30 protein-coding genes are annotated in these 45,165 nt (G+C 41.3%); 26 read left to right on the forward strand and 4 right to left on the reverse strand.

The features are described from left to right. Both D0817_RS23665 and D0817_RS26630 read right to left on the reverse strand, forming a co-directional pair. Window positions 1–3,624 (reverse strand): DUF6443 domain-containing protein (locus tag D0817_RS23665; RefSeq protein WP_238160941.1); only part of this gene is annotated, 3,624 nt, incomplete at its 3' end. 10 nt (window positions 3,625–3,634) lie between these two features. Further along, on the reverse strand, window positions 3,635–6,856 hold the full coding sequence (locus tag D0817_RS26630; RefSeq protein WP_127340814.1) for an RHS repeat domain-containing protein: 3,222 nt from the start codon (window positions 6,854–6,856) through the stop codon (window positions 3,635–3,637). A gap of 1,100 nt (window positions 6,857–7,956) precedes the next feature. On the opposite strand from D0817_RS26630, the gene D0817_RS23675 reads away from it, so the two are divergent. The 26 genes from D0817_RS23675 to D0817_RS23800 all read left to right on the forward strand — a co-directional run bounded on the left by D0817_RS23675 (window position 7,957) and on the right by D0817_RS23800 (window position 42,680). Further along, window positions 7,957–8,826, forward strand: coding sequence for a helix-turn-helix transcriptional regulator (locus D0817_RS23675; RefSeq protein WP_127340815.1), 870 nt, complete (start codon window positions 7,957–7,959; stop codon window positions 8,824–8,826). Window positions 8,827–9,381: 555 nt separating this feature from the next. Then, the gene (locus D0817_RS23680) at window positions 9,382–9,951 is read left to right on the forward strand and encodes a Pvc16 family protein (RefSeq protein WP_127340816.1); all 570 of its coding nucleotides are present in this window, start codon (window positions 9,382–9,384) and stop codon (window positions 9,949–9,951) included. Beyond that, entirely contained in the window at window positions 9,948–10,784 is an 837-nt protein-coding gene (locus D0817_RS23685; RefSeq protein ID WP_127340817.1) for a hypothetical protein, read from the forward strand. Before D0817_RS23680 ends, D0817_RS23685 begins: the two co-directional genes overlap by 4 nt. 37 nt (window positions 10,785–10,821) lie before the next feature. Beyond that, window positions 10,822–12,399: a phage tail sheath family protein gene (locus D0817_RS23690; protein WP_127340818.1), complete on the forward strand. Its 1,578-nt coding sequence runs from the start codon at window positions 10,822–10,824 to the stop codon at window positions 12,397–12,399. Window positions 12,400–12,449: 50 nt separating this feature from the next. Further along, window positions 12,450–12,920, forward strand: coding sequence for a phage tail protein (locus tag D0817_RS23695; RefSeq protein WP_127340819.1), 471 nt, complete (start codon window positions 12,450–12,452; stop codon window positions 12,918–12,920). Further along, complete coding sequence (locus D0817_RS23700; protein ID WP_127340820.1) at window positions 12,910–13,377, forward strand: phage tail protein; 468 nt, start codon at window positions 12,910–12,912, stop codon at window positions 13,375–13,377. The genes D0817_RS23695 and D0817_RS23700 overlap by 11 nt, the downstream gene beginning before the upstream one ends. A 5-nt stretch (window positions 13,378–13,382) precedes the next feature. Then, on the forward strand, window positions 13,383–13,553 hold the full coding sequence (locus D0817_RS25755) for a DUF5908 family protein (protein WP_161568460.1): 171 nt from the start codon (window positions 13,383–13,385) through the stop codon (window positions 13,551–13,553). A gap of 11 nt (window positions 13,554–13,564) precedes the next feature. Continuing rightward, the gene (locus D0817_RS23705) at window positions 13,565–14,242 is read left to right on the forward strand and encodes a CIS tube protein (RefSeq protein WP_127340821.1); all 678 of its coding nucleotides are present in this window, start codon (window positions 13,565–13,567) and stop codon (window positions 14,240–14,242) included. Continuing rightward, window positions 14,239–16,038 (forward strand): type VI secretion system tip protein VgrG, encoded by a 1,800-nt coding sequence (gene vgrG, locus D0817_RS23710; RefSeq protein ID WP_127340822.1) that lies wholly within the window; start codon window positions 14,239–14,241, stop codon window positions 16,036–16,038. The genes D0817_RS23705 and vgrG overlap by 4 nt, the downstream gene beginning before the upstream one ends. 227 nt (window positions 16,039–16,265) lie before the next feature. After that, window positions 16,266–16,565: a PAAR domain-containing protein gene (locus D0817_RS23720; protein ID WP_127340824.1), complete on the forward strand. Its 300-nt coding sequence runs from the start codon at window positions 16,266–16,268 to the stop codon at window positions 16,563–16,565. Next, window positions 16,558–16,992, forward strand: a complete 435-nt coding sequence (locus D0817_RS23725) for a GPW/gp25 family protein (protein WP_127340825.1) — start codon at window positions 16,558–16,560, stop codon at window positions 16,990–16,992. Before D0817_RS23720 ends, D0817_RS23725 begins: the two co-directional genes overlap by 8 nt. 2 nt (window positions 16,993–16,994) lie before the next feature. After that, window positions 16,995–20,738: a baseplate J/gp47 family protein gene (locus tag D0817_RS23730; protein ID WP_127340826.1), complete on the forward strand. Its 3,744-nt coding sequence runs from the start codon at window positions 16,995–16,997 to the stop codon at window positions 20,736–20,738. A 6-nt stretch (window positions 20,739–20,744) separates the two neighbouring features. Then, window positions 20,745–23,516, forward strand: a complete 2,772-nt coding sequence (locus D0817_RS23735) for a baseplate wedge protein (RefSeq protein WP_127340827.1) — start codon at window positions 20,745–20,747, stop codon at window positions 23,514–23,516. Further along, a complete protein-coding gene (locus D0817_RS23740) occupies window positions 23,503–27,225 on the forward strand; it encodes a contractile injection system tape measure protein (protein ID WP_127340828.1) in 3,723 nt (1,240 codons plus the stop codon). Before D0817_RS23735 ends, D0817_RS23740 begins: the two co-directional genes overlap by 14 nt. Window positions 27,226–27,301: 76 nt before the next feature. Beyond that, window positions 27,302–29,806, forward strand: coding sequence for a hypothetical protein (locus D0817_RS23745; RefSeq protein ID WP_127340829.1), 2,505 nt, complete (start codon window positions 27,302–27,304; stop codon window positions 29,804–29,806). A gap of 23 nt (window positions 29,807–29,829) precedes the next feature. Continuing rightward, complete coding sequence (locus D0817_RS23750; RefSeq protein ID WP_127340830.1) at window positions 29,830–30,663, forward strand: hypothetical protein; 834 nt, start codon at window positions 29,830–29,832, stop codon at window positions 30,661–30,663. A 69-nt stretch (window positions 30,664–30,732) separates the two neighbouring features. Beyond that, a complete protein-coding gene (locus D0817_RS23755; RefSeq protein ID WP_127340831.1) occupies window positions 30,733–31,656 on the forward strand; it encodes a hypothetical protein in 924 nt (307 codons plus the stop codon). Next, window positions 31,646–33,013, forward strand: coding sequence for an ATP-binding protein (locus D0817_RS23760; RefSeq protein ID WP_127340832.1), 1,368 nt, complete (start codon window positions 31,646–31,648; stop codon window positions 33,011–33,013). Before D0817_RS23755 ends, D0817_RS23760 begins: the two co-directional genes overlap by 11 nt. A 62-nt stretch (window positions 33,014–33,075) precedes the next feature. Further along, a complete protein-coding gene (locus tag D0817_RS23765; RefSeq protein ID WP_127340833.1) occupies window positions 33,076–34,359 on the forward strand; it encodes a hypothetical protein in 1,284 nt (427 codons plus the stop codon). Window positions 34,360–34,478: 119 nt separating this feature from the next. Beyond that, window positions 34,479–35,036: a hypothetical protein gene (locus tag D0817_RS23770; protein ID WP_127340834.1), complete on the forward strand. Its 558-nt coding sequence runs from the start codon at window positions 34,479–34,481 to the stop codon at window positions 35,034–35,036. Between the two features lie 204 nt (window positions 35,037–35,240). Further along, the gene (locus D0817_RS23775; RefSeq protein ID WP_127340835.1) at window positions 35,241–35,891 is read left to right on the forward strand and encodes a GH25 family lysozyme; all 651 of its coding nucleotides are present in this window, start codon (window positions 35,241–35,243) and stop codon (window positions 35,889–35,891) included. A 45-nt stretch (window positions 35,892–35,936) separates the two neighbouring features. Beyond that, window positions 35,937–36,704, forward strand: coding sequence for a GH-E family nuclease (locus tag D0817_RS23780; RefSeq protein ID WP_127340836.1), 768 nt, complete (start codon window positions 35,937–35,939; stop codon window positions 36,702–36,704). A 71-nt stretch (window positions 36,705–36,775) separates the two neighbouring features. Beyond that, a complete protein-coding gene (locus D0817_RS23785; RefSeq protein WP_127340837.1) occupies window positions 36,776–38,092 on the forward strand; it encodes an eCIS core domain-containing protein in 1,317 nt (438 codons plus the stop codon). A gap of 68 nt (window positions 38,093–38,160) precedes the next feature. Next, the gene (locus D0817_RS26125; protein ID WP_202866512.1) at window positions 38,161–39,318 is read left to right on the forward strand and encodes an eCIS core domain-containing protein; all 1,158 of its coding nucleotides are present in this window, start codon (window positions 38,161–38,163) and stop codon (window positions 39,316–39,318) included. 81 nt (window positions 39,319–39,399) lie between these two features. Next, window positions 39,400–41,025 (forward strand): eCIS core domain-containing protein, encoded by a 1,626-nt coding sequence (locus D0817_RS26130; protein WP_202866513.1) that lies wholly within the window; start codon window positions 39,400–39,402, stop codon window positions 41,023–41,025. Window positions 41,026–41,054: 29 nt separating this feature from the next. Then, window positions 41,055–42,680, forward strand: coding sequence for a hypothetical protein (locus D0817_RS23800; RefSeq protein WP_127340838.1), 1,626 nt, complete (start codon window positions 41,055–41,057; stop codon window positions 42,678–42,680). 200 nt (window positions 42,681–42,880) lie between these two features. Here D0817_RS23800 and D0817_RS23805 read toward each other — a convergent pair whose 3' ends face one another. Together D0817_RS23805 and D0817_RS26070 are read right to left on the reverse strand one after the other, a co-directional pair. Next, the gene (locus D0817_RS23805) at window positions 42,881–43,516 is read right to left on the reverse strand and encodes a hypothetical protein (RefSeq protein WP_127340839.1); all 636 of its coding nucleotides are present in this window, start codon (window positions 43,514–43,516) and stop codon (window positions 42,881–42,883) included. Window positions 43,517–43,533: 17 nt separating this feature from the next. Next, window positions 43,534–45,165: N-acetylmuramidase domain-containing protein (locus D0817_RS26070; RefSeq protein WP_127340840.1), on the reverse strand; the 1,632-nt coding region annotated here is incomplete at its 5' end.

A 45,165-nucleotide genomic window follows, 5' to 3' on the forward strand; every position in this document is an offset into this window, starting at 1 on the left:
GGAACCATTATCGTTTCTTGTTAAAAATATGATATCTCTACCATCAGGATCGATTGCATTTATCGGATTATCAGCTACATAAACGTAAGGACTTATGTTCGGATACTTCTCCGCCAACGGGTCAACATTCATCCATCTTCCTAAAGCAGGGTCATAATTACGTGCACCATAGTCGTACATGTTAAGCCCCAGCTCGTCTTGGAGTTCTTTACCGTTGTACTTATACTTATTCTCAACACCGATTTTAAGCGTATTATACCCTTCCTGTTTTAAACCAAAAGGATAAAAATTACTTTCTTCCTTAATGACAAGAGTTTTGTCATAACTCAAGCGTACATTGCCTAAATGATCTTTGTACTGGTACACATATTTATAAGAACTTCCCGAAGGTTCAACATAACCTTCGGTTGTTGGGAAAAACTTTAGCAAACCATTATCGTATTGATAACCGCCCAGATAATCCGTTGTTACCACAGATTTCCCGACTTCATTTACAATTTTTTGTACTTTTTGTCCCGAAGCGTTGTAAATATAAACAATATTCCCTGTCGTTGCAAAAGTTATCTTAGTGGGTAAATTTAAATGATTGTACGTGATAACCGTGATGTTTTTGTTGCTGTCTTTAGTCATATTCCCATTGGCATCATAACTATAATCATCAACGGTGTTGGCAGTACTGTCCGTAAAACCAAAAACTTTAGAAGCTGCCGGGGCATTGTCCACGACTTTTACAAGCTGGTTGGTGGTATTGGTACCTGCATATGTGTATACCAAAGCATCAATCTGTGTAGCGGTCTCACTGTTTCCGTTACGGATGATGCTGTTTATATTTCCGTTTTTATCATAAGTAAGGTTCTCACTGTAGGCATTAGTGATTACAGCATCACGTTTGTAAACACTTGTCTTCAGACGGTTAAGATTGTCGTATAAATAAGCATATCCACGTATTATGGGTGTCGCATCTGAAGTGCTGCTCCAAAAAGTCTCGGCAATATTTCCGTTGTATAAGGCTTTACCTCCAGTAATAGCAGGTGTATTGTTGTAATTGATCTTAAAAGCAAACAAATCTCTAGGATCACTGCCTTGCTGAAGTGCAGCTGTATTGTTAATCCCCGTCAGCCAGCCACGGATGTTATACGTATAATCTACTTTTTGGGTTGGAGCTGCAATCGTATTTCCAACTTTTTTAGAAATCAACTGTCCAAGCTCATCATAGGTATTATTGGCAATTACTTCAATAGTACCTCCATTGATCTGATGGGTCTGGGTCAGTAAACGGTCCTGAGGTGAATACGTAAAAGCGTCTTTGGTCACGATTTCAACATCAGTAGCCAAACTTGATCTTTTATGTTTGGTAATGCTGTATTGCAGTTGTCCCGAGAATGTGTCCAACTTACTATCCGTAACGGTATACCCTGCCAGATGGTTGGCGGTATAGGATCGTATAGGGTGCGCTTTAGTATCGTAAAATGCAGTGCTTATTTCTGCCAAAACAGCAGCAGCCAGGGTTGGGACTCTCGTCCAGCTTCCCGTGGGCAGTGTTTTAACGTTCGTTAAAACGGTTTGGGTCTCGATAGCAGCCGGTACCGCCTGAGCGCCCGGAAAACCATAATTATCGTAATAATTAACAGTCAGTAATTTAAAAGTGGTGGGCGCTATGGCGTTCGTATAATCGACCTCTACACCATCAATGGTTCTTCTTGCTTGTTTGCTTTCAAATAAGACCGTGGCCAGATTTTGCGCATCCTGCAATGTTTTTCTCGTGGCAGAAGTGCTGCTGACATTGTTCCATCCGGTATAAACAGGACGGCCCAGAGCATCGTATTTGGTAATCAGCCAGCCTGTCGTGGTGAGATCCGAAAAAGGGGAATTGGCAGGGCCTGTCGCCACAGGACGGTCTAGTTTGTCATAGACGATTAACTCCCATTGCTTGCCCGGCAGTTTTTTCTCCACCAGTCGGTTGCGGTAGTCGTATTTGTACTGGTAACATAAGTTATCCAGAATAGCGGGTGTAATGGCTGCGTCTGCTTTGGGCGGGATCACATAGGTCAGGTTGCCGTAAGCGTCGTATACGTAATACGTATCATGTTTGATTCCGGCTTCGTAGGTTCTTTTTAAAACGACTTGTCCTTCCTTATTTTTAAATTCTACCGTAGAGCCGGCCGTCTCTGTTGGCGTAGCCGCGGTGTTTTCGTCATAGGTAACCGATTTTATAAGTTCACTGGCATCATAGTTTCCGGCGTCTGAAAAAGCGATGTCGAACAGCCCTAAAGCTGGCGTCCAGGTCGCTGTCGCCTTGTACAGTTTTACTTCCGTGGCGGTATTGGTCTGGTAATCGAGTTTGATTTCATGCCCCTGATCCATTGCCCATGCCGCTCCGGGAGCTGCCTGTTTCAGGACACGGTTTAATGGCGAAGACTCGAGTTTTTTTTGCGAAAACGGATTGGCCGTATTGTCGTATTTGGCCGTATTGTAGAACGTTACTGCCCCGGTCTGTGCGTTGGGTACAAATGAGATATTAGACGAAGCGGCTTCATACGGCAGGTATTCCTGCACCTGTCTGCCAAAGGCATCGTAGGTGATGTGTGTTACAATGTCTTTTCCATTGGCCGACTGCTTGTTGGCAATTTGCTGTACAGGTCTGCCTAGTCCGTCAAAATACGTGATACTGGTCTGTACCTGATCTACCGCTGGAAATTCCAAAACTGCAGTGGTGGCTTTTTTATAGTTTTTGGTCACCACATAATTATAATCCGACGGGGTCAGTATATTGGAACAGTCCGCATTGGTACCTTTTACCAGTGGACAATTATCGGTATTGTTTCGGACATAGTTGCCTGCCGGAGTGGTACATTGGGACACAAAAACAGCTGGATCGCCCAGGCCGTCCAGATCGTTGTCGGCGTACCATTTTGTATTGGGATTCAGGGTAACGTCGTTATCATTACAGTCGGTATTGCTGGTCACATAGCCTGTCGGTTTTACGCTGTAAAAGACCGTAACGGCCGGATTTCCGAAAGTGTCATTATCGACATCCCTGTAAAAAATCGAGGGTGCTATATTGGTAATATTGCCCGTGGTATCATTATAATCACTGCTGTTGGTCACATAGCCTGTTGGTTTTACACTGTAATACACTTTAGCATTCGGGTTTCCGAAAGTATCCCCGTCGCTATCCTGATAGAAATACTGTGGTGCAATGTTGGTAATATTGGCCGTGGTATCGTTATAATCCGAGTTGTTAGTCACATACCCCGGCGGTTTTACACTATAGGAACCGGTAACATTCGGATTCCCAAACGTATCATTATCGGCATCCTGGTAAAAGGTCTGGGGCGCAATATTGGTAATGTAGGCGTTATTATCATCCAGATCGCTCTGGTTACTCACATAACCATTCGGCTTGGTTGGACTTAACAGGCTTATGGTTGGATTTCCAAAGCCATCACCATCGTAATCCTCATACCAGCGGTAGGAAGTTTCGCCGCCTCCGCCACCTCCCGGAGGGGCTGCCATAGGGGCTGCTACAGAAGTCTCCACAGGAGTTACAGGAACGTCTTTGGTTTGTCCATATCCCAATGACACCATCAGGATCAGTACTATACTATATAAATATGTTTTCATTGCCGTCTTCTTAATTTTTATAATGATATTGATTCTCTGACAGTACGTTGCCCAGATTGTCCTTTACGGTTTTCAGTCGGTTGTAGGTGTCGTAATCGTACGTGGTAATAAATCCTTTCGGGTCTGTAATGGTCGTGATGCCGACTAACGGCTTGTAGCTGTAGGTCGTAATCATGGCGCCTGGAAGATTGGTCCTGAACGTTGGATCAGTTAGCGAATAAGCTGCCAGCGCCTGATCGTAAGTGGCATTCTCTACCTTGGCAATAGGTTTGGTTTTATTATATCCCCAGATAATCGCCACGGGCATACCGCTTTCTAACGTGTACTGAAGGATATTCCCCACATCATCATACTTATCGTAAGTTATCTTTTTCTCTAAGGCATTCCCCGGAAGCGCGTTGGGAAATTTGGCGGCATAAATAAATTTTGGCAGCAGCAGATTTCCGGTGGTCGCATCTTTGGCGTATTCCGTTTTCTGCTCGGACTGTTTGATACCGGCTTTAAACATTTCGGTCTTCAGCGGCGTATCTATCCGGTTGGTAGTTATCATTTCCGACACCTGTGGTTCGCTTGCCATAACGGCATCCTGCGGATAGTAATATTTGGTTTCCAGCGTTTCCTTCAGGGATGACTTTGTGCTTTGTGAGGTCAGCTGAATATGTGTTGGATTGCTGTACTGATACGTGGTCGTAGTCTCTATCGGATTTAATCCGTTAAGGTCATAACTTCTGTTTATGGAAGACTCCACATAAAACCAGTAGCCTTTTGTTTTGTATTCGACTATGCTTAGATTCTCGACATAATTAGCCTGAGGGCAAAGCTCATCATAATTTTTCCTCACAGTATACGATTTGATTTCTTTGCTGTAAGCGGGGTCTAATTTATATTTGTTTTCGTTTTCCTGTACCACTACAAAGGGCAATCCGGTCTGTTTTTTCTGCAATACCTGCGATTTGATCTCCAGGCCATTGTCCCATCCGAAATTGGTCAGCGGAGCGCTTTTAATAATCTCGTTACCCAAAATTGGATTTCCAATATCATCCCGATGCACTATAAATTCTTTGCTTTCGCCACCATTCTCAAAATTATCCCCGCCTTCGCTTACCGTTACATATTTATAAAAACAGTTGCTGCTGCCCGTATCAAACAAAGAAATGATACTGCTGGAACTCATGGTTAGAAAAGTAATGTCAACATAACGACATAAACTCAGTCCGTCTGATGGACACATTCTTCTTTGTTTGAAGATATCGGTATAAAAAGCATTTTTTCCCTTATCTCCCGAAGAGTGATTGATATCGTCTTTAGGGCCGTAATAATAGCGCTTGTAGCTGGCTCTGGCCGAAGCATCTGCAAAATCTTTGGTAGTCTTGATTCTTACCCCTCCGGTTTCCAGATTGGTATTGGTTACTACCGGGGCAGTAGGATAATAGCTGACAGATAAAGTTGCATTCGTACTCAATCCTCCTTTAGAAAAATACAACTTGTAGGTTTTGCCTGCTTTAGCATCTAAATAAAAAATATTGGTTTGTCTTCTTACAAAGTTAAATGTCTCATAATAAATTGGACCAAACCGACTATTAATATAAAATCTAGGACATAATGGTTCCGGTGTATCCACGCAGGTTACCTGCAGAGAGGCGATATCATGACCGGTATCATAAGGATCATTCTCTCCTTCCGCGAGTGGTGGTCCATTTCTTACATAAGTAACGTAGCCATTAAATACAATTTTTTGATCGACCGCAGAAGTAAGGGTATAAACCTCCGGCAAATCACTTGTGTCCTCCGGTATTCTTTTGTATTGATCTACTTTTTTAGCCGGATAGGTTGTTTTAGCTCCCCAATAGGTGTTGCTTTCATACTCGAGTTCGGTATATCCTTTGGTCGGATAAACCACTTTACTTAACAGTCCTGTTTTCGCAAAATTAATATCCGGCTCTTTATCGGCTCCATTATAATCCAGGTCATTCAGGCTGTATTCTGTTACGTTTTTAGGGACTAAATTGGTATTCACCTTGCCATTGTAATACCCCCAGTGATCCTGGCTCTTGGAGAGCCTTTGGGGAAAAGCGGACGGACTGATATACTCAAAAGTATATTTTTTGGTCGGGTCAAAAAATGTAACATTTTGCAAAAAGACGCGCGTGTTGGCTGTTTTTAAATAATTGAAACTTATTTTTTCGATTAAAAGATTTTCAGCGTTATATTGACTAATGAATTCTATTTTACTGTTTCCATCTACTTCTTCATTAATCCCGACAGTACTGTAGGCAATCGTTATATAACCGTCAGTGGCATTATTACTGTAGATTTTGGTGATTCTTTTCCCGCTAACAGTCATATTGTAAGCCACAATACCACTTAAAACCGGAGCACTGGAATAAATACCACCGTTACAGTCTTCCTGCATTTGCGGATAGGCCATGGTAAAGGTCTGGGAATTCGAAGCGGTATAATCCATTCCAGTGTCCTCATAGGTAAAATAAACTTCTGACTTATTGGGATGTACGATCTTAGTTAAATACCAGGCCGTTACACTGCCGCTTATCACGGAATGTCCGGCACCCATATTCCTGAAAGCCGTGTTTTCTTTTTCTGTAAAATAATATTTGACCCCGTTGGTGGTGGTCAGTAAAAAATCGGCATTGCCGGTTCCGGTTTTTTCTATTTTTATTTTCTGATTATTGATTAAAACAGGAACACCATTTTTATCATAGACAAACTTACCGGAGTTGCCATTAAAATTAAAAGAATAAATATCGCTTTCGGTATCGGCATTGCCTTGTCCGGCAGCAGTATAAAATTGCTGGCGTTGCTCATTGGTCGCATTGGGCAGGTCATCGGGCGGGTAAACCGCTGTAATTGGCTCGTCCAGCTGATCCCTTACGGTACGCGTTATAACACCTCCCACATTCAGGTTCCAGCCCATCCCTACATTTGAAGCTACTTCATCGACCTTTAAGCCATTAGAGCCATAAGAAAGGGATAATGGCGACTCCAGGTCCTTTGTCTTAAAACTAAGCAACGGAACTGAAATATTCGCTGTTCCGGTAAACAACCCGACAGGGACGTTACCAAACTTACCAAGTTCCCCTGCTACGGGCGATGGCGGGGTGATGTTGGGTAAGAATTTACCAGTATCGGTCTGTGCCAGCAGTACAGCTGATGTAAACAGGCAAGACAGTAAAAACAATGTTTTTACGGAATGCTTTAAAAGGAGTTTGTGCATTATGATAAATATTTAATGAATTGGTTTTTTATTATTTCAAACGATGCTGCCTGCAAAGCATTTTTTTATTTTAGGGCTGTTATTCAACTGCTATTACTGATGCCATTTCTATTGCTTTTAAACTTTAGAATAACACCGCATTGCCCTCAGCCATCTGTTATAAAATAAGTGGATAACTGAATTTCGAGTGCGAATCTAATTAACTCATTGGTTATATTTTTACGGCATTCCACATTTTCTGTATTTAAGGGTTTAAAAATCTTTTGCTATATTATAACAGGCTGAAAAACAGCATACTCATCTGATAGCCCTCAATAGTAGTTTTCCTGCATTTTTTTTGAAAGTACCTAAAAAAAGCAAATGGTAAAATCTTCTTATGTAGCTGCCGGGAAATCATTTTCTGAAATTCGGATTACAAACATATTTAATAAAATGAATTAGACGGAATCCGATTTATAAGTGGTGGGTTTTAATTGATATTCGTCAAAAAATCAGTCTGAAAACAACCAAAAAAGACTGCTGATTTAATTCAACCCTACTTTTAAGAGACCCAAAAACATACGATTCCTACTCCACTTTGAGGAACAAAATGGAAGAAAGAAAAGCCTATTGCAAACATAACGGCCAATGGCTAAGTCCCCGGATATACCATTAGTATAGAAAAATAGTGATTCAGAAAAAGTGATCATCAGGTTTAAACCTCCAATATCCCTGACAATGTGACCGAAAAAGGCCAAAATACCTCAAAAATCGGCCTTAAAGTTCACGTATAGGAGTGACGGAGCGGTGACGGAGCGGTGACGGAGGAGTGACGGTAACGTGACGGAGAAATGACGGACCAAAAAAGGCAATGTCAAAGTGGCATAATTAAGAAAAAACAGTTGTTTTTTTATAAAGTTACTACTGTACAAATCGTACAATATCCAGCTTTTCGGAAAGATAAAAACGTCCCCGTTCAAGTACCATAAAACCCTTTCAATACAATTAAAAAAAATCCCATGACAATAAAAACACGTTCCATGACATCTTTTTCTGCAACAATACACTAAATAAGTACTTTTAACCTACCCCTACCAAAAACCAAAAAATCAACCACCGGAATGCCTGAAAAAAAATCAATATTGATTGGATGTGACGATACCACAGTTCTGACTCAGGTATTGAGTATTCTGTCGGCTATAGCTGATTTTACTTTTTCTATCGCCGCTGTTTCAAGGGCATCCGACCTTTACAGCAATACCCAGTCCTTGCTTCCCGATTTGATTATTTTGTGTTTCAGAAGAAACCAGCCCGTTATAAACGACACCCATTTCAACTTAAATAAAATTGATACTCCCATTTTATGCCTGACGCAGAACTATGAATGTGAGTCGACCTGCTGGTCTAAAAACTGCATCATTTTTACCCATCCTTACAAACACATCCACAATGCTGATTTTCTGATTTACAGAATCAAGTCTATTTTTCAATTAAAAAAAGCAGAAAGTACTACCGGCACATCAGCTTCGTTTGCAGAGGAAGCCAGACAAAAAAGCAACGACAGCACGACCAGGGAACTCAGCCATTATGTAATGGAACTCGACCAGAAGGTTGAAATCCTGCAAAAGGTAAAAACCCGTATTTCGTATCTGTATCCGAATGTAAATGATGCCATCCGCAAGGAATTGATGTCGATTGTAAACTCCATCAAAACGGTGGCGGATGACACCAAACTCTGGGATGATTTTAAGATTTACTTTGAACAATCCAATCCGGATTTTTTACTGACCCTGGCCAAAAAACATCCTTCCTTAAGTTCGAAGGATTTAAAGTATTGCTGTTACATCAAAATGAACATGAGCAACCATGACATTACTAACCTGCTCGGAATCAATCAGGATAGTGTACGGACTCATAAATACCGCCTGAAGAAAAAATTGACGCTTGAAAAAGAGCAGGATATTATTTCGTACTTAAGAACGGTTTCGTAAAGTGTTCAATACCTCAACTTTTATACTACTGAAAATTCGGTTACTTATTTGTAATCGAATTTTTTGTTTATGGCAGCTTTATTTAGTCTTCAAAACAGAGGTATTTGTGGAGCAATCCTAAAACCTGTGAAATGTAAAATATATTTAATGCAAGGGACCCAAGGATTTTATGTAACAATGCCTTAAATACGCAAAGTTCGCAAAGCTAACCCAACACAATCCCGATAGCTATCGGGATTGTGAACTTTGCCTTTTATAAGAGCTAAAAGTAAAAATCCTTGCGTCCCTTGCGGTAAAAAATAAGCAGTTCGTATTCTTTTATGTTTTTCCGTTGAGCCCTATTCTATTACTCACATAAGTATAAAATTTTTCTTTTTCACGCAAAAAAAGCCCTTGTCTACATTTTGTCTACAAAAGCGTTACATTTTTACAGGATGTATACGAAAAGTACATTCTTAAAATCGCATCCGTGTTCCTTTCTAAAGTACTTTTACCAGTATAATCTGACTACCAGTTTGTTTGGTCCGTTCAGCCGAAATTTAGAATTACAGCACCATGATACATCAGTCACTTCTATTTACGAATAAATTGCTGGGACAGTTTTTAAAAAACCGTTTTGGGCTCGACGAAGAAAAAATCGTCCTGAATTATCTTATTGATACCAATGGTGCGTTTCCGAAAGCCAACCAGAACAAAGTCGTTTTATCGTTGATTAATGTAGAGAAAGAAACCAATCAGCCCTTTTATATCAAAAACAAAAGACTCGAAAACGGCAATTATTCGAGTTTTAATCCCGTAGAAAAATACAATCTGGATATCCTGATCAGCAGCAATTTTGATGACTATACCGAATCCTTAAAATTCCTGGATGCTATTATGTATTTTTTCCAGATCAACAATTATCTGGATGCCTCCTCCTCTTCGAGTATTCCCGACGGAATCACCAGACTGGAATTCGAATACGAAAAAATATCCTACCACCAGATGCACAGCTTATGGACGGCCATGGGGGCCAAATATCAGCCCTCCATCATTTACAAGATGAAACTGATTAAAGTTCAGGCGAATGAAATGACCGAAATCATACCGGCGGTTACCAATACCAATAATAAGATCCTATCATGAGTCAGAGCGTTTACATAAAAGCCTTTGATGTGATGGTATTCCATACTTTTTTTGATACCGGCAAATGCAACAGCCTGCATTTTATTCCGGACATAGCTACCGAAAAAATATTCCGGAAGTTTGGCCTGCGAATGAATCAGCTTTCCAATGGATTTGAACTCTTTCTGAAATCCGGTTCATCGATCAGCGACACCTTAGCGTATATATCGAAAACCACATCACTGGACTATTTTGTGTTTAATATCCAGTCCGACAATCCTTTTTTTATGCTTTTCACGGCAATGCCCATCAATTTTCCGGGACAATTTACCTATACCAGCCAGGATCCGGAAAATCAGGACAACAACGGTACTGTAGTACTGCATGAAACCTTAGAACAGGAAAAATCAAATTTGTTTTTTGGTCAGCTAAAAATCTCCTTTGAAGATCTTAAAAAAACAGCTGATACTAGTCCGTTGCATTTCCAAATGAAGTTTACAGCCCGGGCAACGCAGTGGCAGTATTATGTCATTAATAAAAATTCAGTTCCGCTTCAAAATCCTGTTATTAACGAAAAAGGAAAAATGCAGTTTGACGATCCGCAACAGGTCGTATTGCAGACGGGAGAAAAAGCCCTCCTTTTTACCTCCGGTGCCACTCCTATTGTGCTCAGCGAAAAACCAAAATATAAATTTGATCTCATCAGTACAAACGGATCAAACGAATCCGGTCCGAAAAACACAAAAGACAAAGTGCTCCTCAAAGGGCTGCCCGTTCCCGATGTTTCGCGGATTGGAATCATCGAAAACGCAGGAACTATTCAAGTTACATCACCCATGTATATTTATTTATAAAAAACTATTTAAAAATGAACCTTAAAAACTAAAATCAATGAATTTATCTACCATCCAGACTCCTGGTGTTTATATTCAGGAATTAAATGCTTTTCCGAATTCCGTTGTAGCAGTGGCTACGGCAGTACCGGCATTTATTGGATACACACCACAAGCTTCTTACGAAGGGAAATCGTATACGAATGTTCCGGTAAGAATTACATCGTTTGCTGATTTTCAAGCCTTTTTTTGTTTTCCGGATCCACCGCTTCCTGCGAGTCCTGCCAAACAATACAGTCCTGAATATTACTTAGTACAGCAAAAAAGTCAGCCGCTAAAAGGCGATTATATGTTGATCTCAGGATCGTTCTATTCCATAGTTCCGGATCCTTCTACGGTGTATTACCTGTACAACAGTGTACGTCTTTTCTATGAAAACGGCGGCGGCGACGCTTACATTGTATCGGTTGGATCCTACGGAACCCAGGCCAAAAAACCAATGACTCCGGGCACTCCGCTGATCAATCCGAACGTACAACTTAACGATCTTACGACGGGTCTTGCCCTTTTAAAAAATGAGCCGGAACCGACCATGTACATCTGCCCTGAGGCAACTTTGTTAAGCGTAGCAGACAATGGTACGCTTATGGAATCGATGCTTCTGCAGTGTACAACGATGCAGACGGCCATGTGCTTGTTTGACATTATTGGAGGTGATGATCCGGACCCGATTTTATACACGCAGGATATTGCTAACTTCAGAATGAACACCGGTTCTGTGGGACTGAATTACGGAATGGCCTACTACCCTTTTATCGGGACCACCATCATGCAAAATTCGGATATTGATTATACGAATTTGTTTGGCGGAGACCTTAAACAATTAGAACCGATTATCAATCCGCCAAGTGCGCCCAATGCAAGTGTGGCGACCATTATTGCCGGTATTCAGAATCCTGACAGTACATTAACGGTTACACAGAACAACAATGCCCTTTTAATTGCAAGTCAGACGTATTCCTTAATTATCAAACACGTGTTGAGTGATGCGAATATCCTTCCTCCAAGCGGGGCTATGGCCGGGGTGATTACCACCACAGACAATGCCGTTGGCCCATGGCAGGCACCTGCCAATACTTCGATAGTTGGAGCGGCTTCATTGCCGATTTCTATTTCGGAAAGCCAGCAGGCCAATTTAAACGTGGATGCCGTTTCGGGTAAATCGATCAATGCGATCCGATTGTTCAACGGACTTGGTATTCTGATCTGGGGTGCCAGAACACTGGACGGAAACAGTCAGGACTGGAAATATATTCCGGTACGAAGAACAATGATCTTCCTCGAGCAATCCTGTAAACTGGCGGCTCAGGCGTATGTTTTCCAACCGAATGACAAAAATACCTGGGAAGCGGTAATTGCTATGATTTCAAGCTTTTTAACCTCCATCTGGAAACAGGGCGGTTTGCAGGGCGCGAGTGCCTCTGATGCTTTTTCCGTAGCCTGTGGACTGGGTTCGACCATGACCGGAGATGATATCCTGAACGGTTTTATGAATGTTACCGTAAAAGTAGCAGTCGTACATCCTGCGGAATTCATCGTGCTGACCTTTCAACAACAAATGGTAGCGTCCAGTTAAGCCGCAACCCTCTCAATTTAAGTAAATTTTTAATTTAAAAATAAAATATTATGCCAACAGATGATGGAAGCGTACAAGGCGCAACGTGGCCGATGCCTAAGTTTAGGTTTGAAGTAGATCTTGGAACCGAACTGACTAAAGTAGCTTTTCAGGAAGTTACAGGAATGGATGTCGAAAATCAGATTATAGAATACCGTAAAAGTAACAGTCCGCTTTTTTCTGTCGAAAAAATGCCCGGAATTACCAAATACGGCAATATTACCATGAAACGCGGCATCTTCGTAAACGATAATACGTTTTGGGACTGGCATCAGCAGGTCGTGATGAACACGATTAAAAGAAGAACAGTGCTGATCAAATTACTGGACGAAAAAGGAAATGTCACCATGCAATGGACACTCAACAATGCCTGGCCGACCAAAATTACCAGTACAGACCTGAAATCTGATGGAAATGAAGTGGCCGTAGACACGATAGAAATTGCACACGAACAATTAATCATTAAAAACGGTGGCAAATAGCGATTATCCGGTTAGCTTTTATTTTACCCTTTCTTTTTCAGGTGTAGATGCGGCTTTCAAGGAAGTATCCGGTATTTCTAAAGAGTTAAGCATGGAAGAAATTGTCTGCGGAGGCGAAAACAGGTTTAAATACCGCCTCCCAACGGTTTCCAACAGTCAGAACTTAGTTCTCAAGAGAGCGATTGTTCCCGTCGGATCCCAATTGGTAAACTGGTGCGCCAACTGTATTGATCAGGGATTATCGAATCCGATCCAGCCGCACAATGTGATACTGAGCCTGCTCAATGCAAGCGGTATTGTCTGTATGCAATGGACGTTCAATAATGCCTATCCGGTTAAATATTCCGTTTCTGACTTAAACTCCCAGGAAAGCGGCATTGCCATAGAATCTATTGAACTGGCTTATACCTATTTCAATATTTCATCGAAAACAACTTTTGATAATCTTTTTACCTAGTACGTATGCCAATCGAAATAAGAGAACTCATTATCAAAACAGAGATCGTCAGTACCAATGCGAAGCACTCTTCCGTGTCCAAAGAGAAAGAATTGTCCCTTTTAAGGAAACAATTACTCGAGGAATGCAAAAGGCTAATCGCAGAGAAAAATCAGGTCAACAGTTATAAACGTTAAAGAATACAGCAATGGCAGGTTTAGAATTAATGAAAATCACGGGATACACGGACGAGGAATTTCAAAACAAATTCGCCGGAAATCCGTATGCTTTTATGATCAACCCGGAATCAATCAAGGTTCAAAAAAGCATTGAGTACAACGAACAGCAGGCGCCGGCTACCAGCTCGGCTTCGCAAAAGTACAAAAGTACCCCAAGTGATAAATTAAGTTTTGAAATTGTCATTGACTGTACGGGTGTTGTGGATGCCAAACGTGTGGATATGGCGAAGGAAATAACCGCTTTAGAAACGATTATTTACACCTACAACGGTAAAATTCACCGTCCCAACTTTGTAAAAGTGCAATGGGGACAGAATATTACTTTTAATGGCGTCCTGGATTCCATCGACATTTCGTATACGCTCTTTAAACCGGACGGAAGTCCGCTGAGGGCCAAAATATCGTTGTCCTTCAGCCAGTACATTTCTCCCAAAACAGTCACCATGACCGATGCGCCCGAGTCTCCGGACTTAACGCATATCGTTACGGTATCTGATGGAATGTCCTTGCCCCAATTGTGCCTGCAAACCTGGAATGATGATTCGATGTACGTACAAGTGGCACAATACAACAAACTGAATAAGTTCCGAAACCTGAGCGGGATTGATAAATTAATATTTCCTCCTGTAATTCCTTCCCACTCATGAGTACTTCAAGCGAAATAAAAGCCGGCGGAATCGCAACTTTCTCCATTCAGGTGGGTGGCAGCACCATACCTGATGAGCTGAGCGTGCTTTCTGTTCATATCGAAAAAAGCGTCAACAGCATTGCCTTTGCCAAAATTGTGATTTTAGACGGAGAAGCCAGTACGGGAGAATTTGAGGCGAGTTCTTCGGCCACTTTTGTTCCCGGGGCAGCGATTAGTATCCTGGCGGGTTACGATGCGGTTAATACCGTTATTTTTAGCGGCGTCATCATGAGCCAGTCTATTCGTATTGACAGCCTCGTAGGATCGGCTTTGGAAATCGAATGTCGCGATGCGGCAGTCAAAATGATTGTGGGCCGAAAAAGCCTGACGTATTCGAATCAAAAAGACAGCGATATCATTTCGTCCATCATAGGAACCTATTCCGGATTAAGTGCCAATGTTACGGCCACCGCGACCACCTGGCCGGAACAGGTACAATATTATGTAACGGACTGGGACTATATTCTCGCTCTTGCCGAAACCAACGGGTTAATTGTAACGACCATCAACGGTAAAGTTTCCGTAACGGCTCCCGATAGTGATACCAGTTCTGTGCTTACGGTAACGTATGGGGATAATTTACTTGAATTTAATGCCAAACTAAACGCTGTGAATCAGTTAGGAAATGTAACAGCTAATACCTGGGATTATAAAAATCAGGTGGTCATCAATAGTGAGGCGACACCTAATGTAAGCGGATCAGGGAATTTAAGTTCTCAAAAATTATCCGAGGTTATCGGACTTTCCGCTTTCCAGCTGCAGACCTCAGGACCAATGGAAACCGCTGATTTAACGACCTGGTCGAAAGCGCAAATCATTAAAAGTGAATATTCCAAAATAACCGGTGAAGCCAAATTTCAGGGAACCAACCTGATTGATCCCGGAAAATACATGACTTTCAGTGGTGTCGGGGATCGTTTTAACGGCGATTACCTCATCGCGGGCGTTGTGCATGACCTTTCACAGGGAAACTGGATTTCTGAAGTCTATTTGGGCATTTCGCCGCTTTGGTTTACCGAAAAACCGGATGTAATGTCCCCGCCGGCTTCCGGGCTTATTCCGGGCGCGAGGGGTTTGTTCAACGGAACCGTAAAACAAATGTATGAAGATCCCGATTCGCAATTCCGGATTCTGGTCAATGTGCCTTTGTTTGATGCCAATGGTGCGGGAATCTGGGCCAGACTGTCCAATTTTTATTCGACCAGTGGTGCCGGAGTCTTCTTTTTGCCCGAAGTCGGAGACGAAGTTATTCTTGGTTTCTTAAACGAAGATCCGCGCTATCCTGTCATTCTGGGCAGTTTATACAGCGGTACGAAAATAAAACCGTTTACAGGCCTGGAACCCAACGAAAAAAATTCAGTCAAAGCCATTGTATCCAAATCCGGGATTTCAATCCAGTTTGATGACGAGAATATTGTCTGGACTATTGCCACACCCAATAAAAATACGATCATCATCAGCGATAAGGATAAGAAAATCACCGTCAGTGATCAGAACCAAAACACGCTGGTCATGTCGGAAAGCGGCATTGATTTGTCCAGTCAAAAAGACATTAGCATTTCGGCACAGCAAAATGTCAGCATCAAAGGCATGCAGGGCGTTACTATCGAATCCAGTGGCGGCGATGTAGCCACAAAAGGCCTGAATATTAAAGACAATGCCGACATGCAATATTCCGCTCAGGGCGGACAAATGGCGCAGGTTTCAGGAGGAATGGAGTTAACGCTGAAAGGCGCGATGGTGATGATTAATTAAGAAGAAGGTTCTGAGGTTCTGAGGGGCTAAGGTTCTGAGGTTTTTAGGTTCAAAGGGGCAGAGGTTCAGAGGGACAAAGGTTTTTAGCTTGGCGTCTTTGCGACTTTGTGTGAGAAAAAGAGTATAGAATATAGAGTATAGAGTATAGAGTATGGAATAAAGAGTAAAGAGTAAAGACAAACGATCAAACAACAAACAACAAACAACAAACAATAAACAACAAACCCATGCCACCAGCTGCACGATTAACAGATTTTCATGAATGTCCGATGGTTACTCCTGCTGTTCCGCCGGTTCCCCACGTTGGCGGGCCAATAATTGGTGTAGGAGAACCAACGGTTCTTATCGTTGGATTACCGGCAGCGAGGGTCGGTGACATGCTGGTTTGTGTCGGGCCGCCGGATTCGATCATAAAAGGATCGGCAACTGTAATGATAGGCGGATTACCTGCCGCAAGAATGGGAGATCAGACTGCTCATGGGGGATCCATTGTCCTTGGAGCTTTTAATGTAATGATCGGTGGATAGTACAGAAGATAAAAGAGAAAACACCTTTTTAGGTTCGGGATGGGCTTTTCCCGTGTCTTTTTCTGTGGGTAATTACCAGCTTAATACGTCTTCCAATGAAACGAATATCAACGAGTCTATCAATATTATCCTCAATACCCGCAAGGGAGAGCGTACACTGGAAGCCAATTTTGGTTCCGGTTTACAGCAATTTATGTTCAGAAAAATTGATCCGAATTTAAAAGGCGAAATTATAGAAACCATCAAGTTTTCCTTATTGCGCTATGAACCCAGAATACTGGTACAGGAAGTGCGGGTTGCCACCACGGACCTGACGAATGGTGTAATCGAAATACTGATCATTTACATCTATTCGCAAACTAATACCAGACATAATTATGTATTTCCATTTCACCTGAAGGAAGGAACCAATTTATCCCGAAAATAATAATGATTGTAACCGATCAAAATAGCGCCCTGAATTCACGCAACGAAGCACTCGTTCCAAATCCGTATTTAATAGACGGAAGGACCGAGCAGGACTGGTTGTACTTTCTTACCGAATTCAGCAAGCTGATTAATTTTTATAATAATACCAATACCATCGAAGGAAACTGGAATCCGTTTTTACTGAAAGATCCTGTTTTCCTCATGGCCGCTATCTCCGGTACCAATTACAAAGGGCTGCATGGTACTTATAAAAACAGCTGTACCGAAATTCAGACTTTAATAAGCACAGAAAGCCAGGGAATTTCGAATTCCAATGCCTTGAACAAACTATTTGATCACATTACAACTATTTATAAAATCATTGAACGCTGGACGCATTATATGCAGATTGGCAACGAAAAGTACGACCTTAAAAATTATATATTCAACGAAGTTCAGACCAAACTCAGCATTGATTTCTGGGCGGTTCAGGCCTTCAGGCAATATTTGTATACGGCTCCGTCTAAAGGAATTTTTATTGCCGGTGCACCGTATAACGATTTTGCATCGTTTCAGGTTTCGCTCTGGACGATCAATAAGGATAAAAGTCCTTTCTGGGAAATTTTCGGATACGACACCGAACAAACGATCCTGAATGCACTCGATACCATCACTTCTTTTTGTCTCGGTATCCTGACGAAAATTGGGGACCGCCTGTTTGGTTTTTTAGAAACTATCATTCATCACTCTGCCAATGAATTTAAAAAATTAAGCCTTCAGAAAAGTAAATTTCCGGATACGACACTGCTGCGTTCTTTTGTAAATGTACTGAAAGTACAGCAGGACCAGCTCAACGGAATTTCTCAGAAACACCTTGATTTTTATTATAAAGACATTTTAAAACAGACCAAATTACCTGCCGCTGCAGACCGTGTCTTTTTATACGCCACACTGGCCAAAAACAATTCGGTACTGCAGTTGCCGGAAGGCACTTTATTTAATGGCGGCGTTGATGCGGACAAGAATCCCATTTTATTTGCTTCCCAAAAAGACGTCACGCTAAATCCGGCCGTGATCAAAAGCGTGCAGACCCTTTCGTACCAGGAAGCACCGAATACTTTGTCCTATAACTTACAGACTATTGCCAAACCGTCCGTGATTCAAAAGGATGAGGCCGGTAAAACGATCAGCTGGTCTGCTTTTGGAGATACAACTCCTCCGGCTGCCCCACTCTATACCGGAATTGCTTTTGCTTCTCCGATGTTGCTGTTGCGCGAAGGCCAACGGGATATCACGCTGACACTCGAATTTGATTCGGCCATTAATATAAATGAATTTCAGGGCGGCCGTTATTTCCTCAGTACCCAAATGAGCTGGCTGGAAGTCCATTTATTACCGTCTGCCTTTCAGTTAAGTACTGTGTCTGCCAACAGTCTTATCATCACTATTAGCCTTGACCCTTCTAAACCGGCCATTGAGCCCTTTCTTATCAATCCGGACGGAATACAGTCGAATTGGCCTTTGCTTAAAATGGTATTCCAAACCATTTCTAAACCCGGCACGCCTCCAAAAATACAGGCTATTACAATAGCTTTGGATATTACAGAAGTTAAAACGTTTCAATTGTATAACGATTTTGGGGAATTGAATACCAAAAATCCCTTCCCTCCTTTTGGGCCGATTCCGTTATTTAATTCTAATTTTATAATCGCGAACAATGAAATATTCAGCAAGCCGCTTACTGAATTTGTGGTCAGTATAGACTGGGATAAGATTCCGTCTGATTTCAGGACGTATTATGCTGCTTACAATAATTATATCGCTTACCCGGATGCCTCAGGCCCGGTGCTCAAAGCGAACACCAGTCTGGCCAGATTCCTGCACAGAACAAAGGAAACAGCTCCCGTGATTCTTGCGGGACCTTTTAATAATCCCTGTTTTACGGCTGCTTTTAGTATTCTGCAGGAAAAAACATGGAATAACCTGACCATGACCAAAACCACCAAACCTGTCGTGCCTCCCGTTGTAACTCCTGTTGTATCTGAAGATCAGCCTGTTTTTATTCCCGCTGAGCAGATTGTTACTGCGCTTTATTTATTTGATCCTGCAGCGGGAGATCCGAATGTGCCTTTCAACAGTACCTGCAGCAGTTATTTCGAATATAGTATCAATTCACATTCGAAAGAAGAACCGACCAGTACACTACAACCCGATCCGTACATTCAGAACCAGCCTTTCAAATTCACGGATGCCAGTTCTTCCGGATGTATAAAAATGGTTTTATCCGGAAATGAATATGGCTTTGGTTCCGAAATATATCCAAATGTCGTAGCGAATATTGCTTTGCAGAACGGCAATCTTTTCAATAAGGCAAAAGGCGACCCGGTTTCCAATTTTATCGTACCGGCCAACCTGCCTTTTGCCCCGAAAATCAAAACCTTGTCGGCAAATTACAAGGCAAGTATACGCTATCAGCTGGATGGTACTGCCGGAGATTATCCGCTGCAGTATTTTATCTATACTCCTTTTAATAATTACCAGTTGTTTGACAGTACCGATACAACCGCTACAGTAGCCAATACCGCTATTGTGGGTGCTCCGCAAACCGACCTGACAGCCGGTTTTCCGCTTTATCCGTCATTTGGTTACTCGGGAGCATTATTCGTGGAAATGGAACAGTTAATCTGCAACAGTACCTTAAATTTATATTTTGAGCTTGCCCGAAATGCAACAACGATTAGTCCCGGAGACACGGTGTCTTATTTCTACCTGAATAATTCCGGCTGGAAGGAAATAAAAGCCTTATCTGATCAGACCAATCAGTTTAAATGTTCGGGAATTATAGTACTTCCCATTCCGGAAGACTGTGCTAATAATGGCACTTTTATGCCCGGCACCAACAACTGGCTTTCCATTGTGGTGAGCGGTAAAGTGAATACGTATTCCAATACCACTTTTCTGCAAACCAACGGATTTATGGCAGAGCGCAGAGGAACGACTTTCCTGAACGATACCCAGACACCGCAGATCAGTAGCAACACGATCACCAAACCGCAAACTGCCATTCCGCAGATCGCGACACTGGTGCAGCCGTTTGCTTCCTTCGGGGGAAAAGCAGCCGAAAATAAAACCACTAAAAACCAAAGAATCAGCAACAGTATCAAAACCAAAAAAAGAGCCGTTACGCCTGCCGATTACTATATATTGATCGCTGAAGAGTTTGATACCATTTATTATTCAAAAGTGGTGCAGAAAAAATCAGACAACAGCACTACTGTTTATGTTGTCCGTAAAATAACCGATGAAAGCGACACCAGTGCGTATCTTCCGCTGGTAACGAACTGCCTTGAAAGCGACATACAAAAATTTCTAAATGACAATACCTCGCCTTTCGCTGCTGTAAATGTTTCCAATTTTAATCCGGAATACGTGACCATTACAGCAAAAATAACAGTGAAAAGCGGCTATCAGGAAACGCTGATTCAAAATACGGTAAACCTGGCGCTCAAACAGTATTTGTCCCCTTGGATAACTGCCTTTCCGTCCTGGATAGAAATCAATCAGCCGCTTATGGATTCCAGCGTAAATACGTTCATCAGGACAATTGAAGGCGTTGAGGCTGTCGAAAACATTTCTTTTTCAAGCTATACTATTGATCCCGAAACCGGAATACAAACCACTATAAAAAGCGCTAAAACGAAGCTGCAGCCTTACGGACCCGCAGCGCTTTTAGTTTCAGCAGACCAGCATACTATAACTTTTTAAATCATCATGGATAACGCTAATCACATCACCAAAAAACAGCTTCCTCCTTCCCAGGATTTTACTTTCCTGAAGGGAGAGGCGATGGATTATGTGCAAAAGCATATCGGCAGCGAATGGACGAACTTCAACCCGAGTGATCCCGGAATGACTATTGTGGACCAGTTTTGTTATGCGCTCACGGAACTGGGCTATTGTACCGATTTTAGTGTTGCGGACATCCTGACTGGTCCTGACGGCAAGATGGAAATGGAAGACCAGTTCTATCAGCCTTATGAAATTCTCACGACTGCCCCGTATACTGTCGATGATTATAAAAAATACCTGATCGATGGCGTTGATAATATCGACAATGTTACGATCCTTTGTTACAGCGATAATGTTTTCCCTTTTAATAAGGTGTATCAGGTTTATCTGTATATAGATCCGGCAATTACGGATCCGGCTGAAATTTCAGGGCTTTGCAAATCGGCCTATTACCTCTTGAATAAAAGCCGTAATCTGGGGGAAATTTTCAATACCCCAATCGCTCTGCTTCCCGTAGATTGCTGGATTGATACCAAAATTGTCCTCGAAAAAGATGCCGATCCCTCTACTGTTTTACAGGAATTGCAAACCAGTATCCGTTCTTACATATTTTCAAAAGTAACGCAGTCAGGTTACAATACCTTAAAACAAAACGGCTACACGGCCGAAGAGATTTATGACGGGCCGCAACTGGCAAACGGATGGATTTTAACCTATTCCCTAACCGATAAAAAAGATACCGTACAGGGAATCGATTTAGTACCCATCATAGCCGCTGTCAACGGTGTTGCTTCAGTATCGGGCGTGCAGCTGTATCAGAATCAGGTGCCGGTTGCGGTGCTTCAGTCCCAAATAAGCGAAATCTTGGCTATTGATGTGATGGCTTCTTTTCAAAACCAAAAACTGAGCTTAAATGCGAACGGAAAAGAGTTACCGGCCGATACTTTCGGAGCTTTACGCAGCAATATGGATCATTTTAGTGAAACTCTGGCCTGCATCAACGTTACAACCCGTCCAAAAGTGCCAAAAAGCAGCTTTAGGGACATCAACAGCTACTATTCCATTCAAAATACATTTCCGCATCAGTACGGCATTGGAGATGATACGCTGGAAGATGCCTCGCAACCTGTTCAGGTGGCACAGGCACGTCAGCTAAAAGGCTATCTGACCCTGTTTGATCAGATACTGGCGAATCAGTTTTCGCAACTGGCGAATGTTTCCCAACTGTTTTCTTTTAAAAATTCCCTTTGCGGCGCTCCTTCCGATGAAGAAACGTTTTATGCCGTAAAAGATAAATACCAGCAAAAACATCTGGAATACCCGGTGCCTTATAAAATGTTTTCCCCAAGTTACTTTTATCAGTCGCTGTATACCGTGCCTCATATTAAGCCTTTGCTGAAAGACAATACGGCTTTTAATTACAGTTCCGGCAACGAATCCCCGGCGGAACAACTGGAAAAAAGCTGGTTTGAATACCAGCAGGATCCGTACAATCCGTATATTTTTGGTTTAATGAAAATCATGGAAGAGGAAAAAACGAACCTCGACCGAAGAAACAATCTGCTGGATCACCTGCTGGCCAGACATGGGGAATCTCCAAAACTGATTGATGCGATTATACACGACACGGTGTATACCGGAGACAAAAGAAAAGACCGGATTATTTTAAAAAGCCTGTATTTGCAAAACCTCGGATTGTTGTCCTACAACAGACAAAAGGCCTACAATTTTCTGGCAGCTAAAAAAATAGCCGCTACCAGTGACGGAAACCTCGAAGTGAGCCTTCCGAAAATAAGCGACAGCCTGTTTGGCGCTATAAACGAAAATACCACCGATTTTATATTCAAATCAGAACAAATCAACAAAAAGGAGAAGCTAAACCAGTACGACTTCAATAATTTTTCGGCATTGGAACTGAAACTGAATTTATTGTTCGGGCTTAAGAACAGCTACAAAAATTTTATCTCGGCCGGACTGGACAATCAAAAAAGCAATATCGAAAATCTGTTCAACACCACTATTTACAAAACCATTCAGAAAGCTTTATGGTTTAGCGAAAACAGGCACGGAAGTCTTTTGCTGGAAACGGTTTTACTGTTGAAACCCTTAACCTTTACTCTTGAAATCGTAAAACCCAATGCCGTAAACCAGGCGTATTATACGATGAACAATCTTAGTTTTGAAACGGTCAGCAACCTGAATTATATTTTAAACGCTACCGACGAAACAACCCTGGACACGGATTTGCAGAACGGTTATCTGCTGTTTTCCGGCACCAAATATGCGGTTACGGCAGGCAATATCGCGACAGAAAGCCTAAATGATTATGTAAAAACGGCTGCTTCGAATTATTCGTTCCGTATTACGGTTTCTTCGGGCAATGAAAAGATCACTATCGCTTCTAAAGTATTCAAAAAAAGCATCTTATTAGCATTCCCTGATTTTATTCCATCCCTGCAGACCCCGGAATTCAAAAAGCGACTGAAACAATTTCTGAAACTGAACCTTCCTTTTAACGTAAGTTATGAATGCCTTTTTTTAAGCACTCAGGAATTGGAGACTTTTATTCCCGATTATATATACTGGTATGAAAGTTTGCGGTACAAAGACAAATTACTTCCGGTGCAAACCGCTTCGGGAGATACAGCCACAGTCCAAACAACCCCGGAAATAGTTATAAATCCTGTTGCGGCTGCCCTGAACCTGATCAGTAGTTTAACCTCAATTTTAGAAACAAGAAATGGAACCCATTAACAGCCATATTGTAGCACGTCTGAAGTGGGATACTACTTTTGATACCCGGGCAGAAGGATACCGCCTTCAGGAACGCCTGAGTACCTGGAGCAAAATTGCGTTGCCGGGGGAAGTGACCAGCGTATTCAATGAACTTTGTCCGCCCGAACAGAGCTGGAGAATTCAGTCTTTGGAATTAGATCTTGGTGCCTGCGATTACAACGATCTTGAATTCGATCTGGGCGTTAAGATCCGCAGTCTGCTGCGGGAAAAAATAGCCGAACTGATCATCAACCAGAACAATCAGAAACAAAACCTGATTTCGGTATACAACAAGGAAAAATCGATGCTCGAAAACCTTACTGTGTTTTTGCTGAAAGGCTATCTGCCGTGGAATTTCCAAAATAAAGAAGGTTCTGCGAATCAGATTATGGCAGAGCTGCTGCAGCACCATCCGGCCGAGATTGTTGCGATTATCAAACAAACCGGATTAACGCACGAAGAAGTGCGCAAGAGAATTTCATGGCAGTTTGACGCCAAAAATGTCAACAAAATAATTGCCGCCCTTGAACCGAATAACAGCAGTTCTATTATCGAATTTTCTTCTATCATGACGAACCTGCAGGTCAGGGAAACTATTGTTCAGACCAGTACGGCCAGTTTCAAAAAGAACCTGTATTTCTTTATTCTGAACTTTTTGCTGCTGGAGCGCGGAACGCTTTTTAATAAAATCGCTTTTATGAAAAGCAGTATCCTGCAAATGGCCAATCATTACAATATTTCATACCCGGAGCTTATTCTGTTAATCGAAAATACCATTATCAAACTGTCTGATAAGACTACCGAACATAACGATTTTATTTTCTCCCTGAAAACACTGACGCAGGAGTACGAAACTCAAAAAAAAGCACCTTACCAGGCTGAAAAAAGCATTGACTACTGGGCTCTTTTCGAACAATTGCTGACGGATAAAAAATCGCGAAAATCGAAATCGGAGAAAGATATCCTGAATGAATTAATGGCGGCACTGAACAATCAGAACAGCGCCAAACTCAGCACGCTGATCAAAAGGATTTTCGCTGCCGAAGAGGCTTTTATAGCTGTTATCGGCGATTTAGAGGAGCATGCTTTACAAATAGTATTTTCAAAACTCGACAGCAGCCCGTCTTCACTAAACAGTTATACAATACGCTACCTAAACACGTTAAGCAGCAGGCTCAAACTAAAAACAAACAGCAGACTGCTTTGGCAAATCGGCATTGCCTTTCTGATCCGGAATAAAAGTGCCGATGCTTCCGTTTTTCTGCTGCATTGCATAAAAGAGTTAAGCAAAAAGAACCATCTGAGTACCGAAGAATTGCTGGAAGCCTTTACAACGGCACAAATTCCCGCGTCATTAAAAACAACGAGCTCAGCCGTCATTTACAACCAGCTGAGTACGGCCTACTGCAATGAAATCGCCCGAACCAATTCAGATTACCCGGCCCGGCATTTCAGGAACCTGTTGTCGAAACTGGAAGTACAGCTGCAAAAAAAATCGGCGAAGAACAAGGTTTTTTCCGACTTGCAAAACGCACTGACCAGCACTATTTCCCTGCATCCGAAAATGGCTTTTGAAGTTTTGCTGTCTTACGGAAATAATGGTTTTATCAAAAAAACACTTCCGTTGCTCCTGAACCGTGACGTATTGCAGGTACTGATCAAAAAGACCGGTTATAAAAAAACGGAACTCGTGCAGACCATACAAACTGTATATGAAATTTTAAATGCAAAAGAAAAATATGAATTTCCGAAAGAGCTTCTTACCGAAGATTTGCTCCTGATAAGCGTACAGGAAATACTGCTGCATCCGGAACATGACCTTTCTTTGTTTCTGGAAACAGTGCTCATTTCCTTAGCGAAAAAAGTAACGAGTACGAAACGTCAGAATTACCTGCTGTTCATTGCTAAATTATTGCAGTCCGGAAGGGTCAGATCATTTGGTATTACCACTAAAAAAACCTTCCTGAACCAATTAAAAAACAACAGTACTATTGATATTGTGGCGATTGCCCTGCTGCTTCAGAGTACATCTCCGGAAGCTCAGGCGGAGCTGTCGCATTTACTGGTTTCGAATTTCAATGATACTGCATTCACCCAGTTGCGAAAACAGGACAAAAAACAGGGTCAGGACATCATTTCCTATTTGATGAAAAACGGAATATTCCTGAAAAATAACTGGATTAAAAACAGCACTGCTGAACTGGTTAAACAGTCGAAAGCACTTCCTAAAAATGAAATCAGCCATGAGCTGAGGGAGTTGTTCTGGCAAACCCTTCTGAACTATTCCGCTTATAAAGGAAATGAAGTCCTGTTTGGGAAAATGCTGCAAAAAGCTTTTACCGTTTATGCAAAACAAAGGGTTCTTCCTCAAAACAGCATATTCAAAAACAAAACAAAAATAATGGATACCGACACTTTTAACATACCGACAGCCCCTTATTCTTTCGCAGAAAATAACATTCTTGTTAGTCCCGAAGAAGATTTGCTGGCAGATCAGGAACTATCAGAAAGAGTAACAACTCCGGGAAATGTCCTGCTCTTTAGCGGGCAAAAACTTTCTGAAAAAGAAAAGTACGACTGGTGTTTACAAGTCATTGTCGAAAGACAGATGCCAGCTGGTTTTACAATTTCCGGGACATTCGAAATTAAAGAGGTACTGAATGAAATGATCCGCAGTGCTCCCCACCTATTCTTTAAAATAATCAAAAAAGAATTCCTTTCCGAAGCACAAAGCGACTGGCTGAGCCGAACGATCAGTTTCCGGATTTTAAGTGAAGCGGTCATTCAATCAGACCAAAGCAAAGAATCGTACCTGAGAATTCTGGAGAAGTTCTATCATGTACTGGGTGCCATTACCATTCGCGGCATCGCAGCAAAAGACATGCAGAGCCTTTTGCTGAAAAAACTGCTGAATGCTGCAGCCCACAACAACTGGAGCCTTATTTCTATTGATAAAATCTGGAACGAACTGATCTGGGAGGTGGTCACCAAAAAAGGAATTGCCAAAAAAAGCTTCCTTGCGGATATCGAAAAGCAGCTGTATCAGTTTCCCCCCTCTTTGCAGCTTAGTTTCAGGGAAGTCATTCAGTCTGAAAAACAAACCGTTCAGACGGTACAAAAAAAAGCAAGGCTTTTAAAAATCGAAAAATTAAAAATACCGCAACATCCAAAAACACCGGTAAAAGAAGGGATTACAGTCCGAAATGCCGGAATCGTACTCTTAAACGACTATATCGTAATGCTTTTTGAACGCCTCGGACTGGTAAAAGATAACGAATTTACAAGTATTGAAAATCAGATTAGTGCCGTTCAGTATCTGCAATATGTAGTGACCGGATTAACGGAAACGGAAGAAACCTATTTACCGCTGAACAAAGTACTATGCGGGTTATCGATGCTGCACACCGTTCCGGATGAAATTGAAATTACGGAAGCGAATACACAATTGATAAATGGCCTGATACAGGCGGCTATTTCGTACTGGGATGCCATTGGCGAATGTTCGGTGACCGGTTTCAGGGGCAACTGGCTGGTGCGTGAAGGAACTTTATTTGAAATGGAAGACCGATGGGAACTTACCGTAGACAAAAAGCCCTACGATGTCCTGATCAACAAATCGCCCTTTGCTTTTTCGATCATGAAATACCCGTGGATGGATAAACCGCTGCACGTGAACTGGCCATATTAGCCCATCCGGATTTAAAAATAAGAACAATAATAAACCGACCCTTGAAAATAAAAATTAATCAACTAAAAGAACAATTATGAACAGCTACAGTGAAAATCTACATTCCAGTGTATTGGCTTCATTAGAAAGCCAGGAATCGAATAAGAAAAAATTGGACTCCCAATTGAATTCTTCCATGTTTACACTTTATTATGCCGAAGGCGCTGAAATAGTGACCAACGACAAGTCTGTTACGGCAGCAAAAAAATACAATCAGTCGCAGAAAGTTAAAAAGCAGGCTACTGAAAGCAAAAATATTTCTACCAATATTGTATTGTCGGCCGGCCAGCAAAACAGCTACACGGCACAATCGGTAACCAATGTCGCCGTGAGTGCTTCCAACATTCAGATTGCGGCTAATGCTATCGTACGACTGGCAAGCGATATGGGAAGCATTTTTAGTATTGTAAATGCCGCCGACTATGGTACGCAGATTTACCAGCAAAGTTTTGAGGCGTATACGCTGATGAATACAACAGCCTATCTGGCAGAAGTAGCCTCCCAGCATGCCATGGAAACCTCCGCCTCTATTGCCGAAGTGGCCTCTTCTACCGTAGAAGACAAAGCCAAAGCTACAGACGCTTCGGTCGACAATTTACTGAAGGTGGCAACCGCCGATTTTACAGCTACAGCAGCCGTGGTAGCCGCCGAAAATGATGCCAAAGCAGCGGCAAGCGTCGTGACCAAAAATGCGCAGGGTGCCATCGAATCGAATAAGGTGGAACTTGAAGCTGCAAAAGTGGCCTACAACCTCAACAACAAAAGCCTGAACTATAACTTAAAAGTACACGTGCCTGAAGTTTTCGACGGCTCTTACAATGTATCTTTTGATTTTTACAAACCGCCGTTTAAAAGCAATGAAAAAGGGCAAAACACTTCCGCTCCTGGCCTGGACAACCCGGTAAAAAGCTACAATCTTTTCCTGGTAAAGGACAGTAAAAAATCGACCTTTTCGGCCTTAACAGCAGAAGAAGCCATGGATAATTCGCTGCAATATGTACAGATTATTCCGGCACTTACCTCACTTTCAGATACAGATCCGGCGAAAGCACTTACTGCTGCCGTGGATAATTCCAATTCTTATTTTGCTGCGCTGAATACGTCAAAACTGTCTAAAGAGAAAGTACTTCAGGCCAAAGATCAACTGCGTGATGCCAATGCTGCTTTACAAACTGCTACTAAGGAAAAACAGGATGCAGACCAAATTGTCCTGGACGGAAAAGACGAAATTGCCAAATTAACAAAAGAACTGCCTCAGGCCAAAGAAAAAGCGGCTCATACGGCTGAAGCATCCAAAAAAGATCCTAAAAACAACGATCTTTCCAAAGCTGCTGCACAGGCTGCCAAATCTCTGAGCACTTTAGAGCAGACACTTGAAAATGCAAAGCTGAATGAAACCAAAGTATTTGACGCGGCTAAAGTTGCGGCCGATAGCCTGAAAATTGCCACTGCCAATGCAGCCAATGCCAAAACAGACCTGGCAAATGCTGAATCACAGGCTGAGAATGACCAAAAAGAAGTCGAAACTGCCGGGCAACTGGTTGCCAGCTCCAAAAAAGAAGGATTCAAAAATATCCAGACTATTGATTTGGTAGATTCAGATAATGAGATGCTTGCGTTAGGCGAAAAGTATGTGATCTTTCTACTGACCATATTTACGGATGATTACAAAAAAGGGATCAACACATACGATGATTTTCTGTCAGCCCCATCGGAAACTTTTAGCTTAAAAAACACGCTGAAAGCCGTAACGGATATTGCCATAGAAAAAGAACCGGCAAAAAACATCCATATCCATCCTGACTTGCCGGTGTTGTCGCCTTATGCCATCACCTTTACTGTAGACGAGACCGATCATAAACATACCGAATACAGATGTATGTACCTGTCGTATAATGAAGACCTTTTTACCAGCAATGAACTGGATTATTTTGAAGAAAGTATCGAGGTATCTGTCATTAAGAAAGAAATCCAATACTCCAAAAATGATATTGACCAGTACAATGGTGACTTAGGGGCCGTAAAAGGAAAAATTACCCAGTTAAACGATGAGTTCAGCAAAAAAATTAAAAGCCTTGACCCGGTTAAAGACAAAGACTTAATCAAAGCACTGAATCAGGAACACAATCAGATTTTAAATAATTATACTCAGATTCAGACCGAAATCAATTCGAAATTGTTAATCGTGACTACGAAACTGGATCAGTTGTATCTTTCTTTTGAAAAAATGGTTGCTAAAAAACTGCCTAAGATCAAAAACAAAAAAGGCTTTTTCTTCAATCTGAAACTGGCCGAGAATGTTTCTTCAGGCAATTATACAACAGCCGTCCCGGTTTCTAAAAACTCCCTGACCTACGAGGCCGTAATTGACCCGACTACGACAGATAATTTTGGTAATGCGCTGATAGACGGCAAGACCTACATTCCTGTGGTGCTTTCTGTTTATTCAGGAAATGAAACAACCGAAAATCAATACAACAACAATTTATCCGATTGGGAAAACGAAGAGACGTTTCATTTTTCCATAACCAATAACCAGTAAACTAACCCGTTAAATTCTAAAATATGGAAAGTATAGCCGTAGTAAAACCAACTCCGAAAAGATATGGAATTACAGAAAAGAAAAAATCAGACCTGGATTTATTAACTTCTCAGGTAACAGACGCTCAGGCAGTTGTTCAGCAGCAGCTGACTGTTGTTTCGTCCCTTAACCAAAAAGCCATAAAATACCAGGGCTATTTAGTAGAGGCAGAAAACAGCAGAACCCAGTCGCTGAGCAACAAGCTACTTGCCGAGCAGGTCGTTCAGAATGCACTGGACCTGACCCAAAATTCGCAAATCGCCTTTTCTAAAATGACTGCTGCCAACGAAAACACCGAAGGCGTAGCCAAAGAAATAGCGGAATTGATCAATAAACTGATTTACTCGGTAGAAATTATCAATAAATTGTCGAATGTGGTGATCCGCAAAAAAGCATTAAACCCGCTTATTTCAGATGATCTGATTACTAAAATAAATGCCGCCGGAACAGACGCCAACAATGCTGTTGCCCTTACCCTTATTGCCCTGAAATCGATCTTTGCCGCGCAGTCGCTTTGTCTGGAATCAGAAGCGATCACGGCGCTGGAGCAAAAGCAGGCCTTAACGCTTTACCTGACCCTGACCGGAAAAAAGAGTGTGAACCAGCCTTTTACGCTAAAAGACAACTCCTCTATCCTGGCCCTGCTCGCTACCGCGGATATTGAGGCAAAAGCAGCCTATCTCGAAGCCAATAAAGCCAATGACGAAACCACGAGACAGCTGAATAGCGCCACTGCCAAATTAAACAAAGCCCAGGTGGAGCATCAATCGCTTCAGGCTGCTTTGGCTGCGGCAAATGCAGCTGCCCTGGCCTCTTAAGAAAACTAAAAGGTCCACTGTTGCAGTATATTTGTTTCAGTGGACTTTAATCTCTTAATCTCAGATCGTATGGATAACATCTATAAAAACTTTTACAGACAGTTTTATTTAAAAACAGCCGGCTTTATACCGACAAAGCCCTTAAGCCAAAGCCTCTTTCCCGGCGATTATTTTCAGATCAAAAATGGCGAAATTACCGTATTGGGCAATTTGTACCGCAATGCGATCATCGCTCCGGAAGATGCCGATTTAAGTGCTGCAGTGCTTTTAAATGCGTCTAACTGGAATTTTAGTGAAGGCATTTCAAAACCATACTCCGGCCGTGGATATGGCCAGACCGCTATTGAAGGACAATTTGAGTTCAGCAAGCAGATACTGGCTTTTGCGAATAAGGGAAGTTTTATCTTTAAAGCCGAAGAACCACAGTCCGTAAAAATCAATAACTGGAATGATATTCAGCAGCAGTTAATCATAAAACTGACACAGACCTTATTCTCCTTTCGTGAAATTTATATTGTAACAGAAAGTGCGACTGCTGTCGCTACCACACTGGCCATTGCCGGTGAAAAAGAAGCGGAACTGGAACTGGCGAGCGAAAGTGAAAATTTTGGACTGGTGGATATTTTCGGACAGGAAAATACCAAAACAATCCAGTCTAAGGATATTGAATACTACCATCGCGAAACCAAAAGAAAACCCGCTTATTTTAAAGCGAAAAAACTCGTGGTGCAGGAGGAAAAACTGGCTTATTTTATTAGTGATTTCATTAGTAAAACCAATAATTCGACGGAATGGACGGATACTTTCTACAATTCCAACTTTCATAACGATGCCGACCAGAATTCTCAAATGATCATGCAAAATGCACAAGGTTATTTTCTGGATATGTTACAAGCCAACGAATTGAATCCGAACACGGCCTTGTTGTATTTTAAATGGGCAGACGCCAACTTAGACGATGTCGAAAAACTCTTTGCCAATTATGGAAACTAATCCCAACTTACTGGTACTGGACAGGGAGATGGACTGGCTGCAAAAAGTAATTGATCAGGTCATCTGCAGTTACCTGCTTCAGGAAGGCCATGAAAATCACTGGATGGATATTCCGCTGCCGGAAGCCTCAGCAGAAACGGAAGGCAGTGTGTACTATCAAAAACTGGAAGAATGGAATCTGAACCTGTTCGAAAGACTTTGCCTTGCCCTGATACTGGCCCCGCAGATCAAACCGGAAGCACTGGATATTTTCTTCAGTAAAAATGCCTTGTACGATCGCGGTTTTACGGAATTTGGCGGCGTTATCAATAAAAATCACAGCGGATTTATACCCACAGGCCAGACATTGTCTTTTCTAATCACGGCGGTCAATCCGGAGTTAAAGGTGGAAATATTACAGGTTTTAAGTGCTGCTAACATCCTGGCAAAAGAACAGGTTTTGGTGCTGGAATCCACAGAATCAAGTGTGCCGCTTTTAAACCAGACCATAACGGTCAACGAGCGCTGGCTGCATTATTTTATCACCGGTACGCTACCGAGGCTCGAGCATAGTGTTTCGTTTCCCGCCCAGCAAATCACGACGAACCTCAGCTGGTCTGATCTGGTTTTGGAGAATCATGTCATGGAACAGGTGATGGAAATTAACGCCTGGCTGAATCACGGGGAAACCCTGATGACCGAATGGGGACTTGAAAACAAAATCAAAGCCGGATACCGGACGCTTTTTTACGGGCCTCCGGGAACAGGAAAAACCCTTACGGCTACGTTACTGGGCAAAAATACCAATCGCGAAGTGTACCGGGTCGACCTTTCGATGATTGTCTCCAAATACATTGGGGAAACCGAAAAAAACCTGTCGAAAATATTTGACGTCGCGCAGCATAAAGACTGGATTTTGTTTTTCGATGAAGCAGATGCGCTTTTTGGAAAAAGAACCAGTGCCTCTTACTCAAACGACAGGCATGCCAATCAGCAAACGGGTTATTTATTACAGCGCATTGAAGATTTTCCGGGCGTAGTGATACTGGCTTCCAATTTAAAGGAGAATATGGACGAGGCTTTTTCAAGAAGGTTTCAGTCGATGATTCATTTTGGAATGCCGGCTCCGGAAGAACGCCTGCTGTTATGGGAAAATGCCTTTTCCGGAAAATGTAAACTCGATCCTGCTATTGATCTCGAAAACATTGCAGAACAATACGAACTCGCTGGTGGTGCCATTATAAATGTATTACGCTATTGTGCCCTGAAAGCCATTCAGCAAAACGAAACCATAGTGGGTTTTCAGGATTTGCTGGAAGGTATCAGAAGGGAATTTAAGAAAGAGAACCGCACGCTGAGTGTTACGCAAATGAATTAATTAGATGTTTCTTTCAAAAAATAATTATCAAAAAATCAATTTAATAAAACAAACCTTTTATTATGGAATCAACTACAAATTGGGTCATTGACCAGTATAAAATTACGGTTAACGGTCAGCCATTTTTTGGCAACGGAGTAAGTTACGCCCCTGTACCCTGGGGAACTTGTCCGGATTTTGTTCCCTACGGAGATTTTACAATCAACACCTGGAGCTCGATATGGAGAAGAGATCTGGAAGTGATGAGAGCCAATGGAATCAATCTTTTAAAAACCTACAATACCCTGGACTCTGCACAGCTCATAGCGGGGGGGAAACCCGGGAACTGGGACCACGATCACAAAGCATTTCTGGATGCCTGCTGGAACAATGGCAAAAATCCTATTTATGTTTTAATGGGTTACGGACCACCCAAAGAAAAGCAGTCAGCTTTTCTGCCTGAAACATGGCCGGAAAAGAAAAATGTGGATTTGCGTGCTTCTTTCAAAACAGGTTTACTTAACCTGGCGTCTGCCTGGGGAGCCTATCCTGCAGTAATGGGGTTTGCAATGGCAAATGAAGTTAATGCAGAGAATGTAATCCAAAATCCATTGTTTTTTAAATACTGGAATGAGGTTGCCACAGCCATTGGCAGTGCCGTTCCGGGGAAGCTGACCACATTGGTAAATTCTGATGACAGCATGCATACTGCCACTAAAGGAAACTCCTATATAACGGCTGCCAATTTCTTTTGGGGTTATAATGTATATCGGGGAGACTGGACTCACGCAAATGGGTTTGGTGATTTATTCTCCACATACAAAACAGCAACTGCTGCGAATCCTCGCCCCTTAATGCTTACCGAATGGGGAGTTCCTGCTTCTACGCATGATGCTGCAGGAAATATTCAGGCGATGAATGCCACGCAGATGGATAATTTAGTAACTTATGTTACCGGTCATTATAACGATATGGTCGCCAATCGTTCTGATAGCGGTACGGGAGTTTGTTGTGGAGGTACCTATTTTGAATGGACGGATGAATGGTGGAAAGCAGATCCTGATGGTACAAAATGTCTGGAAGCTAATGCAGCACCGACCTGCAACTCCGGTGTGTGGAATCCAGGGCCTAACATGGCTTTTGTACCCCATTTCCCCGGAAACTATTACGACGAGGAAGCATTCGGATTGTTTTCCATTACTCCGGTGAGCCCCGCTACCAGAAAACCTGTCGAAAAAGATGGATGTATCGGTCCATGGAATCCGGACGCTAATGCACCCTATGCACCTGATGTACTAACGGAAAGACCACATGCCAAAGCTTTATTTACAGCCATGTTAGGTTTTAAAAAGGCTGCAGCTCTTTAACTTAATAACAGTGTGGCCGAGATGAGCTTCAAACCACACTGTTTTTTATGTCATTTTTGAATTCAAAAGCGGATCATACCGATGCAAAAATTAAGTAGGAGGAAAAATAGAAGCGGATTATGAAAAATATTGAAAATACACCTGCCCTTCCGCTTTCCAAAAAGCATTTTTATCATCATAAAACAGAGCTTAAAATGGGAAACTGGAAAAACAATTTCGATCTGAATTATACCCGGACCCTTATTGCAATTGCACTGAATCATTGCTGCAAATATCATGATCTCATCATCAATGGTTATTTAATCACAGCAAAGAGCCTGTATTTAGTAGCCAAAACACATGAAAAGTCAATGGATATGATGCTGAATAAAATAGAGGATCACATCAACCTCCTGTTAAAAGAGGATAACCGAATCGTAAAAAACAAGAAATACAATATTGATTTTATACTGGACGATGAGGATGTTTTTTTTGAGATTCAGGAGCCCTTTTTTAAAGTATATCCTTTAAAAAACGACTATATGATTCCCCTCATTACCGGTAAAAAAATTGAGCTGCCTTATTACGACCGGAGACTTGAAGCTTTAAAACAGCTGGTGCACCATCATCCGTTTTGTTCCGCTGTTGATTATTCGGGGGCAATCGGGCCGGTACAGGTAAGCTTAATACAAGATTAAAAAAACAACTCTTCAGGTATAATTAAAAAGTAGGATCAGGCTGAGTGAAGTCGAAGCACTTTCCGTCTAAAAAGCCTTCGACTTCGCTCTGGATGCCCTTCGGCTTCGCTCTGGATGACATTGATTTCTAAAAAGAATGTGCATGACAAAAATAATACACTAATAATCCAGCCTAAAGGCATTTAACCAACCAAAAATCAAACTATGAGTACAGCACCAGCAATAGCCGATAATTTTACCGTTTTTGGAATTGATATTTCAAAATACCAGGGAGACGAAATCAATTTTCTGAACAAACAGTCCGACGGCCTCACTTTTATCATCTGCAAAGCGACAGAAGGCATTACCTATACTGATTCCAGTTTTAAAACCAACTGGCCGGCAATTCAGGCAAAAGGTTTTGTGCGCGGTGCTTATCATTTTTACCATTGTGATGATGATCCCGCCAAACAGGTCGCTAATTATCTGGGAGTCATTGGTGAAGTTGAAAAAACCGGTTTCCCTCCTATTGTTGATTTTGAAGAAACCAGTATCGATCCCGGGATTGATAAAACTGCCATACAGCCCAATTTACTGCAATTCTTAACGCTGTTGGAGCAAAAAACAGGACGAAAACCACTTATTTACACAGACAATAACACGGCAAATGCCTATCTGACAGATCCTGCTTTTGCCGCGTACAAATTGTGGATAGCCGATTACAATGCCACACTCACTTTACCAAACGTCTGGAAATCCCAGCCGTGGACATTATGGCAAAAATCTGCGAACTATACCTTAAATAACCAGTTAAATGATTTTGATGTTTTTAATGGAGATGCCGCCGCTTTTGCAACATTCATCCAAAACAGTTAAAATGCGCTGCATAACAGGAAATTTTTCACTTTAAAAAAGCAGGAAATGGCAAGACATCAGGAGAAAATAGCCGAAAACAGAATCACGTTCACTGCTGCGAATGTAAATCACGGCAGTGCTGCCCTACAGCTCAAAGACAATCGGGAGTTGTCTCCTGTTCAGAGAAAGCTACAGGAGATAACAGGCAATAGTTCTCCTGCACAGGCAACTGTTCAGCTGCAAAGAAAAACTTTAGGTAATGGAGTCATTCAATTCGGCAAGAAAAATGAAAAAGACGACGATGACTATCTGCCGCCGCAAGGCAAAAAGCAAAAAAGATTCAGCATACCGAAACGAATTACTGAAAAAGTTATAAGACGCACCGCGCATAAACGTGCCCACACCAACAGCAAATACAGTCATGTTTTTACGTGTCCTGCCTGCAGACGCCCATTGGCGGCCATAAAGAAAGGGAAGAGCACTATGGACCTGACGAAGTTTGCCTATACGAGTAAGGGAGGAAACAGACACAGCCTGCGGGCCTTAGCCCTGGATCATTACCCCGCATGGGCAGGACGAGAACTCGCACTGAAAGCAAGAGGAGCTACTCCAGAAGAAATAAGAGCGGATCATAACGATCCGTCGCGTTTAAGGGCTATATGCAAAAAATGCAACGAGAGCCATAAATACGAGAAAAGAAAAAAGCTCGGGTACGAAAGTGAGGACGATGAAGAAGGCTATGTTACCGATGACGGGGAACATGAAAACAAAGGCAACTACAAGGATTTTCGTAAAGATCCGCCCCTGACCCGGGTTCCGGTGGCGCAGGCATAGCTGTCTGAGGCAACCAGATAATCGGCTTACCTTAAATGATAGAGAACCGCTAATGTAATTTTATAAATACTATGAAATACGCAAAGGATAAAACAGAGACCAAACAGCTTACCTCTTCCGCCGGAAACTTAAAAGGTAATAAAGCAATCGAATTGCAGGACAATCGTTCTGCTTCCATTCAAAGAAAAAGCAATAACACCGGCCTGCCTGATGCTTTAAAAAACGGAATGGAGAGCCTGAGCAATAAAAACCTGGATCATGTCAAAGTACATTACAATTCCTCCAAACCGGGTACTGTACAAGCTCTTGCGTATGCACAGGGTTCAAACATTCATTTGGCACCGGGGCAGGAAAAACATTTGCCCCACGAATTAGGCCATGTGGTACAGCAAATGGAAGGACGTGTAAAACCGACCATGAAGGTTGGCGGCACACCGGTAAATAATGATCCGGCACTGGAACAGGAAGCAACCCATATGGGCCAGCGTGCCATTCAGCGCGCCAGCATTTCGCGTCCTCCGGAAAATGCCAAAACCATGCAGGCAAAAAAAACGCAGGAAGACCACACGGCCCAATTTCAATCCATGGACCATCTGGGTGTCCCGGGTGTCAATTATGCACTGATGAGTCAGGCGGATTATGGAAAATGGCAGGGAACCGTTCAGGCAAAGGCTATGAGTGGTGTCAGCCATGCCGGCAATCAGGTTGTGGTGACACAATTTCAAAACTCAGACGAAGTACAACAATATTTTTTAGGGAGCACTGCTGTCTCCGTATTTTTACTTCTGGAAGGATCATTATCAGTGGCTGCCGGTATAGCAACCCTAAAATTATCTAAAGATGGGTTCACTCCGGGTCTTATAGCCATACTTGTAGGATCCGAAAAAATTATTCGTAGTTTGTTGACTTATTTTAGTGGCGATGAGGCTGGTCCCTTCCATAAAATAGGTATGAATCTACTTCGTATGATTGAAGCTACTACAGCACTTGTAGGTGCTTCCTTGACTGTCAATCCATTAGGACTGGCATTTAGTATTACAAAAATATTGCGCTCAGTAATGCATTTCGTGAGTGATTTTCTGGATAAAAACAAGTATCCCGGAGGTCAAAAAGCAGCCACTATCCTCGCAGCAGCTCTACATGCGATCGAGGTCCTTATAACCTATGGATCAGGTGGTATAGATCTTCACAATGGCATTCACGGAGGAAACGCACTCAAAACTGTAACTGGTAGTTTAAGTCTTGGAGTGGCCACTTCCAAAGGTGTGAGAACAGCCGATCAGAGTCATAAAGCTCAAAAAAAGTATAAAACTCCAACAATAGGACAATTGGAAGATGCACAAATACAAAAACCAAAACAAACAGAAGAAACAGGTCTTTTACCTTAATCTTTTAATGCCGACTGTAGCACATAAAAAATAAATTTCAGACTACTTTGTCTTCTAAAAAATATAATATGGAGCAGACTTTCAATAAAACAACCAAAAGCGAAACACAAGCTGTTTCGGCTAGTCTGAGTGAGAAAACCATTCAAAATAAAGCAAAAGCATTACAGGACAATCGCCCTGCTTCTATTCTTCAAAGAAAAGCAAACAATACCGGCCTTCCCGACCAATTAAAGTCCGGAATAGAAAATCTGTCCGGCCATAGTATGGATGATGTCAAAGTGCATTATAACTCCGACAAACCTGCCCAGCTTCAGGCACACGCGTATGCACAGGGAACCGACATTCATATCGCTTCCGGACAGGAAAAACATTTACCACACGAAGCCTGGCATGTAGTACAGCAAAAACAGGGGCGCGTAAAACCGACTCTGCAAATGAAAGGCAAAGTTAATGTGAATGATGATAAGGGACTCGAAAAAGAGGCTGATGTTATGGGTGCGAAAGCCATTCAGAATAAAAGCATATTTCATTCTGCTCCGGAAAATACGTCTTTTTCCTCCACAAAAAACTACGTGACAGCAACAGTACAACGATTTACCCAGGAGGACATAAAGTTTATGTATGAAAACAAATTCGGTTTAAGGCATCATAGTACAAAAGCTTCCGCAGAAAATGAAAAATTACATGGAACCGAAGGTGGCGATGCGGTCCCCCTGAACGCTATTGGAGGTGAAAATCCCAGAATGTCATTCGATTTATTGAGAAACACCCCAATACCCGTTGAGGTGATCAATAAATTTATTGCTAATGTAGATCATTTTATTTCCAATTCCTTAAACCGTACTGTTGTAATACGTTTAGGTCACACAACACCAAGACAACTCATAGAGCAATCTGTAAGTAAAAGTACTTTTCTTCTGGTACAGGGCATGAACGGAACAGATGCGCCAAAAGACATAGAAAAAGCAGTCTATGGGGGATTGGGTAAAGCCGGAAAACAAAAAATAAACGCCAGTCAGATTATACATTTAATGGCACTAAATGACAATGAAACAGATATGGAATTTATGAAGTTTATGCATGAAGATGCATTAGACACTCCAATCCAGACAAGGGAAGAGGGAGAAGAAGCCTTCAGTAATTTGGTGATGATATTTTCAGAAAAACTAAAAGATGTAGTATATAAAATGCGTACAGGCAATGACCGTTTTTTGGTAGACATCTAAAATAATACAACTCTATTTTCACTCCTATTGTTAGAAACCGATGGTTATACTAAAAAAAGAGAATAATTAATTGCAAAACTTATGGAACAGTCAAATTATATAAAAAACAACATCAAAACACAATCTGTTTCTAATAGCCTAACGACTAAAAATACTCAGAATAAAGCAAAAGCATTACAGGACAATCGCCCTGCTTCTATTCTGCAAAGAAAAGCAAACCATACCGGACTGCCCGACCCCTTAAAATCAGGAATAGAAAACCTTTCCGGACATAGTATGGATGATGTCAAAGTACATTATAACTCCGACAAGCCTGCACAACTTAATGCGCATGCCTATGCACAGGGAACCGACATTCATATTGCTTCCGGACAAGAGAAACATCTACCTCACGAAGCCTGGCATGTGGTGCAGCAAAAGCAAGGACGGGTAAAACCAACTTTACAGATGAAAGGTAAAGTAAATATAAACGATGATAAAGGACTCGAAAAAGAGGCTGATGTTATGGGAGCCAAAGCTCTCAATACCACACCCAGTACACAATTAAAAATTCTTAAAAAGAAGTCCGCCAACTCCTATGTAGTTCAGAATGTAAGAAGTAAGGAAACCGCCAAAGAGAAATTTGACCGACAGATGAAGGAGATGAACGAACGTATAAAAAAAGCAAATGAAAAAATAGATAATATACATAAAATAAAAGCTGAACTTGGTATTGATGCGACTGCAACACCAATGAATCCGGCTTTTTTTGTAGGCGGATTTCCTACTACAGACCATTTGAATATTTCAAAAAAAGAAGCAAGATTAGCCAATTTCAGTTCAATGGTCAAAGAATTTGTAAATGCAATGCAAAAGAATAACGTAACTCCGGAAATACAAACAGCTTTGGTAAAAACGGCTTTGGGAGCTTCAGAATCAATTTATGTTTCCGGAAATACTTCTAATGCCAATAATAAAATCAGAGGTAAAAAAGCAATGGTTTTAGGTGATTATTACAAAGCTAATATTCGCCCGATAAGTGTTCGGAGAAGAGTAAAAGGCATTGAAAACGTTGCGCGGAGCATGGGGTATAAAGCAAAAGGAAGATATGTGGTTAAGAAAGATTTCAGGACTAAAATAAAAGTAGTCAAAGGCGATACGGAAAATACTATAGCACAAAAAATAATCCGAAGTTTACTAACGGAGCATAAGCGTAATCCTCTTCGTCTGACCGGAACCAGTTCCAGAAAATTTGCGAGAGCCCACGCTTCTAAACAGATGAACGTACCTACTAATAAAGAAAATATTCATGCAGAATCGGCCATACTTGCCAGTATACGTGATACCAAACAAAAAATATTAGAAATTGGAGGCACAAAAGTTGCCTGTATGGCGTGTCAGGCCTATTTTACCAAATTAGGCGAACACGAGTTACTGGGAGATCATACCGGGTATGGATGGATCTCTAAGTCATCGCTGGCACAAATCAAACTATTAATAGATTCTATAGAAACAGCGGAAGATTATCTGGTAAGCCTTGTCAAAATATTAGAATCCAGATTATTATCTCTAAAAAGATTTACCGGAGCTGCGGGGGATAAAAATGTAGAAGATGCCGAACCAGAATCAGATGCTGATGATACTGATTCTGAAGATGAGGACTCTTTGGTCCTGTTAGAAAAATCCAGTGTTATTAGAGAAATTGCTCTGGCCTTATTAAATAGTTGATAAAAAGCGCATCACAAATTGAAATTAGTATGGAACATTCTCAAGATATAACTAACAGAAGCAAAACGCAATCTGTTTCAGATAGTCTGAATAAGAAAACCGTTCAGAATATGGCAATAGTACTTGAGGACAATCGCCATGCCTCTCTCCTGCAACGAAAAGCGAACAACACCGGCCTGCCGGATCCCCAGGCCGACGTGATGGGCGCAAAAATGCTTAGCCGGCAAAAAACAATGCGGCCAAAAACAGCCCTTAATTTTCGCCCGGTCGTACAAAGGGTTTTAAATGCACAAAACGTGGCAGCCAAAGGCCATCAGTTTTTAGCAGCGCATGAAGAGGAAAGACAATTGATCTTTAAAGCAAATAAATTACTGCAGGATTTTAGTGAACACGATTCTCCAGCAACCTTTCATGCTGTTAGTTCAAAACTAACTTCAATAAGAGATGCTTGTTACGCCCAAACCAATATTCAGGCTGATCTGGTTCAGGAATACGTTGATATTACTGATGAAGCCATTAGAAAAACATTTCTGGATACGGTTTTACAAAAAGATTCGGAAGCTTTAAAACCTCTGTTTAACCAACTCATTAATCAGACGCCACTGGGTGATGGTGTGGATGCTAAATATAAAAAAATATTCCTGTCTTATGTGCTTCAGGGAATGAAATTCACAGCCGGTGAAGGGCGTTTTAAAGAATTAATGCAGCTTTTAGGAGACCGGAATATCGAAATCAATCAACTTCTCATTGGTCCCAGTGCCGGATTGCAGAATCCGGAAAGAGATAATCCACTGGGAGAAAAAACAGAACGCCGGGATAAAGTGGCAGACGCCGAATTGCTTGCACAACACCATAATAATCTGAGTGAATTTATAAAAGCAAAGGCAACTGGTGATTATACACGCACAGCAAACCCCAGAACGGCAGAAATTGGTGATGCAACAGTCAATATGGAAAGAAGTCAGACTTTACTCCCAATTTATTACGGCCATACCGATACAAAAGACATACAGGCTTTTACCTCTCCTATGTTTGCCGCTAATCATCATGAACTTGGCCATGTAGTCAATAAATTAAAGGGAATGGCAGGAGTTTCTGCTGATAAATACAGGGGTGAACCCATTCTAAATCAGCTTACAGACGAAGAAGAAATGCATAATATCAGTATCGATCAACATAGTGACAAAGCACTTACAGACCAAATGAAATTACCGGAAAGGATTGCTCATGGCGCCATGGGCGGGCTGGATGCTGCTTCACCAGCACTGGACAGAGAATCCATGGCTACTGACTTAACGAAGTGGGATACTCTTACCTATAACTTAACACCCGACAGGAAAAAGAACCTTGAACTTATTAAACGCATCGCTGACGCCAATTGGAGTGAACATACAAAATATGGCAGTAAACCATCGGGTGTAAAAAAAATAATGGAAAAAGTGACCAGTATAAATAATAAGGGATTAGGAATGAAAAAACAATTCGAGGAGGTCAGAAAAATTGCAATCGCCGCTGCTGCAGAAAAATCTTCCAACCGCTCTGTTCACACATCGGATTTCTACACCATTTTAAGCCAAATGAATGTTGATTCTTCTGATGGATTAACTGCATTAGAAGGTAAACTGAATACCTTAGTTGCTAATGGGAAATTATAAAAATCAACTGATTGAGTATAATTCAAACCTGGTGTCAGGCTGAACGGAGTCGAAGCCTCTTGCTGGTGCTATCGTTTCGCTCGTGCACATCATCTTGTCTCGTCCTGAAAAAAGTTTACATATTTGTAATTTATATAAATCCTAATAAAAAGAAATTCAACCCCAACACATCTGGTACATTACAGAAACAATAAAAAAATCTATTTTACTTTATTATTTTCTAATTTTAAATATTTCAAATCAGAACTTTTTAAATCTATAGGAATTAATAAATTACAAACTTCATCTTTGTATATATTTATATAAGATAATCCATCTTTAAAATATAAATCCATTAACACATCTTTTAATTGATATTTACATTCAAGGTTTGTTCTTTTTACTGCTAAAATTTTTTTTACCCTATTTTCAAAATCTTTTGTTCTATTTAATTTCACCCAAAACAATTCATTTTTTAGCCGTATAAGATTATAAAAATCCATTGATTCAATATCTCGTGGAGAGCGAAATATTGTATTACTAATTATCATTAAACTTATAAATCCATTAGAAGAATGTCCTACTTCACATTTTACATTTATTTTACATTCCCGATCTTTATCTTCGCAATATTTATTTAATAATTCTTTTGAAATAATTTTTTCTATTAACTTTTGAGATGACAAATCAGAAATTATCGGTTTATTTATAGTAATATTTTTCAATATTACTTTTTCATATTTAACAGGAAAGGATTTTACTTTAATTTCCGTTTTTAAATCCTTAAAATTATTTACTTGACTATTGCATTTTAAACCCATGAAAACTAACACAAGTAATAAATATATTTTTTTCATAATTTATTTCTTTAATATTATTTTTGATAAAAAAGCTTACTTTCATTATCAAGCAACTTTTTATATTCCGAATCCCAAAATTCTTTTGCAGCTTTTATTTTTCTATCAATTTCGTTTTGCTGCTCTGCATAATCATCATAAGCACTTTTTAATTTTTCATCATATTTATTTTTTTTATATTTTGGTCCATTATAAATCTTCGCAAAGGTTTTCCAATCTCCTGACTGAATTGCTTCTAATAAGTCATCATTACTAAGAATAATGTTTACAAAGGCAGTCAAATGTTTATCCTCATCGTTAGACATCATTGTGGTTGCAAAATCAGAGACATTTTTAAAACCAGCTGCTTTAAAATTAGACTCCATTATTTGGAAGCCACCATATGATGCAGATTTATAACCAGCATCTTTATCAAGTCCAACAGCTTTATTTAACTTTCCAATTTGTTCACTATAATTACCATAACCTCCCTGCTGAGGATTTGAAATATCAGGATTTGTTTTATCAAATTTCCCATTCGTGAAATTACTAAAATAATGTCTTTCAAATAAAATTTTTGGATCTCCATTTTCTCTAAATGCATTTCCTCCAGTTTCTACTTTATAAACTGCTCTCACACTTGCTATTGGAATACCAAGTTTTTTTGCAGCTTGTACAATTGCCACAGGAGTGGGCTCAAGCCCATCGCTGTCGATAAAAAAAATAGGATTATTAAAAGCGTAGTTATATGAACTATGTCTTCTCATTTGTTCAGCTAAGGGGTCAATATTCATCCATCTTCCAATTGCAGCATCATAATTTCTGGCGCCAAAGTCATACCAATTTAACTGAGAACCCCCAATACTATCATCCTGTAATTCCTTACCGTTATACTTATATTTCTGACCCGGATTAGATGAAGTAACCAAAGAATTATACCCCTTATGTGTCAACCCAAAAGGGTAATAGTTTTTTTCTTCAATAATTTCGGTATTGTTTACAATGCCATTGTTATCCTTATCACTGTAACTCAATCTCACATTTCCCAAGTGATCTTTGTATTGATACACATATTCATAAGAACTTCCCGAAGGTTGTACATAGCCCTCGGCGGTGGGGAAAAAATCAAGCGTGAATATTTTTGAATTCAAGGCACTGTACTGAAATCCTCCCCTTAAATAATCGGTGATTATTGTACTGGGGGGCAGAACAGCTGTTCCCGCTTTAAAAACTGTTTTCCCTGTTTTCTGACCACTCGCATTGTAAATGTACGCAATATGCCCGGTCGTACCAAAGCTTATCTTAGTGGGTAAGTTAAGATGGTTGTAGGTAATCGCCGTGATGTTTTTGTTCTTGTCGGTCGTCATATTTCCATTGGCATCGTAGGTATAATCATTGCCTGTTTTGTTGAAATCATTAAAACCACTGCTATTGTTGCTTTTGTCTGCTACGTTGCCCAATTGGTTGGAGCTGGCCGCATAAGTATACATTAGATCGTCAATTCCTATGGGTTGTATTTGCGGGTCTGTGTCTCCATTTCGTCTCAGGGACAGAATATTTCCGTTTTTATCATAGGTTAAACTTTCATTATAGGCATTGGTCGTCAAACCGTTTTTTCCGTAAATCGCATTTTTCAACCGGTTCAGTTTATCGTATTGATAACCGTAACG

Source organism: Flavobacterium cupreum (assembly GCF_003996965.1).
Lineage (GTDB): Bacteria > Bacteroidota > Bacteroidia > Flavobacteriales > Flavobacteriaceae > Flavobacterium > Flavobacterium cupreum.

What these genes read in the sequence shown, in the direction of transcription:
- D0817_RS26630 (WP_127340814.1), bottom strand. Translation starts at nt 6,856, where the DNA reads ATGCACAAACTCCTTTTAAAGCATTCCGTAAAAACATTGTTTTTACTG.
- D0817_RS23675 (WP_127340815.1), top strand. Translation starts at nt 7,957, where the DNA reads ATGCCTGAAAAAAAATCAATATTGATTGGATGTGACGATACCACAGTT.
- D0817_RS23680 (WP_127340816.1), top strand. Translation starts at nt 9,382, where the DNA reads ATGATACATCAGTCACTTCTATTTACGAATAAATTGCTGGGACAGTTT.
- D0817_RS23685 (WP_127340817.1), top strand. Translation starts at nt 9,948, where the DNA reads ATGAGTCAGAGCGTTTACATAAAAGCCTTTGATGTGATGGTATTCCAT.
- D0817_RS23690 (WP_127340818.1), top strand. Translation starts at nt 10,822, where the DNA reads ATGAATTTATCTACCATCCAGACTCCTGGTGTTTATATTCAGGAATTA.
- D0817_RS23695 (WP_127340819.1), top strand. Translation starts at nt 12,450, where the DNA reads ATGCCAACAGATGATGGAAGCGTACAAGGCGCAACGTGGCCGATGCCT.
- D0817_RS25755 (WP_161568460.1), top strand. Translation starts at nt 13,383, where the DNA reads ATGCCAATCGAAATAAGAGAACTCATTATCAAAACAGAGATCGTCAGT.
- D0817_RS23705 (WP_127340821.1), top strand. Translation starts at nt 13,565, where the DNA reads ATGGCAGGTTTAGAATTAATGAAAATCACGGGATACACGGACGAGGAA.
- vgrG (WP_127340822.1), top strand. Translation starts at nt 14,239, where the DNA reads ATGAGTACTTCAAGCGAAATAAAAGCCGGCGGAATCGCAACTTTCTCC.
- D0817_RS23720 (WP_127340824.1), top strand. Translation starts at nt 16,266, where the DNA reads ATGCCACCAGCTGCACGATTAACAGATTTTCATGAATGTCCGATGGTT.
- D0817_RS23730 (WP_127340826.1), top strand. Translation starts at nt 16,995, where the DNA reads ATGATTGTAACCGATCAAAATAGCGCCCTGAATTCACGCAACGAAGCA.
- D0817_RS23735 (WP_127340827.1), top strand. Translation starts at nt 20,745, where the DNA reads ATGGATAACGCTAATCACATCACCAAAAAACAGCTTCCTCCTTCCCAG.
- D0817_RS23740 (WP_127340828.1), top strand. Translation starts at nt 23,503, where the DNA reads ATGGAACCCATTAACAGCCATATTGTAGCACGTCTGAAGTGGGATACT.
- D0817_RS23745 (WP_127340829.1), top strand. Translation starts at nt 27,302, where the DNA reads ATGAACAGCTACAGTGAAAATCTACATTCCAGTGTATTGGCTTCATTA.
- D0817_RS23750 (WP_127340830.1), top strand. Translation starts at nt 29,830, where the DNA reads ATGGAAAGTATAGCCGTAGTAAAACCAACTCCGAAAAGATATGGAATT.
- D0817_RS23755 (WP_127340831.1), top strand. Translation starts at nt 30,733, where the DNA reads ATGGATAACATCTATAAAAACTTTTACAGACAGTTTTATTTAAAAACA.
- D0817_RS23760 (WP_127340832.1), top strand. Translation starts at nt 31,646, where the DNA reads ATGGAAACTAATCCCAACTTACTGGTACTGGACAGGGAGATGGACTGG.
- D0817_RS23765 (WP_127340833.1), top strand. Translation starts at nt 33,076, where the DNA reads ATGGAATCAACTACAAATTGGGTCATTGACCAGTATAAAATTACGGTT.
- D0817_RS23770 (WP_127340834.1), top strand. Translation starts at nt 34,479, where the DNA reads ATGAAAAATATTGAAAATACACCTGCCCTTCCGCTTTCCAAAAAGCAT.
- D0817_RS23775 (WP_127340835.1), top strand. Translation starts at nt 35,241, where the DNA reads ATGAGTACAGCACCAGCAATAGCCGATAATTTTACCGTTTTTGGAATT.
- D0817_RS23780 (WP_127340836.1), top strand. Translation starts at nt 35,937, where the DNA reads ATGGCAAGACATCAGGAGAAAATAGCCGAAAACAGAATCACGTTCACT.
- D0817_RS23785 (WP_127340837.1), top strand. Translation starts at nt 36,776, where the DNA reads ATGAAATACGCAAAGGATAAAACAGAGACCAAACAGCTTACCTCTTCC.
- D0817_RS26125 (WP_202866512.1), top strand. Translation starts at nt 38,161, where the DNA reads ATGGAGCAGACTTTCAATAAAACAACCAAAAGCGAAACACAAGCTGTT.
- D0817_RS26130 (WP_202866513.1), top strand. Translation starts at nt 39,400, where the DNA reads ATGGAACAGTCAAATTATATAAAAAACAACATCAAAACACAATCTGTT.
- D0817_RS23800 (WP_127340838.1), top strand. Translation starts at nt 41,055, where the DNA reads ATGGAACATTCTCAAGATATAACTAACAGAAGCAAAACGCAATCTGTT.
- D0817_RS23805 (WP_127340839.1), bottom strand. Translation starts at nt 43,516, where the DNA reads ATGAAAAAAATATATTTATTACTTGTGTTAGTTTTCATGGGTTTAAAA.